General features: G+C 45.8%; 46 protein-coding genes (2 of these 46 only partly in view). 22 read left to right on the top strand and 24 right to left on the bottom strand.

All coding sequences use genetic code 11. From position 1 onward, the window contains the following. The 7 genes from zapD to nadC all read right to left on the bottom strand — a co-directional run. Positions 1-473: the 5' portion of a cell division protein ZapD gene (gene zapD, locus L1D31_RS14600; RefSeq protein WP_239837819.1), read on the bottom strand. 268 nt of this gene lie to the left of the window's left edge; only the first 473 of its 741 coding nucleotides appear in the window; its start codon is at positions 471-473; the stop codon falls past the left edge of the window. A gap of 33 nt (positions 474-506) precedes the next feature. Next, complete coding sequence (gene coaE, locus L1D31_RS14595; RefSeq protein WP_239837818.1) at positions 507-1,115, bottom strand: dephospho-CoA kinase; 609 nt, start codon at positions 1,113-1,115, stop codon at positions 507-509. A 1-nt stretch (position 1,116) separates the two neighbouring features. Beyond that, complete coding sequence (locus L1D31_RS14590) at positions 1,117-1,986, bottom strand: A24 family peptidase (RefSeq protein ID WP_239837817.1); 870 nt, start codon at positions 1,984-1,986, stop codon at positions 1,117-1,119. A gap of 50 nt (positions 1,987-2,036) precedes the next feature. After that, positions 2,037-3,272: a type II secretion system F family protein gene (locus L1D31_RS14585; protein ID WP_239837816.1), complete on the bottom strand. Its 1,236-nt coding sequence runs from the start codon at positions 3,270-3,272 to the stop codon at positions 2,037-2,039. 9 nt (positions 3,273-3,281) lie between these two features. Next, positions 3,282-4,931 carry a type IV-A pilus assembly ATPase PilB gene (pilB, locus tag L1D31_RS14580; protein WP_239837815.1) on the bottom strand — a complete coding sequence of 550 codons (1,650 nt, stop codon included), beginning with the start codon at positions 4,929-4,931 and terminating at the stop codon, positions 3,282-3,284. After that, positions 4,931-5,371 carry a prepilin-type N-terminal cleavage/methylation domain-containing protein gene (locus L1D31_RS14575; RefSeq protein ID WP_239837814.1) on the bottom strand — a complete coding sequence of 147 codons (441 nt, stop codon included), beginning with the start codon at positions 5,369-5,371 and terminating at the stop codon, positions 4,931-4,933. The genes pilB and L1D31_RS14575 overlap by 1 nt, the downstream gene beginning before the upstream one ends. A gap of 223 nt (positions 5,372-5,594) precedes the next feature. After that, entirely contained in the window at positions 5,595-6,482 is an 888-nt protein-coding gene (nadC, locus tag L1D31_RS14570; RefSeq protein WP_239837813.1) for a carboxylating nicotinate-nucleotide diphosphorylase, read from the bottom strand. Positions 6,483-6,614: 132 nt separating this feature from the next. Between nadC and ampD the strand changes: the two genes are divergently transcribed. Next, complete coding sequence (gene ampD, locus L1D31_RS14565) at positions 6,615-7,160, top strand: 1,6-anhydro-N-acetylmuramyl-L-alanine amidase AmpD (protein ID WP_239837812.1); 546 nt, start codon at positions 6,615-6,617, stop codon at positions 7,158-7,160. Positions 7,161-7,302: 142 nt separating this feature from the next. On the opposite strand, the gene fldB is transcribed toward ampD, so the two are convergent. Further along, positions 7,303-7,824: a flavodoxin FldB gene (gene fldB, locus L1D31_RS14560; RefSeq protein WP_239837861.1), complete on the bottom strand. Its 522-nt coding sequence runs from the start codon at positions 7,822-7,824 to the stop codon at positions 7,303-7,305. A 163-nt stretch (positions 7,825-7,987) separates the two neighbouring features. Between fldB and xerD the strand changes: the two genes are divergently transcribed. The 7 genes from xerD to lpdA all read left to right on the top strand — a co-directional run bounded on the left by xerD (position 7,988) and on the right by lpdA (position 18,996). Continuing rightward, positions 7,988-8,884 (top strand): site-specific tyrosine recombinase XerD, encoded by an 897-nt coding sequence (xerD, locus tag L1D31_RS14555; protein WP_239837860.1) that lies wholly within the window; start codon positions 7,988-7,990, stop codon positions 8,882-8,884. A gap of 40 nt (positions 8,885-8,924) precedes the next feature. Next, on the top strand, positions 8,925-9,677 hold the full coding sequence (dsbC, locus tag L1D31_RS14550; protein ID WP_239837811.1) for a bifunctional protein-disulfide isomerase/oxidoreductase DsbC: 753 nt from the start codon (positions 8,925-8,927) through the stop codon (positions 9,675-9,677). 147 nt (positions 9,678-9,824) lie between these two features. After that, positions 9,825-11,561: a single-stranded-DNA-specific exonuclease RecJ gene (gene recJ / locus L1D31_RS14545; protein WP_239837810.1), complete on the top strand. Its 1,737-nt coding sequence runs from the start codon at positions 9,825-9,827 to the stop codon at positions 11,559-11,561. Positions 11,562-11,914: 353 nt separating this feature from the next. Beyond that, on the top strand, positions 11,915-12,682 hold the full coding sequence (gene pdhR / locus L1D31_RS14540) for a pyruvate dehydrogenase complex transcriptional repressor PdhR (RefSeq protein ID WP_006958126.1): 768 nt from the start codon (positions 11,915-11,917) through the stop codon (positions 12,680-12,682). Positions 12,683-12,731: 49 nt separating this feature from the next. Continuing rightward, complete coding sequence (gene aceE / locus L1D31_RS14535; RefSeq protein ID WP_239837809.1) at positions 12,732-15,395, top strand: pyruvate dehydrogenase (acetyl-transferring), homodimeric type; 2,664 nt, start codon at positions 12,732-12,734, stop codon at positions 15,393-15,395. A gap of 19 nt (positions 15,396-15,414) precedes the next feature. After that, positions 15,415-17,310 carry a pyruvate dehydrogenase complex dihydrolipoyllysine-residue acetyltransferase gene (aceF, locus tag L1D31_RS14530; RefSeq protein ID WP_239837808.1) on the top strand — a complete coding sequence of 632 codons (1,896 nt, stop codon included), beginning with the start codon at positions 15,415-15,417 and terminating at the stop codon, positions 17,308-17,310. A 255-nt stretch (positions 17,311-17,565) separates the two neighbouring features. Next, complete coding sequence (gene lpdA, locus L1D31_RS14525; protein ID WP_239837807.1) at positions 17,566-18,996, top strand: dihydrolipoyl dehydrogenase; 1,431 nt, start codon at positions 17,566-17,568, stop codon at positions 18,994-18,996. A gap of 120 nt (positions 18,997-19,116) precedes the next feature. Here the strand turns inward: lpdA and L1D31_RS14520 are convergent, their stop codons facing one another. Next, a complete protein-coding gene (locus L1D31_RS14520; RefSeq protein WP_239837806.1) occupies positions 19,117-19,722 on the bottom strand; it encodes a LuxR/HapR/OpaR family quorum-sensing transcriptional regulator in 606 nt (201 codons plus the stop codon). A gap of 306 nt (positions 19,723-20,028) precedes the next feature. Between L1D31_RS14520 and hpt the strand changes: the two genes are divergently transcribed. Then, positions 20,029-20,559 carry a hypoxanthine phosphoribosyltransferase gene (gene hpt, locus L1D31_RS14515; RefSeq protein WP_239837805.1) on the top strand — a complete coding sequence of 177 codons (531 nt, stop codon included), beginning with the start codon at positions 20,029-20,031 and terminating at the stop codon, positions 20,557-20,559. Positions 20,560-20,611: 52 nt separating this feature from the next. On the opposite strand, the gene can is transcribed toward hpt, so the two are convergent. Continuing rightward, complete coding sequence (gene can, locus L1D31_RS14510; protein WP_239837804.1) at positions 20,612-21,271, bottom strand: carbonate dehydratase; 660 nt, start codon at positions 21,269-21,271, stop codon at positions 20,612-20,614. A gap of 353 nt (positions 21,272-21,624) precedes the next feature. Between can and L1D31_RS14505 the strand changes: the two genes are divergently transcribed. From L1D31_RS14505 to L1D31_RS14495, 3 genes are all read left to right on the top strand, one after another. After that, a complete protein-coding gene (locus tag L1D31_RS14505) occupies positions 21,625-23,295 on the top strand; it encodes a SulP family inorganic anion transporter (protein WP_239837803.1) in 1,671 nt (556 codons plus the stop codon). A 188-nt stretch (positions 23,296-23,483) separates the two neighbouring features. Further along, positions 23,484-24,398, top strand: coding sequence for an ABC transporter ATP-binding protein (locus tag L1D31_RS14500; protein ID WP_239837859.1), 915 nt, complete (start codon positions 23,484-23,486; stop codon positions 24,396-24,398). Position 24,399: 1 nt separating this feature from the next. Continuing rightward, positions 24,400-25,170, top strand: coding sequence for an ABC transporter permease (locus L1D31_RS14495; protein WP_239837802.1), 771 nt, complete (start codon positions 24,400-24,402; stop codon positions 25,168-25,170). A gap of 72 nt (positions 25,171-25,242) precedes the next feature. On the opposite strand, the gene panC is transcribed toward L1D31_RS14495, so the two are convergent. The 7 genes from panC to sfsA all read right to left on the bottom strand — a co-directional run bounded on the left by panC (position 25,243) and on the right by sfsA (position 31,202). Beyond that, on the bottom strand, positions 25,243-26,145 hold the full coding sequence (gene panC, locus L1D31_RS14490; protein WP_239837801.1) for a pantoate--beta-alanine ligase: 903 nt from the start codon (positions 26,143-26,145) through the stop codon (positions 25,243-25,245). An 11-nt stretch (positions 26,146-26,156) separates the two neighbouring features. Beyond that, the gene (gene panB / locus L1D31_RS14485; RefSeq protein ID WP_239837800.1) at positions 26,157-26,951 is read right to left on the bottom strand and encodes a 3-methyl-2-oxobutanoate hydroxymethyltransferase; all 795 of its coding nucleotides are present in this window, start codon (positions 26,949-26,951) and stop codon (positions 26,157-26,159) included. A 23-nt stretch (positions 26,952-26,974) separates the two neighbouring features. Then, positions 26,975-27,460: a 2-amino-4-hydroxy-6-hydroxymethyldihydropteridine diphosphokinase gene (folK, locus tag L1D31_RS14480; RefSeq protein WP_239837799.1), complete on the bottom strand. Its 486-nt coding sequence runs from the start codon at positions 27,458-27,460 to the stop codon at positions 26,975-26,977. Continuing rightward, positions 27,457-28,827, bottom strand: a complete 1,371-nt coding sequence (pcnB, locus tag L1D31_RS14475; RefSeq protein WP_239837798.1) for a polynucleotide adenylyltransferase PcnB — start codon at positions 28,825-28,827, stop codon at positions 27,457-27,459. Before pcnB ends, folK begins: the two co-directional genes overlap by 4 nt. A 114-nt stretch (positions 28,828-28,941) precedes the next feature. Next, a complete protein-coding gene (gene gluQRS / locus L1D31_RS14470) occupies positions 28,942-29,832 on the bottom strand; it encodes a tRNA glutamyl-Q(34) synthetase GluQRS (RefSeq protein WP_239837858.1) in 891 nt (296 codons plus the stop codon). Between the two features lie 70 nt (positions 29,833-29,902). Continuing rightward, on the bottom strand, positions 29,903-30,349 hold the full coding sequence (gene dksA, locus L1D31_RS14465; protein WP_006958112.1) for an RNA polymerase-binding protein DksA: 447 nt from the start codon (positions 30,347-30,349) through the stop codon (positions 29,903-29,905). Positions 30,350-30,488: 139 nt separating this feature from the next. Continuing rightward, positions 30,489-31,202, bottom strand: a complete 714-nt coding sequence (gene sfsA / locus L1D31_RS14460; protein ID WP_239837797.1) for a DNA/RNA nuclease SfsA — start codon at positions 31,200-31,202, stop codon at positions 30,489-30,491. Between the two features lie 54 nt (positions 31,203-31,256). Between sfsA and hrpB the strand changes: the two genes are divergently transcribed. From hrpB to L1D31_RS14410, 10 genes are all read left to right on the top strand, one after another. Continuing rightward, entirely contained in the window at positions 31,257-33,716 is a 2,460-nt protein-coding gene (gene hrpB, locus L1D31_RS14455) for an ATP-dependent helicase HrpB (RefSeq protein ID WP_239837796.1), read from the top strand. Then, positions 33,713-36,073: a penicillin-binding protein 1B gene (gene mrcB / locus L1D31_RS14450; RefSeq protein WP_239837795.1), complete on the top strand. Its 2,361-nt coding sequence runs from the start codon at positions 33,713-33,715 to the stop codon at positions 36,071-36,073. Before hrpB ends, mrcB begins: the two co-directional genes overlap by 4 nt. A 100-nt stretch (positions 36,074-36,173) precedes the next feature. Beyond that, entirely contained in the window at positions 36,174-38,426 is a 2,253-nt protein-coding gene (locus tag L1D31_RS14445; RefSeq protein ID WP_239837857.1) for a patatin-like phospholipase family protein, read from the top strand. A gap of 298 nt (positions 38,427-38,724) precedes the next feature. After that, entirely contained in the window at positions 38,725-41,313 is a 2,589-nt protein-coding gene (gene acnB / locus L1D31_RS14440) for a bifunctional aconitate hydratase 2/2-methylisocitrate dehydratase (protein ID WP_239837794.1), read from the top strand. 104 nt (positions 41,314-41,417) lie between these two features. Further along, positions 41,418-41,789: a YacL family protein gene (locus L1D31_RS14435; RefSeq protein WP_239837793.1), complete on the top strand. Its 372-nt coding sequence runs from the start codon at positions 41,418-41,420 to the stop codon at positions 41,787-41,789. A gap of 189 nt (positions 41,790-41,978) precedes the next feature. Then, positions 41,979-42,317 (top strand): P-II family nitrogen regulator, encoded by a 339-nt coding sequence (glnK, locus tag L1D31_RS14430; RefSeq protein WP_004742633.1) that lies wholly within the window; start codon positions 41,979-41,981, stop codon positions 42,315-42,317. A 26-nt stretch (positions 42,318-42,343) separates the two neighbouring features. After that, positions 42,344-43,573, top strand: a complete 1,230-nt coding sequence (locus L1D31_RS14425) for an ammonium transporter (protein ID WP_239837792.1) — start codon at positions 42,344-42,346, stop codon at positions 43,571-43,573. A gap of 154 nt (positions 43,574-43,727) precedes the next feature. Next, positions 43,728-44,741, top strand: coding sequence for a Fe(3+) ABC transporter substrate-binding protein (locus L1D31_RS14420; protein WP_239837791.1), 1,014 nt, complete (start codon positions 43,728-43,730; stop codon positions 44,739-44,741). A 165-nt stretch (positions 44,742-44,906) separates the two neighbouring features. Then, positions 44,907-46,532 carry an iron ABC transporter permease gene (locus L1D31_RS14415; RefSeq protein WP_239837790.1) on the top strand — a complete coding sequence of 542 codons (1,626 nt, stop codon included), beginning with the start codon at positions 44,907-44,909 and terminating at the stop codon, positions 46,530-46,532. After that, a complete protein-coding gene (locus L1D31_RS14410) occupies positions 46,532-47,563 on the top strand; it encodes an ABC transporter ATP-binding protein (protein ID WP_239837789.1) in 1,032 nt (343 codons plus the stop codon). Before L1D31_RS14415 ends, L1D31_RS14410 begins: the two co-directional genes overlap by 1 nt. 48 nt (positions 47,564-47,611) lie before the next feature. Here L1D31_RS14410 and L1D31_RS14405 read toward each other — a convergent pair whose 3' ends face one another. The 7 genes from L1D31_RS14405 to L1D31_RS14375 form a co-directional block, all read right to left on the bottom strand. Further along, positions 47,612-49,024 carry a phosphoglucomutase/phosphomannomutase family protein gene (locus L1D31_RS14405; protein ID WP_239837788.1) on the bottom strand — a complete coding sequence of 471 codons (1,413 nt, stop codon included), beginning with the start codon at positions 49,022-49,024 and terminating at the stop codon, positions 47,612-47,614. 54 nt (positions 49,025-49,078) lie between these two features. Further along, on the bottom strand, positions 49,079-51,487 hold the full coding sequence (locus tag L1D31_RS14400; protein ID WP_239837787.1) for a N,N'-diacetylchitobiose phosphorylase: 2,409 nt from the start codon (positions 51,485-51,487) through the stop codon (positions 49,079-49,081). A gap of 88 nt (positions 51,488-51,575) precedes the next feature. After that, positions 51,576-53,483, bottom strand: a complete 1,908-nt coding sequence (locus L1D31_RS14395) for a family 20 glycosylhydrolase (protein ID WP_239837786.1) — start codon at positions 53,481-53,483, stop codon at positions 51,576-51,578. A 9-nt stretch (positions 53,484-53,492) separates the two neighbouring features. Then, the gene (locus L1D31_RS14390) at positions 53,493-54,368 is read right to left on the bottom strand and encodes an N-acetylglucosamine kinase (protein ID WP_239837785.1); all 876 of its coding nucleotides are present in this window, start codon (positions 54,366-54,368) and stop codon (positions 53,493-53,495) included. Between the two features lies 1 nt (position 54,369). After that, positions 54,370-56,091: a glycoside hydrolase family 9 protein gene (locus L1D31_RS14385; RefSeq protein ID WP_239837784.1), complete on the bottom strand. Its 1,722-nt coding sequence runs from the start codon at positions 56,089-56,091 to the stop codon at positions 54,370-54,372. 57 nt (positions 56,092-56,148) lie between these two features. Further along, positions 56,149-57,144: an ABC transporter ATP-binding protein gene (locus L1D31_RS14380; RefSeq protein WP_239837783.1), complete on the bottom strand. Its 996-nt coding sequence runs from the start codon at positions 57,142-57,144 to the stop codon at positions 56,149-56,151. Positions 57,145-57,185: 41 nt separating this feature from the next. Continuing rightward, a protein-coding gene (locus L1D31_RS14375) for an ABC transporter ATP-binding protein (protein ID WP_239837782.1) crosses the window boundary here: on the bottom strand, positions 57,186-57,671 show its 3' portion. The gene runs 498 nt beyond the window's last position; the window shows 486 of its 984 coding nt (coding positions 499-984); the start codon falls outside the window, past its right edge; the stop codon is at positions 57,186-57,188.

The following is a 57,671-nucleotide window of genomic DNA, read 5'->3' as shown; positions in this document are numbered from 1 at the left end:
TCTAACCAAAGCTTAGTGTCTTTGTTTTTTTGATCAAGAGGTAAATGCAGCCAGTGGTGCAATGCAGGTAAATCAAAACAGCAAGAGCCGCCAGGTAAGTTAAATCTTTGACGAATAGCACTGAGAAAACGATCTTCCTTGAGGCTTTGACCAAAACGCTCTGCAGCCATCAGTTTACTATGGACATTATCGACTTCGCTAAGCACATTGCTTAACATGTCCTGATCCACCCCTTCAACATCAAGCCAAGAACGGTATGTTAATCGCTGTTTCTCAATGTCTTTCGCCAGCTCACTTTTTAGCTGGATTTGCTCGAAGATCTCCAAAAGATCAAACAAAGAACGGAAAAACAATAAGTGCTGCATGTCATCACTAAATTGAGAAGAAACGCTTAATTGGTTAAGCAAAGCTTCAACACGTAAATATATGCGAGTTTTCTCATTTAGTGGATGTTCAAAAAAGTGCGTTGTCATTACATGCGGCCTTTGATTCTTCTTCCTTTATTCTCACCGATTTTCCCTACATATTTCTAGGTACTTTTGATGTAATTCTGTGATTTGAGGCAAAAGTTCTTCGTTTGTTGCATTATTTTTAATCACATCGTCTGCGATTGACAGTCGTTGTGAACGGCTAGCTTGAGAGGCTAAGATAGCGTCGACTTGTTCAATCGGGACTCCATCTCTTTCCATGGTTCTTTGCCGTTGTACTTGCTCATCAACATCGACAACCAATACTCTGTTTGCCAAGCTTTGGAGGTTATTTTCAACCATGAGTGGAATAACCAGCAAAGCATAAGGAGATGAAACCTTGGCTATACCTGCCTGCATCTTTTCGTGAATCATGGGATGCAGCAGTTGGTTTATCCAAGCTTTTTCCTTGTCACAGGCAAAGATGCTTTCTCTTAGTTTAGCTCGGTTGAGCGTTCCGTCTGCCAGTAAAATGTTAGAACCGTATCGTGCTTCTATCGCTTTCAGTCCTTCACTGCCTGGTTCGACAACTTCTCGGGCAACGATATCCGCATCAACAATTTCAATACCAAACTGATCGTGAAAGAGGTTGGCGATGGTGGTTTTCCCACTGGCAATACCGCCTGTTAGGCCGACGATAAAAGGCATATTAGATCCCCAGAATTTGTGTAAAGTACCAGTTGATGATGCTTTCTCCCCACATTGCACTGATCCATCCTGCAATCGCAAGGTAGGGGCCAAACGGGAAGGCTTTGTCTATCCCTTGTTTTTGTAGTCGTAGTTGAATTAGGCCAAAAAGTAATCCAACGAGTGAGGAAAGCAGAACAATAACAGGCAAATATTGCCAGCCTAACCAAGCGCCTAGTGCGGCAAGAAGCTTGAAATCACCATAGCCCATGCCTTCTTTACCAGTGAGAAGTTTGAACCCCCAGTAAATAGACCATAGGCACAAATAGCCTACTATTGCTCCAGTCACAGAATCTTGCAAAGACACAGGGCTCAAGCCTAATAATGATAATGCTATCCCAGACCAAATCAGTGGTAAGGTTAATTGATCAGGCAACAGCATAGTATCGAGATCGATGAAAGTTGCTGCGATTAAAACAAAGGTAAAGAACAATAAGGCAACAGCGAACACACTCAGTTCAAATTGGTAAGCAATCGAAAAACTCATTAACCCCGAAATAAGTTCAACGAGAGGGTAGCGTGGGGAAATACGGTGTTGACAAGATCGGCATTGACCACGCAAAGCAAGCCAACTGAACAGTGGAATATTATCAATATTACGAATTTGAGTGTTACAGCTTGGGCAAGTTGACCTAGGGACACTCAGATTGTAAGTCCCTTCAGGTGACTGAATGCCATACTCTGGAAAACTCTCTGCGCATTCATGTCGCCACTCTCGTTCCATCATCTTAGGTAAGCGATGAATGACGACGTTAAGAAAGCTGCCTATGATCAGACCAAAAAGGGTCGCTAGGGTTGGAAACAACCATGGGTAATAATTGAAAAGTTCCATAAAAAATTTCAGTTGCTTGAGCACGTCGTCTTTGAGTTGAGGTGGATATACTATCCCATAATGTTCATTAAGTTAAAGATAGGCAGGTACATAGCGATCACCAAACTTCCCACTAAACCTCCTAAAGCAAGAATCAAAATCGGCTCAAGTGTTTTCGCAAGGCTTTCAACAGTTGCGTCGATATCTGCTTCATATTGATTCGCGACTCTAGTCAGCATGTCATCCAGTCGCCCAGACTCTTCACCGATCATAATCATTTGCACCATGAGTTCGGGGAAGTCTCGCGATTGGCGCATGGTTGAATGTAAAGCGATTCCCGCGCTTGTTTGTTGGATGAGATGTCTGATGATGTGCTGATAGTAAGCATTGTCTGTTGTACGTGCTGCTGTTTCCAAGCTAATGAGAATGGGCAGGCCTGACTTTAGACTGGTAGACAGTGTACGACTAAAGCGCGCCATACAGCTTTTGAGGAGTAAGGTTCCGAGAATGGGAAGATGTAATGTTGCACGACTTAACCAATACCTGAATCTAGCTGAGCTTCGATATATAGATACAAAAGCAACAGGAATCAGAACACTCATTGCTCCAATACTCAAACTATGGTGCTGCACGGCTTGTGATAATGAGAGAATTTGCTGGGTAAACCATGGAAGCTCAGCACCATAACCGATGAATAGAGCTTCAAATTCGGGAATGACTTTGGTGAGCATTAATAGCGAGACGGCTAATGCTGTTAGAAAGACCAAGCTGGGATAGATAGCAGCGCGTTGGACTCTCGAGGTCAGTTGCTCTGTTTTTTCTCTATATTGAGCAATGCGTTCTAATGAAGCGGCTAAATTACCCGTTTTTTCACCCATGTCGACAATATCTATATAAAGGGCATCAAAGTATCGAGAGGAGTGCTTGAGAGCGCTTGATACCGACAGACCAGCTTGGAGTTGGTGGCTTATCATCCATAATACCGAGCGCAGTTCGGCACGCTTTTGATTCTGCATGATGAGTTTAAGTGACGTCGTGATAGGCAAACCAGTCGCCAGCATAGTCGCCCACTGACGGGTTACATTAGTAAGATCTTTCGTCCTCACTTTATGTTTTATACGGGAATAGCCTGGTAATGGCTTTTGGCGAATAAGACGTACACTGATATCGCGCTCGTTGAGTTGCTCTGTCACTTGTGCTTCACAAATTGCGAGCATGGTCCCTTTTAGCTTCAAACCTTTGTGGTTGATGCCTTGCCAATAGTATGAGCCCAATTGGGTGGTCGTGGGAATGGGGACTTTGTTCATGCTCAAAGACTAGAGTAGCACCCGCTGTAGTTCTGTTTGACTGGTTACCCCTTGCGTAAGCTTCTCAATTCCAGATTGGCGCAGAGTCTGCATCCCCTGTTCGATCGCCAAGCTTTCAATGTGGTGGGTTGTCGCTCTGGCAGCAATAGCTTCTGATATTTTTGGAGTGACGGTAAGAATTTCAAACAGTCCTATTCGTCCAGAGTAACCTTGATGGCATGAACGACAGCCTAATGGGTCAGCTTTGAATTCCTGAATTTTTTCTGAGTCTGGACGTTTACAGTGAGGGCACAGACGCCTGACTAACCTTTGTGCAATGATAAGACTCAAAGAAGCCGCGACATTGAAAGGTTCGATGCCCAGGTTTTGTAAACGCAGAATGGCTTCTGCAGCCGAGTTAGTGTGCAGAGTTGAAAGCACTAAATGCCCGGTCTGCGCTGCTTTGGCTGCGATTTCCGCTGTTTCACGGTCTCGTATTTCTCCGACCATAACAACATCAGGATCTTGGCGTAAAAAAGCTCGAAGAGCTTGAGCAAAATGAAACCCAATTTGGGGTTGGATTTGAACCTGATTGATTCCCGATACATGCATTTCAACAGGATCCTCTGCTGTCGCAATATTGACTTCACTTTGATTGAGAATATTCAGGCCACTGTATAATGACAACGTCTTGCCACTGCCTGTTGGGCCTGTGATTAGGATCATGCCCTGAGGTTTAGCTAACGCTCTACGATAGTGCTCACTTTGTGATGGGCTATAGCCTAAATGCTCTAAATCGAAGCTGGTTATCCGGTTATCGAGCAGCCGCAATACGACTTTTTCTCCCCATATGGTCGGTAAGGTTGAGACACGTATATCGATGGCCTTTGAGGATGCGATAGCTAAGGTGATTCTGCCATCTTGTGGTAGGCGGCGTTCTGCAATGTCGAGCTTAGCTAATATTTTGAGCCGAGCAATTAAACGATTAGATAGGTGGTGAGGGGGCTGTTGTCTTTCAATCAGTAAGCCATCACATCTGAATCGAACACGGAACCAGTTTTCATAAGGCTCAAAATGGATATCAGAGGCACGTTTGCGCACTGCGTCTAGCAGTACTTGATGTATGTACTGGCTAATAGGTGAAGTATCTTGATAGAGGGCTTCATGATCTGCACTTTCTTCTTCAGTGGTCTCGACTAGCTGCTCAAGCTCTTGAACGCTGATTGCTTTAAAACCAAACCTCTCACCTGAAAATTTATCACCATATAAGTGATGTATCGCCTCCATCAAACTATGGTTCTGACAGAGTACTAACTTGACTTTTAGACCTGTGGCAAAGCGAAAGTCTTGTTCAATTTCTGCAATCGATGGGTCACTGATCGCTAAGGTCAATTGGTGACTATCTATATGGAGGGGCAGCGCTGAATGTCGGCAAACTAAATCGTTAACTCCTAGGCGCTGACAGCACGAGATATAATCAAATGAGTCTAGCTGAATGATGGTGAGGGAGAAGAGTTCACTGATCATTGTGACCAGCTTTTGTGGTGATATATCATCGAGAGTGAGCAGTGCAGTACAGGCGTCCGCTTTCTGGGTATTCATTGCTGCCATGGCATGCAGGGCTTGAGCTTGAGTTATTTTGTTCGCTCGCTGTAGTAAGTGAGGTAATTGGCTCATCATTAGCGACTCGGACACCAATTCTGGCTTTCAGTACCTCTACAGCTGACTGCCCATGTAATCCCACTTGTTGATGAATTGGGTGTTAAGTGAACGCTGGCATTGCTTGGTAGTGAGCCTTTTGAGCCTGATAATGCTGCGGTAATGACACTGATAGAACCACTTGTCTGTGCATTGACGTAAAAACCGTTGAAGTTTTGTTGTGATGGCACACCATTGTTACCTGAAATACAGCTAGTAGCAGAGGCACTGTTTGTTAGGCAAAGGCTTACCGCGGTTTTCATCACTGATGTTGCATTGAGCATATCGCCGGCATGGGCACGCTGGGTGTAGCTTTGATAAGCAGGAATTGCGAAGGCCGATAAAATTCCGATGATCGCCACAACGATCATCAACTCAATCAGTGTAAAGCCACGTAATGCAATATTGTTTGGTAACGTCATGAGAGTCCTACGTACTTTTCATTAGCGTGAGAAGAGTAGGTAAAGGACTTTACGCTGAATATTAGGCTGGAGGAGACTCGCGAGAAGGTAAGCTTAGCTTAATCGATATAAGACATCTGAATTGCATAGCTGTTTGAATTGCGGTCTATTTTGCTTAGTGATTTGCCTACATTAAAAACGACAAGAGAGAGGTTATTCCTCTCTCTTGTCGTTAGTGATGGGCTTACTTAAAGCGCATCGACAAGTCCATCGCTTTGAGGTGTTTGGTCAGAGCGCCAACAGAAATGTAATCAACCCCCGTTTCAGCGTATTCACGCAAGGTTTCTAAAGTGACATTACCAGAGTTTTCTAGTGCTGCTCGGCCTGCGTTAATTTTTACCGCTTCACGCATCATGTCGGTTGTAAAATTATCAAGCATGATGATGTCAGCACCAGCCTCGATGGCCTCAGTCAGTTCTTGTAAACTTTCTGTTTCTACTTCAACAGGTTTGCCCGGATTCAACTGCTTAGCATTTTTAATTGTTTGAGTGATACCGCCATTGGCAATAATGTGATTTTCTTTGATGAGATAGGCATCGAAAACGCCGATACGGTGATTGAAACCACCGCCACATGCAACGGCGTACTTTAGTGCGCTACGTAGGCCGGGAATCGTTTTACGGGTATCCAACAGTCGACAATTGGTGCCTTCGAGCTGTTTGGCGTACTCGGCAGTAATCGTGGCACAACCTGATAGGGTCTGGATAAAGTTCATCGCATTACGTTCGCCAGTTAGTAACGCGCGTGAAGGGCCAGAAAGGTGACAAAGTACCTGATTAGGTTCAACTGCATCGCCATCTTGCACGTGCCATTCAATCTTTACTTCACCACCCAGTTGCTTGAATACCTCATCAGCCCAAGCTTGACCACAAAATACGCCGTGTTCACGGGTAATGATGGTGGCTTCGTTGTGAGCATCAGCGGGGATTAGACTTGCGGTGATATCAGCGGCTGGATCTAAAGTTCCACCGAGATCTTCTTTTATGGTTTCGGTAACGGAGCGAGAGATTTCCAGAGGTAAATGCAGCTTCAAATATTCAAGACGTTCTTGGCTATTGTGGGTTTCTTTCATTGCAAATCTAATAGGCAGTTGAACATAAGGTGCGCATGATACGATGACTGCGAGGGAAATTCAGCCATTATTCTGGTATTTCACCGTTGAAAGTCTAAAATCAAGAACTTAGTAAGCAAAAAGGAGACAAGCATGATTGATGAAAGCGGTTGGTATCAAGGTGCCAGACATGTTCCGTCTCCCTTTTTCGATCAGCGAACCGATGTAACGGATATCTCCTTGCTTGTGGTACATAACATTAGCTTGCCACCAGGCCAATTCGGCGGGCCTTACATCGAGCAGTTTTTTACGGGGCAACTGAACGCTGAAGAGCATCCGTTTTTTAAGGTCATTCATCAGATGGGCGTTTCTGCGCATTGTCTGATAAGGCGTGATGGTGAAGTAGTGCAGTTTGTGCCGTTTACAGCAAGAGCGTGGCATGCGGGTGTATCAAGTTTTGCGGGGCGAGAAAAGTGCAACGACTACTCAATTGGTATTGAGTTAGAAGGCAGTGATTACGTTGCGTACACCGATGAGCAATATCAAGCCCTCAGTGAACTGACCCAATCGATACAACGTCAATACCCTAAAATCACCTTACCCAGAATCACAGGTCATCAATATATTGCCCCATTGCGCAAATCTGATCCGGGTTTGGTGTTTGATTGGGTGAGGTTTAGAAATGCGCTACGTCCATAGGAATAACAACCGACTTCGTCGAACGAGCTGTGCGCTAATTTTCGCTTCGCTGCGGGAACACTGGAGTGAGCCCTTAATCAAAGTGGATAAGTTTAGTTTATCCAGTTATCTGAAGGGCGAAGCCCGTTCCCGCCTCCCGCTTTTATAGCGTTTCCTGATATTCCACTAAGACTTGTTCAATCCAAGTCGCAATGCGCTCGTCGCTTAACTCATACTGAGAATCTTCGTCTAGAGCGAGGCCGACAAATTGGCTGCCATCTTCCGTCAGCGCCTTTGATGCTTCAAACTCGTAGCTTTCATCGTTTGGCCAGTAACCAATCAGGTTAGCGCCTGTCTTCTTCAGTTCGTCGTGCAACATGCCCATTGCATCCAGATACCATTCGCCATAGCCTTCTTGATCGCCTAAGCCGAACAATGCGACGGTCTTGCCATTTAGTGATAAGCCATCGATTTGATCCCATATCTCATTCCAGTCTTCTTGAATTTCGCCGAAATCCCAAGTTGAAATGCCTAAAATCAGAAAGTCATAATCAGCCATCTCTGCTAGAGGAGTTTCTTTGATATTGCGGATATCCACCAGTTCTTCACCTATGATGGCGCGCATTTTCTCCGCGGCCATTTCCGTGTAGCAAGTTGTCGAACCGTAAAACAGACCAATTTTCATCACTTTCTTTTTCATTATTTTGAATCAATAGCGAATTCTAAACACAAAATGGCGAGCTTTGCAGCGAATATCCATATCGAATGGCAATTTTTATGGCTTTATTGTTGCGTGACACTTACATTGAGCGCATATCATAACGTTGAGGATTATTGTGTCAGAAGTGATGTCACCCGATCAGGGGATGGTGGAGCAGTTTTTGGATACGATGTGGATGGAGCGAGGGTTATCCGAGAATACGTTGGCATCTTATCGTAATGATTTATCCAAATTACTTCACTGGATGGCTGAAAATAACTACAGACTCGATTTTATTAGCTTGTCTGGTTTACAGGACTACCAAAGTTGGTTAATGGATCAGGGGTACAAGCAGACTTCACGAGCCCGTATGTTGTCTGCGATCCGTCGTTTATTCCAGTATCTACACAGAGAAAAAGTGCGAGCGGATGATCCTAGTGCTTTACTCGTTAGCCCTAAATTACCTAAGAGGCTACCCAAAGATCTCAGTGAAGAGCAGGTTGAAGCACTGCTGAATGCACCGGATCCAAACGATGCCATGGAATTGCGCGATAAAGCCATGCTGGAATTGCTTTATGCGACAGGCTTGCGTGTCACAGAGCTGGTCAGCTTAACGATGGAAAACATCAGCCTTCGTCAGGGTGTTGTTCGTGTCACTGGTAAAGGTGGTAAAGAGCGCTTGGTTCCGATGGGCGAAAATGCAGTCGACTGGATTGAAACTTTTATCCAACAAGGTAGGTCTGAGTTACTTGGAGACACTACATCTGATGTTGTCTTTCCAAGCAAGCGTGCGCGCCAAATGACGCGTCAGACGTTTTGGTATCGTATCAAGCATTATGCGGTTTTGGCTGGCATTGATACTGAGATACTGTCGCCGCACGTATTGCGCCATGCTTTTGCGACGCATTTGCTCAACTACGGCGCTGACCTACGAGTGGTACAGATGCTACTCGGACACAGTGATTTGTCGACAACACAAATTTATACTCATGTAGCGACAGAACGGCTAAAACAGCTACACAGTGAGCATCATCCAAGAGCATAAGGGATTATCTCTTATCATATTAAAAAATAAGGTGAATTTAATGAGCGTACTACGCCGAGTGACTCTACTTACGTTACCACTGCTTGTGGCAGCACAGGCAGTATCTGCAGCGGAAGTAAAATTTGATACAGCTCAGCTTGAAGAGCGTTTTGCCAAGCTAGGATTAGAAGTGAAAAAAGTGGCGCCTGCAGATATCGATGGTTTAGTCGAAGTGCAGACCAGTGGAGGAATTCTTTTTGCTTCACCAGACGGTGAATACTTTTTAGCAGGTACACTTTATAAGCTTGATGGCAATGGCCAATATGAAGATGTACTGGCGAAACGTCAGGCGCCGATCAATGCGGCTAAAATCGAAGCATTCAAAGACAGCATGATTGATTTTAAGGCTAAAGACGAGAAATACGTTATCACTGTCTTCACGGATATTACTTGTGGCTACTGTGTACGTCTTCATAACCAAATGAAAGATTACAATGATTTGGGTATCACTATTCGTTATATGGCTTACCCACGTCAAGGGGCAACGGGTTCTGTTGCGGATCAAATGGCAGCAATTTGGGGCTCGGACGATCAGCAAGCTGCCATGCATAACGGTAAGGTGAAACGTGAGTTCCCAGATAAGAGCAAAGATTTCGCCAAGTATCAGGAAATCATCAAAGAGCATTATACTCTTGGGCGTGAGTTAGGTATTAGTGGCACGCCAGCGATTTTCTTACCAAATGGTGAAATGGTTGGCGGCTATTTACCACCAGAACAGATGCTGCAACGCCTACAACAAACACAAAAATCGTAATTCAATCTCCAGAGTTGCGTTTGAGCGCCTGACAAGCGACCCTGTGATGAGAATCCTATGTCATGAATTAGGTTGATATAAGATTCTCATCTGTTAACTTGTTCGCTATTCAGGTGTCCTGCCCAAGAACAAGGCTCAATCCAATCTATGATCGAAATTCAACGCCGGCCTGAGGTTGATCTCAGTCTGCTTTCCACCGACATTGCTCCACTTCTTAAGCGCATTTACATCTCACGTGGTATCACCAGTGCGCAGCAGTTAGAAACGACGGCGCGTGCATTGCATTCTTATCAAAAATTGCATGGTATTGACGCCGCAGTCGAGTTGCTATTTGAATCTATCCAGAGTAATAAACGTATTATTGTTGTCGGAGATTTCGATGCTGATGGGGCAACCAGCTCGGCTCTATCGGTGCTCGCATTGCGAATGCTTGGTTCCAATAACGTCGATTATTTGGTGCCGAATCGCTTTGAAGATGGTTATGGTCTTAGCCCAGAAGTCGTTGATCAGGCGATTGAGATTGGCGCTGAAGTGATCATGACAGTCGATAATGGTGTCTCTTCAATTGATGGTGTGCGATACGCCAAAGAGCAGGGGCTAAAGGTATTAGTCACTGACCATCACCTGCCGGGCCATGAGTTACCTAACGTCGATGCAATGGTCAACCCAAACCTAGAAGAGTGTGCCTTTCCTTCGAAAGCCTTGGCTGGAGTTGGAGTGGCGTTTTATCTCATGATGGCGTTGTGTGTTCATATGAGAAAGCAGGGATGGTTTGCCGATCAGGGCATGGCTGAACCAAAACTGATGGAGTTGATTGATTTGGTTGCTCTGGGTACGGTTGCTGATGTGGTGCCACTGGATGAAAACAATCGCATTCTGGTTCACCAAGGTTTGCAGCGTATTCGTGCTGGCAAAGCACGACCTGGTATTCAAGCATTGATTGAAGTCGCAAAGCGAGATGCGCGTCGATTGGTCGCGGCCGATTTCGGTTTTGCACTAGGTCCGCGTATTAACGCAGCAGGTCGTTTGGATGATATGTCATTTGGCGTTGAGCTTTTGATGGCCAACAACATTCATGCTGCACGTCGTATGGCGAGTGAGCTGGATGGCTTGAACCAAACGCGTAAAGAAATTGAAGAAGGTATGAAACAGGAAGCGATGGCTTTCTGTGAGCGTCTTCAGTTTGGTGACAAGGATATGCCTCATGGGCTGGTGCTGTTTCAGCGTGATTGGCACCAAGGTGTGATTGGTATTTTGGCATCTCGAATCAAAGAGAAGTTTCATCGTCCTGTGATTGCCTTCGCGGATGGTGGTGAAGGGAGCATTAAGGGCTCATGTCGTTCGATTCCGGGCCTACATATGCGTGATACTCTCGATCGTATTGATACTCAAAACCCCGGCTTGATCCTCAAGTTTGGTGGGCACGCCATGGCAGCTGGCCTGACGATCATGGAAAAAGACTTCGAACGATTTGCTCAGCTGTTTGATGAGGCTGTGAAACAAGAGTTGGACGACGTCGCTCTCAAAGGTGTGATTTTGTCTGACGGTGAGTTGAAGCCAGAAGAGTTTTCTATGCATATCGCAGAGATGCTTCGTGCTGGTGGACCTTGGGGGCAAGCTTTCCCTGAACCTCTGTTCGACGGTGAATTTAAAGTGCTTCATCAGAAATTGGTTGGCGAGAAGCACCTGAAGCTGATGCTGGAGCCTTTACATAAAGGTCATCCGACCAACATCATGATTGATGGGATTGCTTTTAATGTCGATCTGCGTCGCTGGCCAGATGCGTCAGTGAAAACGGTACGTTTGGCTTACAAGCTGGATATCAACGAGTTTCGAGGTAATCAGTCACTGCAATTGATGATTGACCATATCGAAGCAAAATAGTCTTTCACGAAATGTAGGAACGGGCTGCGCTTGTGAAAGCGCAGCCCGTTTTTGTTTACTAGCAACGACGAGTCTCTTCTTTTCCCGACATTTTCTGTTCATATTCCTTTAAAACTGACCAATTAAAGTGTGATTGCTAGCACGATTTATTCCCATCTGTTTACATTTTGTAATTGGTCAGACCAATTTGATTGCTGTTTTAATCAGCTAATGTTATCAAAGTGTTGATGCATGGCTTGTTCTATGATGTGGGTCAATTTTTGACTGGAACTTGCGTTTTAATTATGTTAATTTCGTCGCCAACTTAAAATTGGTAATACCAATTGACTGCAAAGAGTAGAAGAACAACAACTATGGCTTATCAAAGGATTCGTCAGCCAAAACTCTCTGATGTAATTGAACAAGAGTTAGAACGGCTGATTGTGGAAGGAACATTGTCTCCGGGGCAGCAGTTGCCACCAGAGCGCGAACTGGCAAAGCAGTTTGATGTGTCTCGTCCTTCAATCCGTGAAGCAATTCAACGCCTCGAAGCTAAACGTCTTCTCACTCGTCGCCAGGGTGGTGGCACATTTGTTAGCGAGAATATCTGGACGAGTTTTTCAGATCCTCTGCTAAATTTATTGTCTAGCCATTCGGAAACACAGCTGGATTTACTCGAAACGCGCCATGCGATGGAAGGTATCTCTGCTTATTTTGCAGCAGTTCGTGGCACCGATGAGGACTTTGCCCGTATTCAGGCTTGCCTGAAAAACATCAGCGAAGAGCAAACGAAGAAAAATGTTGAAGCGGAAGCGGCTGCGGTGATGCAGTTTCTGATCGCTTTGACTGAAGCGGCGCACAACGTTGTTTTGCTTCATATCGTTCGCAGTTTGGCCCCTTTGCTGGAGCAAAACGTCCTTCAGAATCTTAAGCTCTTACATCGCCGCGATGAAGTGGTGGAAAAAGTAAGTAAACACCGAGCTAATATCGTTGATGCGATCGTTTCTGGTCAGCCAGAAAAGGCGCGTGAAATGTCGCACTCACACTTAGCTTATATTGAAGAAACATTGTTGGATTTGAGTCGTGAAGAGTCTCGCCGTGAGCGATCTTTGCGTCGAATTCAGCAGGGTAACGACTCGTAAAGAGCGTTACTTAAATAAGTAGATCCAACCAACAGAAGGATAGATCGCCATGTCTGATATGAAGCATGACGTAGACGCACTGGAAACTCAAGAATGGCTACAAGCCCTTGAGTCAGTTGTACGTGAAGAAGGTGTAGAGCGTGCTCAGTTCCTACTAGAGCAAGTTCTGGACAAAGCACGTCTAGACGGTGTTGACATGCCAACAGGAATCACAACCAACTACATCAACACGATTCCTGCAGATCAAGAACCAGCTTACCCAGGTGACACAACACTTGAGCGCCGTATTCGTTCCATCATCCGCTGGAACGCAATCATGATCGTTCTACGTGCATCTAAGAAAGACCTAGAGCTAGGCGGCCACATGGCGTCTTTCCAGTCTTCTGCTGCATTCTACGAAGTATGTTTCAACCACTTCTTCCGTGCTCCAAACGAGACGGACGGTGGCGATCTAGTGTACTACCAAGGTCACATCTCACCAGGTATCTACTCTCGTGCATTCGTTGAAGGTCGTCTAACTGAAGAGCAGCTAGACAACTTCCGTCAAGAAGTAGACGGCAAAGGTATTCCATCATACCCGCACCCTAAACTGATGCCTGAGTTCTGGCAGTTCCCAACAGTATCTATGGGTCTAGGCCCAATTTCTGCGATTTACCAAGCGCGTTTCCTTAAGTACCTTGACGGTCGTGGTCTGAAAGACACGTCTGCTCAACGTGTGTACGCTTTCCTAGGTGACGGTGAGATGGATGAGCCAGAATCACGTGGTTCACTGTCTTTCGCAGCTCGTGAGAAACTAGACAACCTATGTTTCCTAGTGAACTGTAACCTACAGCGTCTAGACGGCCCTGTAATGGGTAACGGTAGCATCATCCAAGAGCTAGAAGGCCTATTCAAAGGTGCTGGCTGGAACGTTGTTAAAGTTATCTGGGGTAGCAACTGGGATGCACTACTTGCTAAAGATACATCTGGCAAGCTTCTACAGCTAATGAACGAAACTGTAGATGGTGACTACCAAACATTTAAATCTAAAGATGGCGCATACGTACGTGAGCACTTCTTTGGTAAATACCCAGAGACAGCTGCACTAGTGGCAGACATGACAGACGACGAAATCTTCGCACTTAAGCGTGGTGGTCACGAGTCTTCTAAACTGTATGCAGCATACAAAAACGCGGCAGAGACTAAAGGTCGTCCAACAGTCATCCTAGCTAAGACTGTTAAAGGTTACGGTATGGGTGAAGCGGCTGAAGGTAAGAACATCGCGCACCAAGTTAAGAAGATGGACATGACTCACGTATTACACCTACGTGATCGTCTAGGTCTTCAAGACATCCTAACTGACGAAGCGGTTAAAGAGCTTCCGTACCTGAAGCTTGAAGAAGGTTCTGCGGAATACGAATACCTACACGCTCGTCGTAAAGAGCTAAAAGGTTACACGCCACAGCGTCTGCCTAAGTTCACTCAAGAATTCAAAGTACCTGAGCTAGAAGAGTTCGCGCCGCTACTAAGCGAGCAGAAGCGTGATATCTCTACAACAATGGCTTACGTTCGTACGCTTAATATCCTGCTTAAGAACAAGAACATTGGTAAGAACATCGTTCCTATCATCTGTGACGAAGCACGTACGTTTGGTATGGAAGGTCTATTCCGTCAGATCGGTATCTACAACCCGCACGGTCAGGAATATACGCCAGAAGATAAAGGCATTGTTTCTTACTACAAAGAAGCGACATCTGGTCAGGTTCTACAAGAAGGTATCAACGAGCTAGGCTCAATGGCTTCTTGGGTTGCTGCTGCGACATCTTACAGCACTAACGATCTGCCAATGATTCCATTCTACATCTACTACTCAATGTTTGGTTTCCAACGTGTAGGCGATATGGCATGGATGGCGGGTGACCAACAAGCTCGTGGTTTCCTACTAGGTGCTACTGCTGGTCGTACAACGCTAAACGGTGAAGGTCTACAGCACGAAGACGGTCACTCACACATCATGGCGAACACAGTTCCTAACTGTATCTCTTACGACCCAACATTCGCGTACGAAGTTGCGGTAATCATGCAAGACGGTATCCGTCGCATGTACGGTCCTGAGCAAGAGAACGTGTTCTACTACCTAACGGTAATGAACGAAAACTACGCCATGCCAGCAATGCCAGAAGGCGCTGAAGAAGGCATTCGTAAGGGTATCTACAAGCTTGAGTCTTACGCAGGTGACAAGTCTAAAGTTCAGCTAATGGGCTCTGGTACTATCATGAACGAAGTACGTAAAGCTGCGACTATCCTAAGCGAAGACTACGGCATCGCGTCTGACGTGTTCTCTGTAACGTCATTCAACGAACTGACTCGCGACGGTCAAGCGGTAGAGCGTGACAACATGCTACACCCAGAAGCTGACGCAAAAGTGCCTTACATCGCAGAAGTGATGGGCAGCGAGCCAGCAATCGCAGCGACTGACTACATGAAGAACTACGCAGAACAAGTTCGTGCGTTCATGCCTTCTGAGTCTTATAAAGTACTGGGTACTGATGGCTTTGGTCGTTCAGACAGCCGCGAAAACCTACGTCGTCATTTCGAAGTGAACGCAGGTTACGTTGTTGTAGCAGCGCTAAGTGAACTGGCTAAGCGTGGTGATGTTGAGAAGTCAGTAGTCGTTGAAGCGATTGCTAAATTCGACATCGACACTGAAAAAACTAACCCGCTATACGCTTAATTGAGAAGGTAAATAAGAAATGGCAATCGAAATTAATGTACCAGACATCGGTGCGGATGAGGTTGAAGTTACTGAAATTCTTGTAAGCGTTGGTGACAAGGTTGAAGAAGAGCAGTCTCTGATCACAGTTGAAGGCGATAAGGCTTCTATGGAAGTTCCTGCATCTCAAGCGGGTATCGTTAAAGAAATCAAAGTTGCTGAAGGCGACTCGGTTTCTACTGGTTCTCTAATCATGCTGTTCGTTGAAGATAATGTCGAAGCCGAGGGTGCAGCTGACGCTGCACCTGCTCCTGCGGCAGCTCCAGCAGCAGCGGCAGAGCTTAAAGAAGTTCACGTACCAGATATCGGTGGCGATGAAGTTGAAGTGACTGAAATCATGGTTGCAGTTGGCGACAGTATTGAAGAAGAGCAATCTCTTCTAACGGTTGAAGGCGACAAAGCTTCTATGGAAGTACCTGCACCATTCGCTGGTACGCTAAAAGAGATCAAAGTAGCAGCAGGCGATAAAGTAACGACTGGCTCTTTAATCATGACTTTCTCTGTAGAATCAGGCGAAGTAGCAGGCTCTGGCGCTCCAGCGGCACCTGTTGCAGCAGAAACTCCAGTAGCAGCTGCTCCAGCGGCGTCTGCAGCGAAAGAAGTGAACGTTCCAGATATCGGTGGCGACGAAGTTGAAGTGACTGAAATCATGGTTGCAGTTGGCGATACAGTGGAAGAAGAGCAATCTCTAATCACTGTTGAAGGCGACAAAGCTTCAATGGAAGTACCAGCACCATTTGCGGGCACGGTTAAAGAAATCAAGATTGCAGCTGGCGACAAAGTGTCTACTGGCTCTCTAATCATGGTCTTCGAAGTGGCGGGTGTAGCACCAGCTCCTGCAGCGGCTCCAGCTCAAGCGGCGGCACCTGCAGCAGCTCCTAAAGCAGAAGCACCAGCGGCAGCAGCTCCAGTAACGACTGGCGATTTCCAAGAGAACAACGAGTACGCACACGCATCTCCAGTTGTTCGCCGTCTAGCGCGTGAGTTTGGCGTTAACCTGTCTAAAGTTAAAGGTTCTGGCCGTAAGAGCCGTATCCTGAAAGAAGACGTTCAAGCCTACGTGAAAGACGCACTTAAGCGTCTTGAGTCTGGCGCAGGTGCAGCAGCATCTGGTAAAGGCGACGGCGCAGCGCTTGGTCTTCTGCCTTGGCCGAAAGTTGACTTCAGCAAGTTTGGTGAAACTGAAGTTCAGAAGCTTTCTAAGATCAAGAAGATCTCGGGTGCAAACCTACACCGTAACTGGGTAATGATCCCTCACGTTACACAGTGGGACAACGCTGATATCACTGAGCTAGAAGCGTTCCGTAAAGAGCAGAACGCTATCGAAGCGAAGAAAGACACGGGCATGAAGATCACACCACTTGTGTTCATCATGAAAGCTGCTGCTAAAGCGCTTGAAGCGTTCCCAGCGTTCAACTCTTCTCTGTCTGAAGATGGCGAAAGCATCATTCTGAAGAAATACGTCAACATCGGTATCGCAGTAGATACGCCAAACGGTCTGGTTGTTCCTGTCTTTAAAGACGTGAACAAGAAAGGCATCTACGAGCTATCTGAAGAGCTAATGGCGGTTTCTAAGAAAGCACGTGCAGGTAAGCTAACTGCGGCTGACATGCAAGGTGGCTGTTTCACTATCTCAAGCCTAGGTGGCATCGGCGGTACAGCGTTCACTCCAATCGTAAACGCTCCAGAAGTCGGTATCCTTGGCGTGTCTAAGTCTGAAATGAAACCTGTATGGAACGGTAAAGAATTCGAACCTCGCCTACAGCTTCCACTGTCTCTATCATACGATCACCGTGTGATCGATGGTGCTGAAGGTGCGCGCTTCATTACCTTCCTAAACAGTGCGCTATCAGACATTCGTCGTCTGGTTCTTTAATTGAACTGAGATGATTGAGAGGCGGCCTTTTTAGCCGCCTCTGTTAATAGAAACATCTGACAATTGGGTGAAGGAGAATGTTTTCCTAACTTAATTGTTGGCTAGCTCACAGGCTAAATGGAATTGCTTTTCACACCATTAACATCTCTGTAAACTGTTGGCGGTCTGAAAATAACTGTTTAAAACCAACCACTCTTAAACAAAAGAATCAATACCCACTCAGCCTGTTAGGGATAATGACTACAAGAGGTCAAAATGAGCAAAGAAATTAAAGCCCAAGTTGTTGTACTTGGTTCTGGTCCTGCTGGTTACTCCGCTGCCTTCCGTTGTGCAGACTTAGGTCTTGAAACTGTACTAATCGAGCGCTACAGCACTCTTGGCGGTGTATGTCTAAACGTGGGTTGTATCCCATCTAAAGCACTTCTTCACGTATCTAAAGTAATTGAAGAAGCAAAAGCTATGGCAGATCACGGCGTTGTGTTCGGTGAGCCGCAAACTGATATCAGCAAAATTCGTATCTGGAAAGAGAAAGTTGTTAATCAACTGACTGGCGGTCTTAGCGGTATGGCTAAGATGCGTAATGTGACGGTTGTTAACGGTTACGGCAAATTTACTGGCCCTAACTCTATCCTTGTTGAAGGCGAAGGAGAGGCAACAACCGTAAACTTCGATAACGCTATCGTTGCTGCGGGTTCTCGCCCTATCAAACTGCCATTCATTCCGCATGAAGACCCACGTATTTGGGACTCAACGGATGCACTCGAACTGAAAGAAGTTCCTGAAAAACTACTTATCATGGGTGGTGGTATCATCGGTCTAGAAATGGGTACGGTTTACCAGTCACTTGGTTCTAAAGTTGACGTCGTTGAGATGTTTGACCAAGTTATCCCAGCGGCAGATAAAGATATCGTTAAAGTTTACACTAAGCGTGTGAAGGACAAATTCAACCTAATGCTAGAAACGAAAGTGACAGCAGTTGAAGCAAAAGAAGACGGTATTTACGTGTCAATGGAAGGCAAGAAAGCCCCTGCTGAAGCAGAGCGCTATGATGCAGTTCTAGTGGCTATCGGTCGTGTACCAAATGGTAAGCTTATCGATGGTGAGAAAGCGGGTCTAGAAATTGATGAGCGTGGCTTTATCAATGTAGATAAGCAACTTCGTACAAATGTACCTCATATCTTTGCTATCGGTGATATCGTTGGTCAACCAATGCTTGCGCATAAAGGTGTGCATGAAGGCCACGTTGCTGCTGAAGTTATTGCTGGTAAGAAGCACTACTTCGATCCTAAAGTTATTCCTTCAATTGCTTACACTGAGCCAGAAGTGGCATGGGTTGGTAAGACTGAGAAAGAAGCGAAGGAAGAAGGCATCAAGTACGAAGTGGCAACTTTCCCTTGGGCTGCATCAGGTCGTGCAATCGCATCTGACTGCGCAGACGGTATGACTAAGCTTATCTTCGACAAAGAGACTCACCGTGTTATTGGTGGTGCGATCGTTGGTACTAACGGTGGTGAACTACTAGGTGAAATCGGTCTAGCTATTGAGATGGGTTGTGATGCAGAAGATATCGCACTAACTATCCACGCTCACCCAACGCTACACGAGTCTGTCGGTCTAGCTGCTGAAGTATTCGAAGGTTCTATCACTGACCTTCCAAACAAAAAAGCAGTTAAAAAGAAAAAATAATTTCTCTGAAAACTGACTAACAAAAGCCGCTGATTACTCAGCGGCTTTTTTCATTTTAGGGTCTTTGCAAACACAAAAAAGCCGGGTGAAAACCCGGCTAGTATTAAGGCGTAAGCCTACTTACTTGTAGATGCAAAGCATATCTAGGTAGCTTTGTGTCAGGCGGTTCACAGACTCATCGTCCTGAGTACGGTTAGCCTGTACGAACAATGAGTAGCAAATACCATGGAACAGTGTTGCTAGATCTGCAGGATCGTGTTCGTCACATACCTCACCTCGCTCGATGGCTTTGACAAACATGTTCTGAACCAGCAGTTGATTGGTGCGGTTGGTGGTCACGAACAAAGGCCATACTTCATCACGTGTTGAAGCACTCCACTCAAACCAAACTTTCAACCAGTGACAGTCGTTGACAATCAGATCAACCATCGCTGAAGTTAGATTGCGTAGGTTTTCTTTCGCGTGAATATCGAGGTCGATATTATCAGATAGGAAGTTAGAGAACTGACGAACCACGTAGTTTAGTACATCATCAACCAAATCTTCACGGGTTGGGAAGTAGTTAAACACGGTGGCTACAGAAACCTGGGCGATTTCTGCAATGTCAGCGTGACCACCGCGACCAATACCACGTCGAGCAAACACTTCTAATGCGATTTCCATCAGTTGTTGCTTACGTTTTTGTGGTGAAAGACGCGTACGCGGTCTCTTAGCTATAGAATCCATAGTTATATTTCCTTGCCAATTGAGTTGTATATGTGGGCTTTTGCCCTAATTAGTATTTTATTATTGCTTTCGCATTAATGAGTGTAATGGTGCATATTAATTAGGTCAACGATTTCAGTTTATTTAATAATTATTTTTATTAATACCGTGCTATCGATCATGTAGTTGCATATGGTTATTGCAGTCTTTAATCAAGCAAACGTTTCTCTCGCTACACAGTGGTGATAAACTACGGGCTTAAAATCATCTGGCGATATCTGAACTCGCGTCGAATAAGCTATCGTTAATGCAGAAAATGAGATTGGTATGAAACATACAGTAGAAGTAATGATTTCTGAGCAAGAGGTTCAGGAACGCGTCAATGAACTTGGCAAAGAAATTACAGCTCACTATCAGGGCAGTGAAGATTTGGTGCTGGTTGGTTTGTTACGTGGTTCATTTGTCTTTATGGCTGACTTAGCTCGAAAGATTGAACTGACACATCAAGTAGACTTCATGACAGCTTCTAGCTACGGCAACACGATGGAAAGTTCTCGTGATGTTCGTATTCTTAAAGATTTGGATGATGATATTAAAGGTAAAGATGTTCTAATCATCGAAGACATCATTGATACAGGCAATACGCTGAATAAAATTAAAGAGATTCTTTCTTTACGTGAGCCAAAGTCTATTGCTATCTGTACTTTACTGGATAAGCCCTCACGACGTGAAGTAGAAGTGCCGGTCGATTGGGTTGGTTTTGCCATTCCAGATGAGTTTGTTGTGGGTGTGGGTATTGACTATGCCCAGAAATACCGCCACCTACCTTACATTGGTAAAGTGGTTCCTCAAGAATAAAGCACTCTGATTCCAATAACAAAAGACCCGCGAGATGCGGGTCTTTTGTTATCTATTCAAGTACTGGTGAAGTTAGAATCTTGTTTAGCGCTTCTTGATGGCTGTTTTCTAAGGTTTCTCTACTTGAACAGCGAACCCCTAAGTCTTGGAGCTTGCCATTGCCAATCCCATAGACGAAACCATGAATCTCAACCTCTTGGCCTCTTTCCCATGCCGTCTGTAGTATGGTTGAGTTGCCTAGATTGTAAACTTGCTCAGCAACATTGATCTCACACAATTTATTGCCCCACTGATCTCGTGGCAGGGACTCTATTTGTGCTTTGTATTTGAGGTAATTATCGCGAATGTGCAACAACCAGTTATTGATCAAGCCTAATTGAGGGTTATCGATAGCGGCATTAACACCACCACAGCCGTAGTGACCACAAACAATGATGTGCTTCACCTTAAGAACATCAACCGCATATTGCACAACCGATAAACAGTTCAGGTCAGTATGAACCACCTGATTCGCCACGTTGCGGTGAACAAATAGTTCGCCTGAGTAAAGGCCGGTGAGACGTTCTGCTGGAACTCTGCTGTCTGAGCAGCCGATCCAGAGGAAGCCTGGGTTTTGTCCTTCTTCAAGTTTTGCAAAGTACTCTGGTCGTTCTGCCTTAATAGATTCAGACCACTTTGAGTTATTGTCAAAAAGCTGTTTAATTTCCGGCATCTTACAATCAATCCTTAAAAATTCTTTCGCTACTATACACAATGTTACAATTCCGTTCCTGTCAAAACTGTGTAAACAAGCACTCATCTGACGTGTTTCATCGCTAAAAAACATAAACTTAGCAGTGAACCTAACAAAAAGTTATATAGTGTGCATGATGAATCTGTATTCGGACTAATCTTGAACAAGCCTATTTGTTAAAGTTATTAGTTTGTCACCATATCAACGAAGATGGCGACAAGATTGCTTTAATTTAATTACTTTTTATGCGGATATTCAGGGAAGAAACAGGAAGCTTGAATTACCGCACCTTTAATCATCAAACTTGCATTAGTTAGCAGTGGAGCTGAGTTGTGTTTGGAAGTCGTTTTGAAGATATCAACCTAAAAGGGGATGTGTTTGGTGGTGTGACCACCGCTATCATCTCTTTGCCATTAGCATTGGCATTTGGGGTGGCCTCTGGAGCTGGGGCAGAAGCCGGTTTGTGGGGGGCTATTTTAGTTGGATTGTTTGCCTCTCTATTTGGTGGTTCTAACTCGCTAATTTCTGAGCCTACAGGGCCAATGACGGTGATCATGACCGCGGTACTGACCAGTATGATGGCCAAATACCCAGAAACGGGCATGGCAATGACCTTTACGGTTGTGATGATGGCTGGTGCATTCCAGATTTTACTGGGCACATTAAAACTCGGTAAGTATGTAACTTTGATGCCTTACAGTGTGATCTCTGGGTTTATGTCTGGCATCGGCGTCATTCTGATTATCCTTCAGCTATCGCCACTGCTTGGCCACGCAGCCCCTTCCGGTGGTGTGCTAGGCACGTTATCCGCCTTCCCTGATACGGTGGCTAACATGAAGTTTAGTGAACTGTTCCTTGGGCTTCTGACATTGGGAATTTTATTCTTCTTCCCGAAGAAATACCGGAAATACGTTCCAGCTCAGCTCGTTGCGTTAATTGCTGTAACGCTTTTATCGGTGATAGTGTTTGATAGTGAGGATATTCGTCGTATCGGTGAAATTCCTGCGGGTTTGCCATCTTTGGTTATTCCACATTTTGATGCTTCGATGTTCATTGAGATGGTGATTGATGCATTGGTTCTGGGTACGCTGGGTTGTATTGATACGCTTTTAACTGCCGTGATTGGCGATTCGTTAACACGTAAAGAGCACGATTCAGATAAAGAACTTCGTGGCCAAGGGCTAGCGAACATGATTTCAGGCTTATTTGGCGCGCTGCCTGGGGCGGGAGCAACCATGGGAACGGTGACCAATATTCAAGTTGGCGCGCGTTCTCCGTTGTCCGGTGTGATTCGTGCGCTTGTGCTAGCCTTGGTGGTTCTGGTGGCAGGTGGCCTCACAGAGCCCATTCCGATGGCTGTCTTAGCGGGTATTGCCGTTTACGTTGGCTTCAATATCCTCGATTGGAGTTTCATCCAGCGAGCTCATAAAGTGAGTTTTGCAGGTATGGCGGTCATGTATGGTGTGATGCTGCTGACCGTTTTCGTCGATCTTATCGTTGCCGTCGGGTTAGGCGTTTTTATTTCCAATATTATTATTATTGAACGTTTGAGTCGCGAGCAGGCGCGTCAGGTTAAAGCGATCAGTGATGCGGATGAAAATGATGTGCCACTGACGGATAGCGAAAGAGCGTTGTTAGACAGTGCCAATGACAAAGTTCTGTTCTTCTATCTTTCTGGGCCGATGATATTCAGTGTGTCAAAAGCGATTTCTCGCCAGCACAGCAGTATCGCTGATTACGAGGTGATGATCCTCGATTTAACTGATGTTCCCATGATCGATGTTACCGTCGGTTTAGCCCTAGAGAATGCGATAAAAGATGCACTTGAAGCACATTGCCAAGTCTACCTATTGTGCCCTAACGAGGGTACAAGGCAACAGCTTGAAAAGTTCCATGTCATTGATTTGATACCAGAAGGCAATATGTATAAGTTCCGTTACGAAGCTCTCAAAGCGGCTTTGAAGCATGTTGACAGTGATGAACACCAGTTTCAATCCATCTAGTTTCGCCATACGCCGCTGATTGTCAGCGGCGTTTTTATTGAGTGGCAATATTTTATATTTCCAAATAAATCGAATTATGTAATTGTGTTCATCGTTATTCAACGATAAACTCGTTGGCAACTCGTGGCAGTCTAAGTGCACACGCACTCTACCCATACCTGCACCAACCAACGATTACACTGAAAACTATGTACGCATTAGAAATTGAACAACTCCGCAAAACGTATGCGGGGGGATTTGAAGCGTTGAAAGGCATCAGCCTCAACGTCGCCAAGGGAGATTTTTATGCCTTGCTCGGGCCTAATGGTGCGGGTAAGTCGACAACCATTGGCGTGATCTCTTCACTGGTTAATAAGACCTCAGGTAAGGTCAAAGTGTTTGGCTACGACATCGACCAAGATTTAGAGCTGGCAAAGCAAAATTTAGGTTTGGTTCCCCAAGAGTTTAACTTTAATCAGTTTGAAACGGTTGAACAAATCGTGCTTCAGCAAGCCGGTTACTATGGCGTGCCCCGCACATTAGCTAAGCAAAGAGCAGAGAAATACTTAACTAAACTCGATTTATGGGAAAAACGTAACGAACGTGCGCGAAACTTATCAGGTGGTATGAAGCGACGCCTGATGATTGCTCGTGCTCTGGTCCATGAGCCAAAGTTACTTATCTTGGATGAGCCGACGGCTGGTGTCGATATTGAGCTGCGCCGTTCTATGTGGGAATTTCTTAAGGAGATTAACCAAGAAGGCATCACGATTATTTTGACCACGCATTATCTCGAAGAAGCTGAGATGCTGTGTCGCAATATAGGTATTATCAGCAAAGGTGAGCTAATAGAAAACACCACAATGAAAGCACTGTTGAATAAACTTCATGTGGAAACCTTCATTCTTGATTTAGAAGATGGCGCAGAAGTGCCTCCATTGAAAGGGGTGAACAGCCAGAGTGTTGTCAATGGCTCATTAGAAATTGAAATCGAGAAGAGTGAGGGGCTCAATGCCATCTTTAGTCAGTTGACAGAGCAGGGTATCAAAGTACTGTCGATGCGTAATAAGGCCAATCGACTAGAAGAGTTGTTTGTGAATATTGTCCGCGAAGGAGGCCAATAAAATGTATCGTATTTATTGGACTGCTTTTTGTAGCCTACTGACCAAAGAAGTCAATCGCTTTACTCGAATTTGGGTCCAGACCTTGGTTCCACCAGCGATTACTATGACCCTGTACTTCATTATTTTTGGCAGCCTGATTGGCTCTCGAATTGGTGAAATGAACGGCTTCAGTTATATGGAATATATAGTGCCGGGATTGATCATGATGTCGGTGATCACTAACTCCTACTCCAATGTTGCCTCGTCATTTTTCAGTGCTAAGTTCCAGAAAAATATTGAAGAATTGTTGGTTGCCCCTGTCCCTAACTATGTGATTATTTGGGGTTTCGTCATGGGGGGAGTCGTACGTGGTTTATTGGTGGGGACGATAGTGACCTTTGTCTCGTTGTTCTTTGTCGACTTACAAGTGGATCATTGGGGGATCATCATCGCAACCGTATTTATGACGTCTGTGGTGTTCTCTTTGGGTGGGTTGATTAATGCGGTTTATGCGAAGACGTTCGATGATATCTCGATCATTCCGACATTTGTCTTGACGCCACTGACATATCTAGGTGGTGTGTTTTACTCAATTAGCCTGTTGCCAGATTTCTGGCAAGGTGTGTCGAAAATCAATCCAATTGTCTACATGGTCAATGCATTCCGTTACGGCTTTCTTGGGGTATCGGATGTTGGTATTGCAACGTCATTTGGCGTGTTAGGCATATTTGTTGTTGTACTTTACATTGTGGCTCATTACCTAGTGACAAAAGGTATTGGCCTGCGCTCGTAGCAAGCTGCTTTATTCAAAAAATAAAGGCTTGGCATAATGCCAAGCCTTTTCGTTTCCTAATTAAAATACCGTTTACTCTGTCGTCTCAGAAGGGGCTTCGGAATTGTCTTCTTCTTTCGCTTCAACAACCATTTCAACGACTTGATTATCAATCAGGCGGGCTTGGCCAAGAAATGCTGACATTAAAATCACAGCTTGAGTCGTTTCTGTGGTGATGGCTTGTAACGTTTGAGCATCTCGAATAAAGATTTCATCGGGGTGTAGGCCAGCAGCACGTAGCTGATCGCTAGCATCTTCAATGATCGAAGCGTAATCATCACGGCCACCGCGCATAGCGCTGCTGATCCAGCGCATTGTGCGAGCTAAAACAGGAGCCCTTTGACGCTCATCAATCGTCAGGAGGCCATTACGTGAGCTCATGGCAAGACCATCCATTTCACGCACTGTGGCCACACCGATAATATCAATATCCATTGCTAGATCTGCGGCCATTTTACGAATGACGGCTAACTGCTGGAAATCTTTTTCGCCAAAGCAAGCCACATCTGGCTGAACGATGTTAAACAGTTTTGTTACTACGGTTGCGACACCACGGAAGTGGCCAGGACGAGAAGCGCCCTCAAGGATATTTGATAACCCAGGGACCTCAATAAAGGTTTGTTTTTCCAGCCCTTCAGGGTAAATGACCTCTGGTGTTGGAGTGAAAACGATCTCGACGCCTTCACCGCTCAACTTACTTAGGTCTTCATCTAAAGTTCTAGGATAATTATTAAGATCATCGCTGCGATCAAACTGCATAGGGTTAACGAAGATACTGACGATGACAATGTCAGCATGTGCGCGCGCTTTGCGTACTAAAGTTAGGTGTCCTTCGTGGAGGTTACCCATGGTCGGAACAAAAGCGATTGTACGACCATCACGCTTATACTGTTTGATCTGCTCACGTAGAGCGGCAATTTCAGCAAAAGTTTGCATTAGTCAAATCCTTACGCAATTGTGTGAGCTTCGCTTGGGAATGCACCACTTTCAACTTCGTCTTTGTACATAGCTACAGCTTTACGCATGTCACCTGTTTCAGCAAGGAAGTTCTTTGAGAACTTCGGCATGTAGTTGGCTGAAATACCAAACATATCATGCATGACGAGGATCTGGCCGTCGGTCACATTGCCAGCGCCAATGCCAATAACAGGTACATCGCAGACTTCAGTGATGCGTGCTGCTAGCTCTTGAGGAACACATTCAAGGAGAATGATTTGCGCACCAGCTTCTTGTAGAGCGAGGGCGTCACGTACCATACGATCGGCTTTTTCTTGCTCACGACCTTGAATTTTAAAGCCGCCGAAGATGTTGACTGATTGAGGTGTTAAGCCAAGGTGAGCACAGACTGGAACGGCACGCTCTGTTAGCATTTTTACGGTTTCGACTAACCAGTCACCCCCTTCAATTTTTACCATGTTTGCACCTGCACGCATGATTTGTGCAGCGCTGTCACACGCTTGTTCTGGAGTGGCATAACTCATGAATGGCATATCCGCCATTAGCAAGCAGTTAGGGCTTCCAGCACGTACGCAACGTGTGTGATAAGCGATTTCTTCTACGGTGACAGGTAACGTATCGCGGGTACCCTGCAGTACCATTCCTAGTGAATCACCCACTAGCAGTACTGGCATTTCTTCACTTTCAAATAGCTGGGCAAAGCTAGCATCGTAAGCAGTTGAAGTCGCAAATTTACGACCTTCCTGCTTCCATTTCATCAGGTCGTTAATGGTAATTTTTTTCATGATTTTTCCTTTTAAGGAGTTGGCTATGATTGCCAAATACGCAGACCGTTTTGATCGACAACTTTGAGTAAGTCTTCCAGTCTGGTCCCACATGGGAGGGTTAAATTTGGTGCGATTTCTGCGAGCGGATAAAGCACGAATTCGCGCTCTTTCATTCCATAGTGTGGAACTGTCAGACGCTCGGAATCAATCACCTCATTGCCATAAAGAACAATATCTAAGTCGAGAGTTCTTGGCCCCCAACGTTCATCTTTACGGACACGCCCTTGTTCTTGCTCGATCGCTTGAGTACGGTCAAGCAGCTCAAAAGGCGTTAATTCTGTGTGGATTTCGACCACCGCATTAATGTAATCCGGCTGGTTTTGTGGCCCCATCGGAGTGCTACTGTACAGCATCGATGCCTGACTAAACTCAGATCTTGGTAGCTTTTTCAATGCATCAATCGCACTTTCTGCTTGGGCCACAGGATCGGCAAGGTTACTGCCGACAGCAATGTACGCCGTGATCATGATGTTGAAGCCTTGTTCTTTTTCTTACGAAATGGCTTACGACGACGTTTTTTACCTTGTTCTGGTGCGTCCGAATCCAGTTCGGAGACCATAGCTTGGCGCATGTTGCGTCCAGCATTTTGGAAGGTTTCCCACCATTTGGCTAATTGTCCCGTTTCACCGCCTTCTATTTCTCCTCTCATTTCCAGGAAATCGTAGCCGGCTCTAAACTTATTTAGCTCCATCAGTCGGAAAGCGCGCTTGCCATTTCGACGTGGCATGCGCAGTTGTAATTGCCAAATCTCACGAATAGTCGCGGTGTGACGGCGAGGAATCGCAATCGTGCGAACTTGCTCATCAAGAATGTAGTTGCTCGCTTCCATGATAGCGTCGTAGTAAGACAGCTTGCGCTTTTCCATCAGTAAGGCTGCGCGTTCTTGTAACGGGTACCACAACATAGCCGCGAACATAAATGCAGGGTTGATGCGTTTACCTTCTTCGATTCGTTGATCCGTTGAATCAAGAACCAAGTCAAGCATCTGCTCTGTTTTTGAAGAATACTCTTCCGTGAAGTCAGCTGAGATGATTGGGAATAACTGCTGGAAAAGATTGTATTCACGCATTAGGTGATAGGTTTCCAGTCCATATCCTGACTGGAGCATTTTCAGTGATTCTTCGTATAGTCGTGCAGATGGAATATCACCCAGCAGTGAAGACATTTCTTCGATCGGTGCTGCGGTGTCTTCTTCGATATCAAAGTCTAACTTTACGGCAAATCGGATGGCGCGAAGCATTCGTACTGGGTCTTCGCGGTAGCGTGTCTCTGGGTCGCCTATCAAACGTACCAGTCGATCTTCGAGGTCTTCATTACCGCCAGCGTAGTCGTGAATCGCATAGTCAGCAATGTTGTAGTACATGGCATTGATGGTGAAATCACGGCGCTCTGCATCTTCATCGATAGTGCCATAAACATTGTCACGTAGTAGCATTCCTTCTTTGGATTGCTGAGAGATATTCTTGCTGGTTTCTTGATGGTGGCCACGGAATGTCGCTACTTCAATGATGTCGCGGCCAAACATGATGTGTGCGAGACGGAAACGACGGCCGATGAGGCGGCAGTTTTTAAACAGCTGACGAATTTGTTCTGGTGTGGCATTGGTTGCGATATCAAAATCTTTAGGGTTTTGTCCCAGTAGCAGATCGCGCACACCACCACCGACTAGGAAGGCATCAAAGCCTGCACCATGAAGTCGGTATAGCACCTTCAATGCATTGTCACTGATTTGTTTGCGAGAGATATTATGCTCTTGGCGAGTAATAATGTTCAGAGATAACTCTGGATAACTGTCTTTTTCGCTTGGTGTATAGTCGTTTTTATTCATGTGCATTAATGACTCGTTACGCTGATTCCGCTTGGCGTGAACAGCGGTTGAGTGTGCCTAGTTAGGACTAGCTTATGATTCCGTTTATGCCCTTGGGGCGAATTTGCGGCTAATAATAGCTTACAGTGAGCGGTTTGAGAATCTTGGTGTGAGCTCTGTTGATTCTGGTAGCTGGTCAATTCGCCAGTTTGAGACGCCCCACTCAATGATTTCTGCCACACTAGCCTGTGTGATTTCTTTATGTATATCAAAACCTAAAAAGTGCATTGCTTCGATAAGAGCTGGCCGAGGCTGGCTGTTGTCGATAGCTGGAGCATGGTTTTGCTTGGATAACTTATGACCATTCTCATCCAATGCCAGTGGCAGATGAAGGTAACGGACAGGTGTCTTACCTAACATCTTATACATGCTGATTTGGCGGCCTGTCGGCTCAATCAGGTCTGCGCCGCGAACCACCTCTGTGATGCCTTGGTCAATATCATCCAATACTACTGCAAGGTTGTAAGCAAATAATCCATCCCGACGTTTTATAATAAAATCTTCATCTGCTAAGGGTTTAGGAATACTTAATTTACCGTGCTTTTGGTCATCAAAATCATAAACAGGATGTGTCATGGTTAAACGCACAGCACAATCTTTAGGATTGTTGAGGGCAAGGTGACGACACGCGCCATTATAAAAACCGCCCAGAGCTTTGATTTGCTTACGGGTGCATCGGCAATAATAGGCTTGCTGTGAATCTAGCCATTGCTCAATTTGGCCTTGATATAAGTCGTGGCGTTGACTTTGGAAGACGACTTCTTGGTCCCAGTGGAGTTGATAGGCTTCTAATGTCCGCAAGATCAAATCTGACGCACCGGGCATTTCTCTTGGTGGGTCAAGATCTTCTATTCGGACTAACCACTGTCCCTGTTGAGATTTTGCCTGAAAATAACTGCCCAAAGCGGCAACCAAAGAACCAAAATGCAATGGGCCAGAGGGAGAAGGGGCAAAACGGCCTATATAACTCATCATTTCCTGTCGTATCAAAATCAAAAAGGGAGCTTATGCTCCCTCTTACCTTAATGATTAAAAGCGCATGCTAGCCTTGCATCTGCTTTTCTTTGATTTCTGCCAGTGTCTTACAATCAATACACAGGTCAGCTGTCGGACGTGCCTCAAGGCGACGAATACCGATTTCAATGCCACAAGAATCACAGAAGCCAAATTCATCTTCTTCGATCTTGTTAAGCGTTTTCTCAATCTTCTTGATTAGGCGACGCTCGCGATCACGGTTACGAAGTTCAAGGCTGAATTCTTCTTCTTGAGAAGCACGGTCAACTGGATCTGGGAAATTTGCCGCTTCATCCTGCATGTGGTGCACGGTGCGGTCAACTTCTTCCCTGAGCTGGTTGCGCCATGCGGTCAAAATTTTTGTGAAATGAGCCAGTTGCTCTGGTGACATGTACTCTTCACCAGCTTTTTCTGTGTATGGCTCAACCCCTGCAATGGCTAGGATGCCTAGCGCTTTTTTCTTCGATTCTGGCATGCAGCATCTCCTACTAACACCTAGTCAACTGCGCTCGCAGTTAGATTTTAAGGCGGGTATCTATAGCAAAAAGAACAATTTGAGGCAAACTCTAGAGAGTAAAGTTGTTGTCAATGTGAAGGTGACATCATTTTTTCTCTCAATAGGTGAAATTGATGCGCTCCACCAGTTTTATCTCAGTGTTTGAAAGTTCTGCTTTATAGCACAGAACTTCAACTCCTTGGTCTTGTGCGTTTTTCAACAATTGTGAATAATTTGCGTCTATATGGTGTGCCGGAGAGACTTTTTCAATCCCTGAATGTAAAACAGTGAATAAAAGTACCGCTCTGCTTCCATTTTGTGCCATTTCTGTGAGCTCTCTCAGATGCTTTTGACCACGTGTGGTCACCGCATCGGGAAAGTAGCCCTGCCCGTGCCGTTCTTCATCAAGCAACGTCACGCTTTTTACCTCTATATAGCACGTTGGTTGATGTTGTGACTTGAGCAAGATATCAATCCGACTATTTTCATTGCCGTATTTGACCTCTGTCTTTAACTGTTCATAGCCTTGCAGCTCACTAATGACACCTGATTCTATCGCTTCCACTGCCAATTGATTGGCTCTTGCAGTATTAATGCATATACGGTGCCCAAGCGTTGTCTGTGTCAGTTCCCAGCTATTGGGGTATTTACGTTTTGGGTTGTCTGACGTTGAGTACCAAACGGTGTTGCCTACAGTAGCGCAGCCGGTCATCGCTCCGGTATTGGCACAATGAATAGTACGCTCGCTGCCGTCGGGTAGGGTAATGTCTGCCAAAAAGCGTTTGTAGCGTTTAATTAAGATGGCTGATTCAAGTTGGGGATCAAACTTCATTTGGGACTGGATTTATGTACAATATTCACATTATTACACCATAAGGTTTTTCCATTGTCACAGCTGCCTATCGAGAGCGTGATGCCTGAGTTGCTCTCGGCTGTACGCGAAAGCACTCAAGTCATCCTTAAAGCGGCGCCCGGTGCCGGTAAATCGACATACTTTCCCTTACAACTACTACGCAATAATGTGGTCGAAGGCAAAATTATTATGCTTGAGCCTAGGCGACTAGCGGCGCGCAATATTGCCCGTTACTTAGCCCAGCAATTAGGAGAGAGTGTAGGTCAGCAGGTTGGCTATCGAGTTCGTGGAGAAACTAAAGTCAGCCCTGAGACAAAACTTGAGATCGTGACCGAGGGCATCATGACCCGAATGATTCAATCTGATCCAGAACTCAATGGTGTCTCTCTACTGATTTTTGATGAGTTTCATGAGCGCAGCATTCATGCTGATACCGCGCTCGCGTTTAGCTTGGAAATTCAAGAAGCCTTAAGAGAGGATCTTAAGTTAGTCGTTATGTCTGCGACATTGGATGAGCGAGCATTGGGCCGATTGATGCCGGAAGCGAGCTACATTGAGTCGCAAGGACGCAGTTTTCCGGTTGAGTACAGATACCACCCGTTACGTCCCAATGAGCGATTTGAAGATGCAATGGTCAAACATATCAGTATGTTGCTCCATTCAGAGTCAGGGTCGTTGTTGTCGTTTCTCCCCGGTGTGGCGGCAATCAAGCGCATTGAAGAGCGGCTGACTGCATTGCCAGATGAGGTAGAGGTGTGCCCTTTGTACGGGCAGTTGGGTTTCACTCAGCAGCAAGCCGCGATTCAGCCTGCAGCTTCAGGTAAGCGCAAAGTGGTATTAGCGACGAATATTGCTGAAACTTCGCTGACCATTGAAGGTATTCGATTGGTGGTTGATGCAGGGTTGGAGCGAACCGCAAAGTTTGACATTAAAAGCGGTATTACTAGGCTTGAGCAAGTTCGGATCGCACAGTCGTCTGCGGAACAGCGGGCTGGACGTGCAGGGCGAGTTGAGCCCGGTATTTGTTTACGCTTATACAGTGAAGGTCAGTTAAATCAGCAGCCTGAAGTGCCTCAAGCCGAAATCTTGTACTCTGACCTTGCCGCTTTAAGTCTTGAACTTGCTCTGTGGGGAACGGTAGATGCGGCTGAACTAAACTGGCTCGATGAACCGCCTGTGAGCGGTTTGAGCCAATCTCGTTCTCTTTTACACAAGCTGGGATTATTGGATACCAATCATAAGTTAACGGAACGAGGTCGGTTAGCGAGCGAGCTTAGTGTTGAGCCACGCATCGCAGCTATGCTGACGCATTCAGCACAGCAAGATTGGGTTAATACTGCGGCGGCTGTTGCCGCTTTATTAGAAGAGCCTGAGCGTCATATTTTGGACTTTCTGCAGAGCATTGACCGCCTGAAGCGCGGCCAGCACAGCAAGCAAAAAATGGTTTTCCAACGGGCGCAAACATTGGCGCGTAAGTTGTCTGTCAACTTTTCTCTGGCGTCTGTTGATGAGGCTTTGGTTACGGCAGCTCTGGCTATCGCATTCCCTGACCGTATTGGGCAATTAAGAACTGGGCAGGCAGGTAAATTTCTTTTGGCTAATGGTCACGGGGCTGAAATGGTGGATGATGAACGATTGTCCACCTCGGAATACATAGTCGCGATTGAGCTCATGCGCAGTCACTCTGAGGCTTCCAAAGTATTCTCTGCAGTAGAGTTGGATTTATTGGCTGTCGAATCGTGGCTTTCTTCCCTGATTGATGACAAAGAGAATGTAGATTGGGATGAAAATAAAGGTCGACTGATTGCTGAGCAACATAGAACAATTGGTCGCTTGGTCATTAGTCGTCGTTCACTTCCAGAACCAGATAAGCAAAAAATGACTCAAGCTTTACTCAACTATGTCCGCCGTAAAGGACTCGATGCATTAAACTGGTCGGAAAAAAGTAAAGAAACCCTCGAACGTATTCGATGTGCGGCAGAGTGGTTGCCGGAGCAGCAATGGCCGGGAGTGTCGGATGTTGAATTACTGGATAATTTAGAGCAGTGGCTGGAGCCTTATCTTGTCGGAGTGACCTCACTGAAAGCATTAGCAAAAGTGGACTTGGAGCCGGCATTACAGGCTTATATCGCTTGGCCACTCAATCAAGAAATTGAACAATGGTTACCGACACACTATGTTGTGCCCACTGGGTCAAAAAAGAAGATACGCTATCAACAAGGCCAAGAGCCGGTACTTTCTGTTCGCATGCAGGAAATGTTTGGTGAGCAAACGTCGCCTCATATTGCTGATGGCCGAAAAACACTGGTTATGGAGCTGCTTTCTCCAGCTCAAAGGCCACTGCAAGTGACACGCGATTTAGCCAGTTTCTGGGCTGGGGCTTACAAAGAGGTGCAAAAAGAAATGAAAGGGCGTTATCCCAAGCATGTGTGGCCTGATGACCCAGCTAATCATGTGGCAACGACCAAAACTAAGCGACAAATGAACTCATGACCAAGAAAAAAACTACTACGAGCAGTAAAGCGAAAACAACCAAGAGACCAACTCGAAAGCGGGCTCAAACTCAATGTAAATCGTCCTCCAAAGGCCCACACCGCTGGTTGAAGACGCTATGGAGTGTGAGTTGGAAGTTAAGCTTGGCTGGTTTTGCTGTGCTTTTGTTTGTTGGGATTTACCTCGATAGTGTGGTCAAGCAACGCTTTGAAGGTCAGTTATTTGATCTCCCAACAGTCGTGTATGCGCGCATTCTTAACCTTTCTCCTGGCGATTCAATATCCATTCAAGAAGTGCGTAATGAGTTAGACGTACTCAATTACCGCAAAGTGCAGCAGCCGCGTTACCCTGGTGAGTACTCTTCCTCATCGACTAAGATTGAGCTGATTCGTCGCCCATTTGAGTTTACTGATGGGCCAGAGCCTGACCGTCATGTAATGCTGCATTTTGATCGTTCAGGACTGACGCGAATTCAGTCGCTTGAATCATCAGGCGATCTTGGTTATCTGCGCATTGAACCTAAAATGTTGGGCATGTTGGAAAAAAATCATGATGAGCAGCGCTTATTTTTGCGGCGAGATCAGTTCCCAGAGGTGATGGTTGATGCACTACTAGTGACCGAAGACAGAGATTTTTACCAGCATGATGGCGTATCACCTTTCGCTATTGCTCGGGCGTTAGTCGCCAATATCAAAGCTGGTCGCACCGTACAAGGCGGTAGTACGCTGACCCAGCAGTTAGCCAAGAACATTTTTCTTTCCAGTGACCGCACTTTGTGGCGTAAGATCCGTGAAGCTTACATCGCGTTGATCATTGATTATCGTTATAGCAAAGATCGCATCCTCGAAGGTTATCTTAATGAAGTGTACCTAGGTCAAAGTCGAGGTGAGGCTATTCACGGTTTTGGCTTAGCGTCGCGTTTGTATTTTGGGCAGCCGATTCAAGAGCTGAGAATCGATCAATTGGCCTTATTGGTTGGGATGGTTAAAGGTCCGTCCTATTACAATCCTATTCGCTTTCCTGAGCGTGCAAAAGAGCGCCGTGATTTAGTGTTGCGTTTAATGATGCAGCAGGGAATGTTGAGTGCTAACCAATTTGATATGGCAGCCAGCCGGCCGCTCGATATTCAAGACAATCCACGTATCGCCAGCCGTCAGCCTGCTTATTTCCAGCAACTGAAAATTGAGCTGAAAGAAAAAGTCGGTGATGCATTTCAGGCTGATATGGGGTTGAGGGTGTTTACTTCTCTCGATCCGGTTTCTCAACAAGAGCTGGAACAAGCGATTGCGAAGAAAATTCCTCAACTGAGTAAGGTCGCAGGGAAGTCTTTGGAAGGAGCGGCTATAGCCGTGGATCGACATACTGGAGAAATCCGCGCCATGGTAGGGGGAAAAAAGACCGGCTATGACGGTTTTAACCGCGCACTCAATGCCAGTCGGCAAATCGGTTCATTGGCGAAACCGGCGGTTTACCTAACGGCACTCGAACAACCTGATAAATACAACTTGGCGACTACTTTGCATGATAAACCTCTCAGCCTTAAAGGATCGAAGGGCAGCGTTTGGTCACCTCGTAATTACGATCGTAAGTTCCGGGGTGATGTACCTTTGTACATTGCACTGGCAAAGTCTCTCAATGTGCCGACGGTAGAGCTTGGGATGAAATTGGGAATCCCTAATGTAGTCAACACCTTGGAAAAGCTGGGGGTAGACCGTAATGAGATCCGTCCGGTGCCATCCATGTTCCTTGGTTCATTTACTTTAACGCCGTTTCAAGTCGCGCAGATGTATCAAACGTTAACGAACTCGGGTAAAAAAGCTCCACTCTCTGCACTGCGTTCAGTCGTTGATTTGGAAGGTAATGTTTTGTATCAGTCTTTGCCTCGTATGTCGCAAACTATTGACCAACAAGCGGCATGGCTAACGACGTATGCCATGAAGCGTGGTGTGCTTGAGGGAACAGGCCGTTATCTCAACAGCCAGTTTGGCTGGGCGGCTCTGGCTGGGAAAACCGGTACCAGTAACGATACTCGAGACAGTTGGTTTGTTGGCGTAGATGGCCGGGAAGTGACAACCATTTGGTTAGGTCGTGACGATAATAAACCGACAAAGCTGACAGGCTCTAGTGGTGCGCTACGAGTTTATGCAGAATATCTCAATCACCGCATACCAGAGAAACTGACGCTACCTTGGCCAAAAGGGATCAGTACACTCGGCTTTGCTTCCACAGAGCAGGGGAGCTTACAACTGGATTGCGATAACTCGTTTAAGTTGCCCGTTTGGGATGCTAACGGTGTGCTTAAACAGCAGTGTGACAATCAACCCACACAATGGATAAAAAAAATATTCAGTTGGTAAATCGTTGGGCGTATCTATTGCTCGATTCGGTGTATGAGAATGAGAAGGGAACTCTAGAGTGAGAAAACTAGTTTGGCTTCTAATCACGAATATAGTTGTGATGCCACAAGTCGCCTTTTCTGAGACGAAAAGAAAGCCAGAACCTGTAGAACGCCCCAAAATTGCGGTGGTTCTGGCTGGTGGTGGGGCGAAAGGCGCTGCCCATATCGGTGTTTTGAAGGCGCTTGAAGAGTTGAGAATTCCCGTCGACTTTATTACCGGTACCAGTATGGGAGCCTATGTTGGCGGTTTGTACTCGACAGGTATGAGTGCCGATGAAATTGAAGCTCTGATTGAAACGGTGGATTGGAATAGTGGTTACCGCGACCGTGTGGACCGAAGTGAACGTCGCGTGCGTGATAAAGAGTATGAAGACAGATACCAGTTGACCACAGATTTGGGGCTGCGCTGGGGAGAAGTGCATGCTGCTCGTGGTATTGTTCAGGGGCAGGGCATGTTAAAAATCTTGCGTGAAACCTCTGGTAACCTCCCCCCATTTACCTCTTTCGATGATCTTGCCATTCCTTACCGTTCGGTGGCCACCGACATTATTGAACTGACACCTGTCGTGATCGATAGCGGATACTTGGTCGATGCCATGATGGCGAGTATGTCGGTGCCAGGGGCACTTCCTCCTTACGCGTTAAATGGTCAGCTATTGGTCGACGGTGGAGTGACGAATAACATGCCAGTCAACATTGCCCGTAAGCTGGGAGCAGATGTGGTGATTGCTGTTGATATTAGTACGGACTATAAAGGCGAAGATGATTTCACGACTCTATTCACTATAGCGGATCAGTTATCCAATTATTTGGTTCGAAGTACTACCAATCGTCAAGCTAAAACTCTCATAGATCAAGATGTCCTCCTTCAACCGGAAGTTGGGGGGATGGAAACAACAGAATTCAATAAAATGCCTGAGGCTTTCGAGAAGGGCTATCAGGTTGCCATTGAGAATGAAGCATTACTGAAACGCTACAGTGTTTCGTCATCTCAGTATCAGGATTACATAGATAAGAAAGAAGATGCGAGACGTCGGTTACGTTATGGCGATGAAATCCAAGTCGAGCGAATCATCATCCACAATCACACTCACTACAGTGATGACGTGCTTAAAAAGCATCTTAACTTAAAAGTTGGACAACGATATCGCACCTCTGATGTAGAACAAAGTATCCAAGACCTTTATGCCTTAGACCGTTTTGAATTGATCACCTATCGCTATGAAAAGGTGGATGATCAAGAGGCGTTAGTAGTCAACGTTCGAGAAAAGTCTTGGGGTCCTAATTATGTCAATTTCCGCTTTTTCCTCGAAGATGATTTTGATACTGACAGTCAATATTCTATCGGGGTGTCGACTAATTTTACTGACCTCAATGAATACGGTGCAGAATTTACCCTCAATTTGGAAATGGGCACGGACAAACTGATTGAAGGTCAGCTCTATAGTCCGTTGTTCTCTAGCTCAGATCTCTTTACGACGTTGGGAGTTACATTCAGTAATGAGAAGGTTAATGTACCTTTTGACGGAGTGGAAGAACCCTCATTGAAAGCGACTCAGGACTTTCTCCCGGTATCGTTTACTGAATGGGAGTCGGAGTGGGCGATTGGCTATCAAGATACTTTATGGCGCCGATTTAAAGTGGGAGTCAGGTATACGGATGGGTCAGGTGAGCTAGCTTCGGTCCCCTCATTGGGAGATGTCTCATTTAGGAGATTGGGAGCCTTTGCTAATTATCGTCTCGATACATTGGATAACTTCAGCTTGCCAAGTCGAGGGCTGTATCTCAACTTAGATTATTTAGTGTCCCATGATGAGAGTGTTGGTAGCTCCGGTAGTGTGTTTGATGGTCATGACGAAGACACGGCTTATGAGTACGGCGCTAAGATCATTTATGCTAACAGTTTTTCTCGACATACTTTGGTCGCAAATCTTGATGTGGGGGTTGTTGAGAGCAAAAACTCGTCATTGATTATTGACCCTAAGGAACTTGGCGGCTTCCTTAATTTGTCGGGTATCCCACGTAACAGTTTGATTGGTCAAAATAAAGCGTTTGGCAGTTTGGTATACCGTTATCGTTGGTTTGATAATGATTTCGGCTTGTTCTCATCACCATTCTATCTCGGTGCGTCTTTTGAGTATGGAGGAGTGTGGTCGGATCCAAGTATCAAGCTGGATGACGCCCCTTTATACGCGGCAGGTTCCGTATTTGCTGGGATTGATTCTCCCGTTGGGCCTATCATGCTTGGTTATGGTCGAACCGAGCAAAACTATGACTCAGTTTATCTGATCATAGGAACAAGTTTTAAATAGTTATGCAATGAGTGATTTGGTCGATTATGCGTTCTCGTCACATGAAATTGACGAAATTAAGCGAAGAAAATCATAGAACTTTAGTCTTAAGTTGCTATGTTGGTCAAAATGATGAGATTTTAATTTATCGTTAAATTTGCTATTCTACCGCCCACAGTTTGGCCTCTTTGGCACTGTTTCTCACTCAAAATGAATGAAAAATATGGCAAAAAGGAGAGCCAAGTTTCCAAGGATGTTCACTTCGTTACGTTGAATAATAGTAATAATAACGAAGGAACCGCAATGAGAGGAAAAAGTCGTGCTTGAAGCCTACCGTAAACACGTCGAAGAGCGTGCTGCTGAAGGAGTTGTTCCTAAACCACTAGACGCTGAGCAAGTTGCTGGTCTTGTCGAACTTCTGAAAAATCCCCCTCAAGGTGAAGAAGATTTTATTCTTGACCTGTTAGAAAATCGTATCCCTCCTGGTGTTGATGAAGCTGCCTATGTTAAAGCAGGTTTTCTGACGGCAATTACCAAAGGTGAAGTGGAATCACCACTTGTTAGCCGTGAAAAAGCAGCTGAGCTGTTGGGAACGATGCAAGGTGGCTACAATATCGCGCCACTTGTTGACCTTCTTGATGATGACGCTTTGGCACCCATTGCAGTAAAAGCGCTATCTCACACGCTACTGATGTTCGATGCTTTCTATGACGTAGAAGAGAAAGCCAAAGCAGGTAACTCATACGCACAGCAAGTACTTCAGTCATGGGCTGATGCTGAGTGGTTTACCTCAAAAGAAAAAGTGGCTGAAAAAATCACGGTTAAAGTCTTTAAAGTGACTGGTGAAACCAACACCGATGACTTATCTCCAGCGCCTGATGCTTGGTCACGTCCAGATATTCCAGTGCATGCGAAAGCGATGCTTAAAATGGAGCGTGAAGGGATTAACCCAGATCAGCCGGGTAGTGTCGGTCCAATCAAACAAATTGAAGAACTGCAAAAAGATGGTATCCCTTTAGCGTATGTGGGTGATGTCGTCGGTACAGGCTCTTCACGTAAGTCAGCGACCAACTCAGTGCTATGGTTCATGGGAGAGGATATCCCTTACGTACCGAATAAACGCACTGGAGGCATTTGTCTAGGTGGTAAAATCGCGCCAATCTTCTACAACACAATGGAAGATTCCGGAGCTCTACCGATCGAGTTGAACGTTCAAGACATGCACATGGGAGATGTGATTGACATCTACCCATATGAAGGTGTTGTGCGTAAAGATGGTGCAGAAATTTCAAACTTTGAACTGAGCAAAGTGCTTCTTGATGAAGTACGTGCTGGTGGTCGTATTCCATTGATCATTGGTCGTGGTTTGACAAGCCGTGCTCGTACTTCTCTTGGTCTAGAAGAAACCGATTTGTTTGCTAAGCCTGTTGATCCAACGGCTTCAGACAAGGGCTACACACTCGCTCAGAAGATGGTTGGTAAAGCTTGTGGTGTTGAAGGCGTTCGTGCTGGTCAATATTGTGAGCCTAAAATGACAACAGTAGGTTCTCAGGATACAACGGGCCCTATGACGCGTGATGAGCTAAAAGACCTAGCATGTCTTGGCTTCTCTGCTGATCTTGTGATGCAGTCTTTCTGTCATACTTCTGCTTATCCAAAACCAGTCGACGTAAACACACACCATACGCTACCTGATTTCATCATGAACCGTGGTGGTGTCTCACTTCGCCCAGGTGACGGTATTATCCACTCTTGGCTAAACCGTATGCTATTGCCTGATACGGTCGGGACAGGCGGTGACTCACATACTCGTTTCCCGTTGGGTATTTCGTTCCCGGCAGGTTCAGGTCTAGTCGCGTTCGCAGCGGCAACGGGTGTTATGCCATTGGATATGCCTGAATCTATTTTGGTGCGTTTTAAAGGTAAGATGCAACCAGGTATCACACTACGTGATTTGGTTCATGCAATCCCTTACTACGCGATTCAGCAAGGTCTATTGACGGTAGAAAAAGCTGGTAAAATCAATGAATTCTCAGGCCGTATTCTAGAGATTGAAGGCCTAGAAACTCTGACAGTGGAGCAAGCATTTGAATTGTCTGATGCTTCTGCTGAGCGTTCTGCGGCCGGTTGTACGGTTAAACTGTCTCAGGAGTCAATCGAAGAGTACCTAAACTCGAATATCACCATGCTGAAGTGGATGATTTCGGAAGGTTATGGCGACCGCCGTACGATCGAGCGTCGTATTTCAGCGATGGAAGAGTGGCTAGCGAATCCTGAATTGATGGAAGCGGATAAAGATGCTGAATACGCACATGTCATTGAAATCGACATGGCTGAAATCAGCGAACCAATCTTATGTGCACCAAACGACCCTGATGATGCTCGCCTTCTATCAGAAGTGCAGGGCACTAACATTGACGAAGTGTTCATTGGTTCTTGTATGACCAACATAGGCCACTTCCGTGCGGCAGGTAAGTTGCTAGAGCAATATGGTGGCCAATTAGATACTCGTTTATGGGTTGCTCCACCGACTAAGATGGATCGCGATCAGCTCACTGAAGAAGGTTACTACGGTATTTATGGTCGCGCCGGGGTGCGTATCGAAACCCCAGGCTGTTCATTGTGTATGGGTAACCAAGCACGTGTGGCAGATAAGGCGACAGTAATGTCGACATCGACACGCAACTTCCCGAACCGTTTAGGTACGGGAGCTAATGTTTTTCTAGCTTCCGCTGAACTTTCAGCAGTCGGTGCAATTCTAGGTAAGATTCCAACCAAAGAAGAGTACTTAGAATATGCCAAGCAGATTGATGCGACAGCGGCTGATACCTATCGCTACTTGAACTTCCATAAGATGGATCAGTATACCAAGAAAGCGGATTCGGTGATTTTCCAAGAACCAGCTTAAGCTTTCTAAAAGCGAACGATAAAGCGTCTGCCTCGGCAGGCGCTTTTTTGTGCTTTTCATACACACTCTATATACTCTTCGCTCGGTTTTTATGAGGCAGCACGATGGAATTTGAATTTATCCGAAATACATTGATGGGCGAGTACTATGTAAAGTTGAGTATGGGCCATGAAATTGTGGGTCGATGGCTGCAAGAAGAAATAGGTAAGGATTGGCAAAAAATAGCGCAGGTAGAGTCTTTGCTCACGTCTGTCCATCAATCTCCGCTCAAAGAACACGCTATGGAGGGCACTGAAATCTCTATCTTGATTCAAGGGGATGAAGTTACTGTGCAAGAAAATGTATTGGCACACGGCGATGTAATGGAAGAGGGCAGTGAACTTAATTTTTATAACAGTGAGAGCATAGCTTGCTGTGGGTTGGATGACTTCGAGCTCGTACTTGAACAATGGAAGGAATTCCTGACTACCAAATAGTTCTGCACTGAAATAGTGAAGAGTTGAATATCTGCTTCATAATTGTGATAAGGGCGCACCATAACGGTGCGCCCTTTTGCGTTTTTCATCAAGAGAAAGTAATAAATTATTATTTATCAATAATTTAATAAATTGGCACGCACCTTGGATTAATAAAGTAAAAAGGATGACTGCTTCAGAGAGGATGCGATGAAACTAATTAATGCGATTATCAAACCATTCAAATTAGATGATGTTCGAGAGGCTTTGGCCGATGTGGGTATCGAAGGGATGACGGTATCAGAGGTAAAGGGTTTTGGACGTCAGAAAGGTCATACAGAGCTTTATCGTGGTGCAGAATATCAGGTGGACTTTTTGCCTAAAGTGAAGCTCGAAATCGCGACACAGGCAGAAAATGTCGACCGCGTGATTGAAGCGGTATCGAAGGCTGCACATACCGGAAAAATCGGTGACGGAAAAATCTTTGTCTATGACCTGAGTCAGGCAGTGCGAATCCGTACTGGTGAAATGGACGCTGAAGCACTTTAAGAATTCAAAGGACTGGAGACACAACAATGGAATTAACAACGACAGTAACGGAGTTACGTTACGCACTCGACACTTTTTTCTTCCTCATTTCAGGTGCGTTAGTCATGTGGATGGCAGCAGGGTTTGCTATGCTTGAAGCGGGTTTAGTTCGCTCCAAAAATACAACTGAGATTTTAACTAAGAACGTTTGTCTTTATGCGATAGCCTGTACCATGTACTTGGTAGTCGGCTACAACATTATGTATGTTGATAACGGTGAAGGGGGATGGTTCCCTTCATTTGGTGCACTCATTGGTACGCAAAGCGAAGGTGCGGACCATTCTTTAGAGTCTGACTTCTTCTTCCAAGTGGTGTTTGTTGCAACGGCTATGTCTGTTGTGTCTGGCGCAGTCGCAGAGCGAATGAAGCTATGGTCATTCTTAATCTTCTCTGCAATTTTAACGGCATTTATCTACCCAATGGAAGGTTACTGGACTTGGGGCGGTGGTTTCTTATCAGAAGCAGGTTTCAGCGATTTCGCAGGTTCAGGTATCGTGCATATGGCAGGTGCTGCTGCTGCGCTAGCCGGTGTTCTACTTCTAGGTGCCCGTAAAGGTAAATACGGTAAGAATGGTGAAATCTATCCAATTCCAGGCTCGAACATGCCTCTAGCGACATTGGGTACCTTTATCCTTTGGTTTGGCTGGTTTGGTTTTAACGGTGGTTCTCAGTTGATGGTCTCTGACTTTGAGAATGCAACGGCAGTAGGTCAAGTCTTCCTCAACACAAATGCAGCAGCAGCGGCTGGTGCGATTGCTGCCCTTCTTGTGTGTAAAACAACGTGGGGTAAAGCTGATCTCACAATGATTCTTAACGGTGCTTTAGCAGGTTTGGTTGCCATTACTGCCGATCCTCTGTCGCCATCACCAATCTATGCAGTAGCCATTGGTGCTGTATCAGGTGCTCTAGTCGTGTTTAGCATCATTGCTCTTGATAAGCTTAAGATTGATGATCCAGTGGGTGCGATCTCTGTTCACGGAGTGTGTGGCTTCTTCGGCTTGATGGTGGTGCCTCTAAGCAATGGTGATGCAACGTTTGGGGCTCAACTATTAGGTGCGGCGGTTATCTTTGCTTGGGTGTTCTTTGCTAGCCTTGTGGTTTGGGCGGTATTGAAGGCAACGATCGGAATCCGAGTATCTGAAGATGAAGAGTTAGAAGGGATGGATATGCACGACTGTGGGGTAGGTGCCTACCCAGAATTTGTGACTGTGAAGTAAGTCAGAATAAGACATAAACTGTTACAAATAAAATACTCAAAAACCTGCTCTAAGAGGCAGGTTTTTTTGTTTTGCATCATTGTTTTCTAAATCATCATGAATATAATAACGCAACTGATAAACGTTATCATTACGAAGTTAAAGGACTGAACCAATGAAAAAACTGCTAACTCTTTCGGCTCTAGCGTGTGCGACATTAGCACCGACAGCGATGGCTGCAGAAGAAGTGAACGTGTACTCTTACCGTCAACCTTTCCTAGTTGAGCCTATGTTCAACGAGTTCACTAAAGAAACAGGCATCAAAGTTAACGTTAAGTTCGCAAAGAAAGGTCTAGCAGAGAAGCTAGCTCAAGAGGGTGAATATAGCCCTGCTGATGTGATCCTGACTGTGGACATCAGCCGTCTTGCTGAGTTAACTAAGCAAGGCTTGGTTCAGTCTGTAGAAAGCGACGTTCTTGAGAAGAATATCCCAGCTCAGTACCAAGATACTGACAATGAGTGGTTTGCCCTAACTACTCGTACTCGTAGCGTTTACTCTTCGCGTGACCGTGTTGGTAAGCTAGGTGATGATTTCACGTATGCTGATCTTGCTAAGCCTGAGTTCAAAGGCAAAATTTGTACTCGTAGTGGTAAGCACCCTTACAACGTTTCTCTAGTCTCTTCTATGATTGCTCATAAAGGCGAAGCGGAAACTAAAGAGTGGCTAGAAGGCGTTAAAGCTAACCTAGCGCGTAAGCCTCAAGGCAACGATCGTGCACAGGTGAAAGCGATCAAAGAAGGTCTATGTGACGTTTCTCTGGGCAACAGTTACTACCTAGGTAAGATGGTTAACGATAAAGAGCAAAAAGCATGGGCTGATGCGGTTTACATTAACTTCCCTAACCAGAACACAACTGGTACTCACGTAAACATCTCTGGTATGGCAATGGCTAAGTACTCTCCAAACAAAGAGAATGCGCTTAAGTTGATGGAATTCCTAGCGGGAGATACAGCACAAGGTATGTACGCTGAAGTGAACTACGAATACCCAGTAAAAGCCGATGTGAAACCTTCAGATCTGGTTGCTTCTTGGGGTGAGTTTAAAGCGGATACGATTTCTCTGGATGAAATTGCTGAGCACCACGCCGCTGCAATCAAGCTGCTTGATGAAGTCAAGTTTGACCTGTAATCATTAACGCTTCATATCATTCAAGACGGCCTCAAGTCGCTCTTTTACAAGGGTTGCTTGAGGTTGTTTGTTTATAAGGGTATAACTGACCCTTAAGCGTATTAAAGGTATATGAGATGTATTAGCAAATGCATTCGAGTTATATATACCGATGATTATTAAGCAATGAAAGAAAATAATTATTTATGGAAAACCAGTAGTGGGACGCTAGCTCTGCTACTGGTTTTGCCGATCTTAGCGATATTCTTTACCGCGGTTGGCGAAACAGATGAGCTGTTCTCTCATCTGATGTCAACTGTGATGCCAACCTATACATTCAATACCGTGGTATTAGCGTTGGGGACGATGGCTCTGTCCCTCGTATTTGGTATTCCTTCCGCGTGGATTATGGCGATGTGTCGCTTGCCCAGTGAACGTATTTTACAATGGGCGCTGGTGTTACCTTTAGCCATGCCAGCTTATATTGTGGGTTATATCTTTACCGATTGGCTCGACTTTGCTGGGCCCGTGCAAATCTTACTTCGTGACCTCACTGGTTGGGGGCCGGGAGATTATTGGTTTCCTGATATAAGAACACTGACGGGGGCGATTATTGTTCTCGCTCTGGTTCTGTATCCATATGTTTATTTACTTTGCCGCGCGGCTTTTATGGAGCAAAACGTTTCCTTGCTGCAATCAGCACGCCTGCTGAAATGCTCGCCATGGGAAAGCTTTCGTCGTATTTCACTGCCGCTGGCTCGTCCTTCAATGGCGGTTGGCTTATCACTAGTGGCCATGGAAACCATTGGTGACTTTGGAACGGTGAGTTACTTTGCCGTTAACACTCTAACAACGGCGGTTTACGATACTTGGCTTGGGTATTCTAGCTTGACAGCGGCAGCGAAAATTTCTGCCATCATGTTGGTGTTTGTCATCTTATTGCTCAGCACAGAGCGTTACAGTCGCCGTAAACAAAAACTGTTTCAGAATCAGTTTAGTAGCAGAGAAGATTTTCGTTACGAGCTAAGCGGCTGGAAAAAATGGCTAGCACTCACTTGGTGTTGGGGTATCGTCGCCATTGCCTTTCTTCTGCCTCTGTTACAACTGTCTATCTATGCCTATAAGTATTTTGCTCAGAGCTGGACACCTGAATTTCGCGAGTACGCATTAAACAGCCTTTATGTTTCTTTAAGTGCTGCTTTTATTGGTGTGGTGGTCGCGCTTATTGTTAATTTTTATAGTCGCTTGTCTAACAACCGCCAGAGCATGGCGTTTATGCGTTTATCATCAATGGGGTATGCCGTGCCAGGTACTGTACTGGCCATTGGTGTTATGGTCTCTGTGTTATTGATGGATCACTTCGTCAATGATATTGCCAAATATATGCAGTGGGGCCGGCCAGGGCTGATATTTTCTGGCTCTATGTTTGCTCTTATTTTTGCTTTAGTGGTTCGATTCTCTGCGGTAGCGATCGGCAGTATTGAAAGTAGCTTGAATAAAGTGTCTCCATCGTTGGATATGGCTTCTCGTACTATGGGGTGTAACTCCAATCAAATGCTATGGCGTGTGCATTTTCCATTAATTCGTCGCGGTGCTTTGATTGCTGGGCTCCTTGTGTTTATTGAGTCGATGAAAGAGCTGAATGCTGCGCTACTCTTAAGGCCTTTTAACTTCGAAACATTAGCTACTTACGTTTACAATTTTGCCTCTGATGAGCAGCTGGAATTAGCGGCGTTACCTGCTGTCCTGCTGGTTTTAGTTGGCTTGATTCCCCTTGTTATGGTTAACCGTTCACTGGAGCATACACACTGATGAGCTGTGCATTATCGATCAATAACTTAACTTGTAAGTACGATGAGCAGACGACTGTACTTGAATCCTTATCGTTGAATGTAGAACATGGGGAAATTGTGTGCCTTTTAGGGGCAAGTGGCTGTGGTAAAACGACTTTGCTTAAAGCCATTGCTGGCTTATTACCACTCAGCTCGGGTTCCATGAGTTTGAATTGTCTGACCATTGATGATGGTGAGAATTGGTTGCCTCCAGAACAACGCAATATAGGTATGATCTTTCAGGATTACGCCTTGTTTCCTCACCTGACGGTTGAGGACAACGTGGCGTTTGGTCTTAAGGCGCTGACTAGCGAAGAGAGAAAAGCTAAAGTGGCGGAGATGCTGGAGCTGGTGCACCTGACTGGCTATGGCGAACGTTACCCGCATCAGTTATCTGGGGGGCAACAACAGCGTGTCGCGATAGCTCGTTCGTTGGCTTATAAGCCTGATTTACTTTTGCTGGATGAGCCCTTTTCCAATATTGATACTCAGGTTCGTCATGAGTTAATTAGAGAAATACGTAAAATCTTTAAGAAGCAAGGTGTTACTGCAATTTTCGTCACACACAGCAGAGAAGAGGCGTTTGCTTTCGCCGATAAGATGGCGGTTATGAACCATGGTGTAATTGAACAATATGGCACTGCGAGTGAATTGTATTACCAACCGTCAAGTAAATTTGTAGCCGACTTCTTAGGTGGTGGCAGCTATCTGATCGCGAAGCGTGTATCTGAGTCTGAGTTTGAAACCGAGTTAGGTTTGGTTGAGGCGCAAGCGCAGCAGGAAATTCAGTTACAAGCGGAATGTGAGTTATTGTTGCGTCCACAGCATGTTCAAATCAGTGCCACAGAAGAAAGCAGTGTGACCGTTTTAGAGCAACAGTTCATGGGCGACCATTGTCGTTATGTGATTGATGCTAGCGGGAGTCGATTACTGGCTAGTTCGGCGGAACCTTTGTCGATAGGGCAGCCTGTCTCGGTCAAAGTAGAGACGCAAGGCGTACTGGCTTTTTAAATAACAAAACACCCAGCAAATCGCTGGGTGTTTTGATCTCTAGGCTAGTTACAGTTGTAAGAATGTTTTGAACTGTTCAACGATGCCTTCTGCGGTCTCCTTGTCCGCCATCTCTGCAAAGATACGCAGAAGAGGCTCGGTACCAGAGAAGCGAGCAATCACCCAACCACCATTTTTGAAGTAAACCTTAGCCCCATCATCATAGCTGACTCTCTCTATTTCAAACTTAAACTTCGGCAATTGCTTCTCGACGTAAATCTTGTTGTGTAGATGCAGCTTTTGACCACTTTTGAAGCTGCAATCACCTTCGGCTGTATAGGCATAACCGTATTTAGCGTAGATTTCGTCTAAGAGCTCTGACAGTTTTTTGCCTGTGACAGAAATCATTTCTACTAGCAAGCTTGAGGCGAAGACACCGTCTTTACCTTTAATGTGACCACGAATGGTTAGGCCACCAGAGCTTTCTCCACCGATCAGTGAGTCATCGGCTTCCATTTGTGAGCTAATGTGTTTGAAGCCAACGGGGACTTCAAAGCTCTTCTCACCATGGTCTGCTGCTATTTTGTCGAGGATATGAGTGGTCGCAATGTTACGTACAACAGAACCTTTCCAAACTTTGTACTCCAGCAGGTAGTAGTAGAGCAAAATAAGCACTTCATTGGGATGAATGAAGTTGCCTTTTTCATCAATGATACCTAAGCGATCAGCGTCTCCGTCCGTACCTATACCTATGTCGTAACCTTCGGCGGCGACAAGGTGCTTGAGACGATACAAAGTCGCAGCACTCGGTGAAGGCATTAATCCACCGAAATCAGGGTTCTTGCCGTCATTGATAACATCAACGTCACAGCGGCCATTGATCAGTACAGTTTGCAATGCGTTTTTCGCCACACCAAACATAGGATCGATCAACACGCGTAAATTGGCTTTTTTGATCGCTTCTATGTCGATAAAGTCGATGATTGAATCAACAAACTCGTTCATGGGATTGATCAATTGAATCAGTTTATCTTCAACTGCTTGATCAAACTCGACGGAGGCTACATGCGCTAAGCTTAAATTTGCGATCTGCGATTCGATCTTTTCTGTGATGATTTCATCAGCGTCACGCCCCCCTTCAATAAACACTTTGACGCCATTGTAGTCGGCTGGGTTGTGAGAAGCGGTGATACATGCGGAATAAGCGCAGTTCATCTCTTTCGCTTTGAACATCACGATTGGGGTTGGAACAAACTTGTCGATAAAGCTGACGGTGATGCCATTGGCTGCGAGTACTTCCGCGAACCATCGCCCGGCTTTGTCTGAAAGGAATCGGCGATCGTAGCCAATCACAAAACCACGCTCGGCAACTTGTTCATGGTTAATGATGTTCGCCACGGCTTGAGCAACTAAGCGTACGTTGTCTTTAGTGAATTCTTCACCGATAAAAGCACGCCAGCCGCCAGTACCAAACTTGATCATATCTATAATCCTTTATTTATCGCGAAGAGCCTCTGTGAGAGGCTCATTGGGTAGTTAACCAAGCACAACGACGACGTTGTTTACGCTACCTTTTGGCTGTACGGGTATTGTGGCGCCAGACACTTTTTCTCCATTGACTAGGATCGATTTGACCCCTTTGCTCACTGAGTCTGGGTTCTCCACTTTGATGTTGTAAGTCGCCTCTAGCCATTGGCGAGTTACTTCAAAACCGGGCCAATCAGTTGGGATACATGGGTCGATCGTTAAGCTATCGAATCCTGTACGCACACCAAGAATAAAGTTGGTGACTGCGAAGTAAGCCCAGCCGGATGTCCCTGTTAGCCAAGGGTGGTTAGCTCGGCCATGCTCTTGGTGATCGCGCCCCATAATGAACTGTACGTAGGAGTATGGTTCAGCGATGCGTTTTTCGATGATGTCGTTTTGGTTGTATGGGTTGAGTGCATCGTAGAATTTCATTGCACGGTCACCACGGCCTAATTTTGCTTCTGCAACCCAAGCCCATGGGTTTGGATGTGAGAAGATAGCGCCGTTTTCTTTCACGCCTTGATAAACGCGAGTCACGAAGCCGATGTCATCGTTAGGAGTGGCGAAAGACGGCGAGTTTAGGTGTAAGCCATACTCTGAGAATAGGTTCTCATCAACCGCATCCATCGCTTTCTCACCACGCTCTTGAGAAACGGCACCAGACAATACTGCTAGCGTATTTGACTCTAAGTGAACTCGACCTTCTGTTTGCTGAGCAGTACCGATCTTGTCACCATCTTTAGTCAGACCACGGATGTACCAACCGCCTTCATCATCCCAAAGGTGTGTCTCACATGCTTCACGAACGTTCGCTGCCATTTCCGTGTATTTCTCAACGTCGGTTTGTTTACCTAGGTATTTCGCTAGGTCGATAAACTCTTGTAGTGCCCAGAAGTGGAGGAACGACACCATTGAAGATTCACCACCTCCTAGGTTCAGGCAGTCGTTCCAGTCTGCGCGTAGACCTTTACAGATACCGGTTTGACCTACGTACTCAGCCGAGAAGTCTAGAGCAGCTTTCATGTGGTCATAAACGCTCGCGTCGCCACCATCTGCGTAAGGGAGCATTTCGTCGAAGAAGCTGTGCTCACCGGTTTCCATCACGTATTTACAGATGGTTGGCACTAACCATAGGTGGTCATCAGAACAGGTGTCTTCAATGCCGTGGATTTTGTCCTCGTCAGATGGAGTCGGAACAACCGTTGGTGACTTAGACGGTTTCACGTCTGCTTTCTCTGGATCGAACCAATCTGGATCGAATAGGTGTAGGCCGTACCCCGCTTTTACTTGGCCGCGTAATAGGTCAACGATACGTTTACGCGTCATTGCCGGGTTGGCGTGAGGTACGGAAATCGCATCTTGCGCGGTATCGCGGTAACCAAGACCAGTGCGACCACCGACTTCGATGAACGACGCAAAGCGAGACCACACGACACAAGTTTCTGCTTGGTATAGCGTCCAAGCGTTGATCATTGTATCTAGGCCTTCGTTTGGCGATGTCACTTGGAACTTGCTACAACGCTCATCCCAGTGTGCTTTGATACCAGCGAAGGCGTTGTCGACTTCAGCAAGGTCTTGGTATTTAGCACGCAGACGCTCTCCGTTGCCTTTACCTATACCTAGAATGTAGGCAAAGCGTACTTCTTCACCAGGCTGGATAGTAAACTGCTTATGCAGAGAGCCGCAGTGGTTGTAACACGTTTGCGCGGTGTTGAAACATTGACCTTGTTCTACGGCTAGCGGGTTTGCTTCGTCGCGGTATAGACCTAGGAAACTGTCACGTTGGCCGTCGTATGAATCTGGGTCAAACGTCGAAGCTAGGTAGTAGAAACCTTCGGCATCGTTGGTATTGTAATACAGGTCGTACTCAATCACGCCCTCGTTGTAAGCCGTGCCTGCTGAGTACAGAGACATCTGATGGTTTTGGTTATCAGATTGAATGTGGCTGAATGAGAACTCAACAAAAGAGAACGCGCTGATGGTACGTGGTTTGTTAGAGGTGTTTTTAATCACTACATCCCAAATTTCAGCATCTTCACCTTTTGGTACGAATAGAGTTTTGGTTGCGATAATGTCGCTGTATTCACATTTGAACTTAGAGTAAGACAAGCCATGACGAACTTCGTAGCTGGCTTCATCTAAGCTTTTTGCAACGGGTTGCCAAGAGATTGACCAGTAGTCCCCCGACTCATCATCACGCAGGTAAACGTAGTGCCCCGGGCGATCGAATGTTGCGTTAGGGCGGAACTTAGTAACACGGTTGTATTCTGGAGAGTTGTAGAATGAGTAGCCGCCCGCGTTGTGCGAGATAACCGTACAGAACTTCTCTGTGCCCAAATAATTTGTCCATGGTGCAGGGACATCAGGGCGAGTGATGACGTATTCGCGATTGCCGTTATCGAAATAGCCGTATTTCATGTTTTATTCCTTTTCCTACTGCCACTGAAGCCGTGGCCTAATATATTTGCTAGAGAAAACTGCTAAGGGCTATGGCCGTCAGCAAAAGTTACTTCCAAGGGTTGCGATAATTGATGCGTTGCTTATCCAATAAATATAAGTGGCCTTTCAGTCTTGCTTGATAGTTGTGCCAGTCGCGATGTTCTTTCATTGTCCAGCAAGCTTCCGCTAGTGCTGTGAGACGAGGGAACACCATATAATCAAGCCGTGGTTGATTGTGGATTAGTTCACACCATAGAGCGCACTGAATACCAAGAATGCGTTTACGTATTGGGTCCTCATCTGGAATATCCGCGAGGGGTTCATAGCGGTAAGCGCTTTCAAGTGGAATGACGTTTGCCCAGTCAACCCCCGGCTCTTCTGGTGCGTAATCTTGGGCCATATCTAAATAGGTGGACTGAGCTGGCTGAAGGATGACATCAAATCCTTGTTTCGCGCATTTGAGTGCAGCGTCTTCACTCAGCCATGAATAGATGACAGTATCTTTACTGACTTTGTCGCCATGTTGGGCTTCCTCCCAACCAACCATGCGTTTGCCGAGTGAGCGTAGCTTCTGCTCGGCATAGCGAAGCAGGTGTCCCTGCAGTTCTTTGCTATTCTGGTAACCTTCAGATTCCATCAGAGCTTGGCAGTTTGCGCTTTGTAGCCAGACACCATCGGGCACTTCATCGGCGCCTATATGCACCCAAGGTGCAGGGAACAGCTGGGCAACTTCTTCGAGTACTTTATCGAGAAACTCATACGTACCAGGAATTGCAGGGGAAAGTACATTGTCGGTGTAATGCTGAATACTGCGAAATTCTGACTTATCGCTAGGGTCACAAAGCAATTCAGGCAATGCTTTAATCGCTGCGCGGCAGTGCCCGGGAATATCAATCTCTGGAATGACGGTGATTCCGCGCTCTTGAGCATAAACAATCACTTCACGCACTTGTTGCTGGGTATAGTAACCGCCATACATGCTAGATAGGTGGCTGAATTGAGGCTCAAGTGTCGTTGTTTGACCACGATGAGCTCCTACTTGTGTTAGCTGTGGAAATGCGTTGATTTCCAGCCTCCAGCCTTCATCATCGGTTAAGTGCCAGTGAAAAGTGTTGAATTTGTAATGAGCGAGTTGATTGATCAGCCTTTTGATATCTTCGAGCGGATGAAAGTGACGGGCGCAGTCAAGCATCATGCCGCGATATCTAAAGCGCGGTGTATCCACGACTTTGACATACGGAACCGAGAGTTGATGGTTTTCCTGTTTGATTAACTGCATTAAGGTTGCGCTCGCATGAACAAAACCAGCTGCTGAGGCGGATTCTAGCCGGATGCCTGTGGCAGAAATGAATAACTGATACTGGCCTTCATCGAGGGTAGGGTTATTGCGAAACAAAATTTCGCTTTGACCAATCGTTTTAGCTTGATAGCCATACAAAGTCTGGAGTTCGTCTTCGAGCCATGTTGCTGCTTTTTCAGCTTGAGCGGTTTGGAGAGTGATTTGACTGGCGGCAGATAAATAAAAAACGCCCTCCTGATAGCTAATATGATTAGGCATAGGTATCAGCGCATGTTCGGCCGCTGTGGTCGGAGATAACTGAGTACGTTCTTGGTAAGGGGAGGCGAGCACTATGGGTGTTATTGAAACCGGCAATTTAATGGCACCATGCTGGTTGAGCACTAACGCATCTTTCAACCCATCAGTATAGAAACGTAATGGGGCAGTATTGATGCTAAATTCGCAATAATAATGCTGATTGGCCGCCAGAGTGTAATTATCTGGTTCAACAACACAAAAGCTCCCTGTTTGCTTTATTTGCCCGTTAGTGAAGCTATCAGGAAGGATGTATCGGTCAATGATAAACTGTAATTGCCAGTTCACTAGCGCTTGTTCAGATAGGTTGTGCAGGGTTAGACCAAACCGGCAGTAGTGTTTGTGTTCTGATAAAACAGTAAGGTCAATGCGATAGCTCATGATAACCTCTTAATACAAATTGTGTTCAGGCTTGCTTGCAAACATCAAGGCACCTTCAATCGCGTCGAGCTGTGGCTCAACAATCCATTGTTGGACAGGAGGAGAAAGCCAATCGTAAATGCGTTCTGCGATACTCCCCATTAAACAAATTCGTGTAGCTCCTTTGCGATGAAGAGCACAAATGAACATTTCGATATCTTCAGCAGTCTGCTTAAGCAGTGAAAGTGCTAATGGGTCAGCGCTTTTAGCGTAGTGAAATATTGTTGGTGAGAATTGGCCATAATCCCGAGGCAAGGCATGTTTAGACCAGCTAACAATCTGATCAACATCGTTGGAGAAATGAGCCATTACCTTATGACATAGCGGAGTTTTCTCTTGAATACCATCCTCTGCTAGTAAGACTTTCTGGATGAGCCTTAGCCCCATAATTGCGCCACTGCCTTGATCGGAAATGGGAAATTCGCGACCACCAACGACATGTTGTTCGCTACCAGCCAAGTAAATGCCACACGATCCTGTGCCCGCGATCATGATGGCGCCACTATCTCCGTTGTGGGCGCCTAAGCAGGCACCATAAGCATCAGTATTGAGCACCAGTGAAGCAAAAGGGTGAGTAAGAGCCATGAAGTCATGCCAAGCGGATTTTTGTTCGGCTCCTGCAAGGGCTAAACCTAAGTGCATGTATTGGAAGTGGGTATGATCTAAGCCTACACCTTGGGCGGCTTTGGAAGTCGCTTCGATAATGGAGTTAAGTGCAATGTCTACACCAAGCAAAATGTTGGCACTACCACTTTTGGCTTCGCCTAGTAACTTTCCGTGTGGATCTCTGATGCGTACGCGACAGGAAGTGCCACCACCATCCACACCAACATAATAATGCGTCATCTTAGTGCTTCTCCGTGGATTGAAAATGCGTGTGTTGGGCGAGTATGGCTAGCAGGAACCATGCGCCATGAGGGAGCCATTGCTCACCCCAGCGCCAGTTCTGTAGCATGTCATCTTTGTGCTCATTAGGGTTAAAAGCGATCCCTTCGGCGTCATTAAACCCTGCAGTGATACCATTGCAAATGCCGCCTTTGGCATTAAAGAAACCGAGATGGGGTAAGTAGTCAGGGTTGTTATGTCCATGACCATCTAACATACACATGTCATACGGATTTAGCCCAAGAATCCAGTTAAGGGCGTGCTGTGAGAAATCAGTTAATGCTTGTTTGAGGTTGGTATCGGTTAAGTGAGTTTGAGCAAGGTATCCCATGCTGGCTAATGAGGCTAATCGAGCATTTTCTCCTTGCCACCAGTAACCACTCTCATTGTCTTGCGCGATGAAAAAAGAGTCTCGCTTGCTTTGGCTGATCCCTTTGACGTACTGACGAGGATAGCCGAATGGGTTAGCGACTTTATGGGTAATAGATAACTCGAAATGGCAAGCTTGTGTGAGCGTTGCTAAGACGGATTCATACAAATCTGAACGGTTTTCTATCTCTAAATATTGGCACAATGCAATCGCGGGCAACCCAGCTTCGGCTGCATGATAATAAGGTCTAGAGCCATCGCTGTTGGCCGACCAGAAGTGCTGAATGTAAGCATCAGAGTGTTGGCGCTGTGTGAGACGTTGAGCCCAGTCGCGACTTTCCTCTAAATAGTGAGTATTGAGTGTGGTCTTATAAAGCTCGGTTGAGGCGAGCAAAGCGCAATACTCATCAATGATATTTTCTTCACCATCATCAAGGTAGTAGCGATTGCACTCTTTGAGGTGCTGGTAGCCTAATTCAGCAGTATGGAGGTATCGTTGAGTGCTGAATTCTCCTTCTTTACCTAATCGGGCGGTGGCTGCCAACGCTGCAATGCTCGCTCCTGCGCCTTGGCGAAAGCCCGCTTGAAAATCCTCTGATTTATGGCCTTCTTGTGTGGTGTAGGCACAAATTTCGCGTTGCTCTGGATCTTTTGACCACTTATCAAATACCGTTGTGTAGAAATAACCGGACTTATGCTGCATTCTGACCAAAAAATCAGCACCAAATAGAGCTTCTTCTTCCATCCTTGAGCGAGTGTAGGAAGCCAAGCTAGTACTGGATTGGCTCAACTCGAGGCCTTTAAGAATATTCCAAACCACAATTGGAATCTGTTGAGGATTAAGGTAGTTAGCATAAGAAAGGTGGCTTAGGTATTTGCTGACATCACCTGATGCGTCATACCAACCGCCACTGACATCCACGCGTTCTTCAGTATTGAACAGTGGAACACTTTGATCCTGACGATCGTAGATGCCGCTACTGCGTTGGGATTTAAAATAGTGCAGTACGTCTGAAAGCGTGGAGGTGAAGAGCATATCTTGATCGATCGAAAAAATAGAGGACTGACAACTATTGTATTTGAGGTAGTAGCGCCCTAGTGTTTTCACGTTGGAAAAATCAATGCGAAAAAAATATCCCTGGTGCCAATTTGCGACTCGAGTGCCAGTCTCGACATCCAGTGACGCAACAGTCTGATGACTATCTGCACACACCAAAAGGGCAGTGGAAGATGGTAGGTTGGGTACATCTGCCATCAGAATAGCCTGTTTTGGTCCCAGGGATTCATAACCAATGTGGTTAGTAAGTAGCAGCATTGAAATCTCCGAGTGAGTTAGGTGAAGCCAGCCACTCTTGCTGACTTCGATATTGTTTTAGTGTTGGTACAAGTAACAGCGCACAAAGTGGTTGTCTGACAGTTGAGTGACTTCCGGAAGCTGCTCACGGCATTGACTAGTGGCATGTTGGCAACGTCCAGCGAATGGGCACCCTAGAGAGCTTGGAGTCCAAAGAGGGATTTCGCCCTTATTGCCTTTTAACTTTTCGTGAATCGATTTGCTTGGATCTGGTACTGCTGAGACCAATAGCTGGGTGTATGGATGCTGAGGGTTGTGAATTATCTCTTCGGTGTCCCCCCATTCAACCATATGGCCCACATACATCACGGCAAGATCTTCGGCAATGTAACGAGCTGTAGCGATATCGTGAGTGATATAAAGCAGCGACATCTGCTTCTCAAATTTCATTTCTTCCATTAAGTTGAGCACACCAGCTCGAATCGACACATCCAGCATTGATGTTGGTTCGTCGGCGAGTACCACCTCTGCACCCACCGCAATGTTGCGCGCAAGATTAACCCTTTGGCGTTGTCCACCAGATAGTTGGTGGGGAAATTTCTGAGAGGTTTCTTTAGGCGGGATCAGCCCGACTTGTTCGAGTAGATCGTAAACGCGCTCTTCAAGCTCTTTCTTATTACCTGGCTTCACTTTTTTGTGAATCAGTAATGGACGGGCAATGTGGTGAAAAATGTTGTGGGTTGGATTTAAAGATCCAAATGGGTCTTGCCACACCATCTGAACCCCTTCTCGGTAAGCCATCAGATCAGATCGAGAATCAATCGTTTTGATATCTCTTCCTTTGTATTCAATGGTTCCAGATGTCGGGGCATACATTTTTGCGATCATTTTGGCTGTGGTTGATTTACCTGAACCAGATTCGCCGACCACTGAAAGGCCACGACTTTTATACATTCTGAATGATACGTCGTTGATTGCACGCATCATGGGTTGTTGTAGTGCATTGCTGTTAATCGGAAAATCCTTAACTAGATTTTTTCCTTCGATTAGTAGTTCGCCAAATTCTTTGCTCATCATTCTCTCCAGTATTTTTACTTTGTTGTCTCGTGCCAGCGCTAGAGTTTGGCTTGGGCGATAGGTTCGCCATAAAGGTGGCAGTTTGAGAAACGATTTGGCTCTATTTGTTTCAGTTGAGTTGGTATCTTGGTACAGGTTTCATGTACGCGATCACAGCGGGCTTGGAATCGACAACCTTGGGGGATTTCAAGCAAGTTAAGCGGATTACCTGGAATACCAGTTAACTTAGTTTTAGGGCCAGTTAATGGAGGGAAAGAGCTACCTAGTCCTTTGGTATATGGATGGTACGGGCTCTCGAGAATTTGCTTTGATGGAGCAACTTCGATTAATTCACCCGAGTACATGATACCAATGCGATCAGAAAACTCGACCATCAAAGAAAGGTCATGAGTAATGAATAAGATTGAGAATCCAAACTCTTCTTTCAGAGCGTAGATTTTCTGTAAAATCTCGCGCTGAACGACCACATCTAACGCCGTAGTGGGTTCGTCCATGATGATCATTTTAGGGTTGAGTGCCAAAGC

This window comes from Vibrio sp. Isolate23 (assembly GCF_022398095.1).
GTDB lineage: Bacteria > Pseudomonadota > Gammaproteobacteria > Enterobacterales > Vibrionaceae > Vibrio > Vibrio coralliilyticus_A.
The sequence above is the reverse complement of the archived record's forward strand: the minus strand, read 5'-3'. Positions and strand labels throughout refer to the sequence as shown.

What these genes read in the sequence shown, in the direction of transcription:
- pdhR (WP_006958126.1), top strand. Translation starts at nt 11,915, where the DNA reads ATGGCTTATCAAAGGATTCGTCAGCCAAAACTCTCTGATGTAATTGAA.
- pcnB (WP_239837798.1), bottom strand. Translation starts at nt 28,827, where the DNA reads ATGCACATGAATAAAAACGACTATACACCAAGCGAAAAAGACAGTTAT.
- L1D31_RS14520 (WP_239837806.1), bottom strand. Translation starts at nt 19,722, where the DNA reads ATGGATTCTATAGCTAAGAGACCGCGTACGCGTCTTTCACCACAAAAA.
- L1D31_RS14400 (WP_239837787.1), bottom strand. Translation starts at nt 51,487, where the DNA reads ATGAAATACGGCTATTTCGATAACGGCAATCGCGAATACGTCATCACT.
- ampD (WP_239837812.1), top strand. Translation starts at nt 6,615, where the DNA reads ATGATTGATGAAAGCGGTTGGTATCAAGGTGCCAGACATGTTCCGTCT.
- recJ (WP_239837810.1), top strand. Translation starts at nt 9,825, where the DNA reads ATGATCGAAATTCAACGCCGGCCTGAGGTTGATCTCAGTCTGCTTTCC.
- L1D31_RS14405 (WP_239837788.1), bottom strand. Translation starts at nt 49,024, where the DNA reads ATGATCAAGTTTGGTACTGGCGGCTGGCGTGCTTTTATCGGTGAAGAA.
- mrcB (WP_239837795.1), top strand. Translation starts at nt 33,713, where the DNA reads ATGACCAAGAAAAAAACTACTACGAGCAGTAAAGCGAAAACAACCAAG.
- glnK (WP_004742633.1), top strand. Translation starts at nt 41,979, where the DNA reads ATGAAACTAATTAATGCGATTATCAAACCATTCAAATTAGATGATGTT.
- lpdA (WP_239837807.1), top strand. Translation starts at nt 17,566, where the DNA reads ATGAGCAAAGAAATTAAAGCCCAAGTTGTTGTACTTGGTTCTGGTCCT.
- L1D31_RS14395 (WP_239837786.1), bottom strand. Translation starts at nt 53,483, where the DNA reads ATGAGCTATCGCATTGACCTTACTGTTTTATCAGAACACAAACACTAC.
- L1D31_RS14385 (WP_239837784.1), bottom strand. Translation starts at nt 56,091, where the DNA reads ATGCTGCTACTTACTAACCACATTGGTTATGAATCCCTGGGACCAAAA.
- L1D31_RS14495 (WP_239837802.1), top strand. Translation starts at nt 24,400, where the DNA reads ATGTATCGTATTTATTGGACTGCTTTTTGTAGCCTACTGACCAAAGAA.
- coaE (WP_239837818.1), bottom strand. Translation starts at nt 1,115, where the DNA reads ATGCCTTTTATCGTCGGCCTAACAGGCGGTATTGCCAGTGGGAAAACC.
- hpt (WP_239837805.1), top strand. Translation starts at nt 20,029, where the DNA reads ATGAAACATACAGTAGAAGTAATGATTTCTGAGCAAGAGGTTCAGGAA.
- fldB (WP_239837861.1), bottom strand. Translation starts at nt 7,824, where the DNA reads ATGAAAATTGGTCTGTTTTACGGTTCGACAACTTGCTACACGGAAATG.
- nadC (WP_239837813.1), bottom strand. Translation starts at nt 6,482, where the DNA reads ATGAAAGAAACCCACAATAGCCAAGAACGTCTTGAATATTTGAAGCTG.
- panC (WP_239837801.1), bottom strand. Translation starts at nt 26,145, where the DNA reads ATGCAAACTTTTGCTGAAATTGCCGCTCTACGTGAGCAGATCAAACAG.
- panB (WP_239837800.1), bottom strand. Translation starts at nt 26,951, where the DNA reads ATGAAAAAAATTACCATTAACGACCTGATGAAATGGAAGCAGGAAGGT.
- dksA (WP_006958112.1), bottom strand. Translation starts at nt 30,349, where the DNA reads ATGCCAGAATCGAAGAAAAAAGCGCTAGGCATCCTAGCCATTGCAGGG.
- aceE (WP_239837809.1), top strand. Translation starts at nt 12,732, where the DNA reads ATGTCTGATATGAAGCATGACGTAGACGCACTGGAAACTCAAGAATGG.
- dsbC (WP_239837811.1), top strand. Translation starts at nt 8,925, where the DNA reads ATGAGCGTACTACGCCGAGTGACTCTACTTACGTTACCACTGCTTGTG.
- aceF (WP_239837808.1), top strand. Translation starts at nt 15,415, where the DNA reads ATGGCAATCGAAATTAATGTACCAGACATCGGTGCGGATGAGGTTGAA.
- pilB (WP_239837815.1), bottom strand. Translation starts at nt 4,931, where the DNA reads ATGATGAGCCAATTACCTCACTTACTACAGCGAGCGAACAAAATAACT.
- gluQRS (WP_239837858.1), bottom strand. Translation starts at nt 29,832, where the DNA reads ATGAGTTATATAGGCCGTTTTGCCCCTTCTCCCTCTGGCCCATTGCAT.
- sfsA (WP_239837797.1), bottom strand. Translation starts at nt 31,202, where the DNA reads ATGAAGTTTGATCCCCAACTTGAATCAGCCATCTTAATTAAACGCTAC.
- can (WP_239837804.1), bottom strand. Translation starts at nt 21,271, where the DNA reads ATGCCGGAAATTAAACAGCTTTTTGACAATAACTCAAAGTGGTCTGAA.
- L1D31_RS14445 (WP_239837857.1), top strand. Translation starts at nt 36,174, where the DNA reads ATGCCACAAGTCGCCTTTTCTGAGACGAAAAGAAAGCCAGAACCTGTA.
- L1D31_RS14390 (WP_239837785.1), bottom strand. Translation starts at nt 54,368, where the DNA reads ATGACGCATTATTATGTTGGTGTGGATGGTGGTGGCACTTCCTGTCGC.
- L1D31_RS14575 (WP_239837814.1), bottom strand. Translation starts at nt 5,371, where the DNA reads ATGACGTTACCAAACAATATTGCATTACGTGGCTTTACACTGATTGAG.
- xerD (WP_239837860.1), top strand. Translation starts at nt 7,988, where the DNA reads ATGTCACCCGATCAGGGGATGGTGGAGCAGTTTTTGGATACGATGTGG.
- L1D31_RS14590 (WP_239837817.1), bottom strand. Translation starts at nt 1,986, where the DNA reads ATGGAACTTTTCAATTATTACCCATGGTTGTTTCCAACCCTAGCGACC.
- L1D31_RS14415 (WP_239837790.1), top strand. Translation starts at nt 44,907, where the DNA reads ATGAAAGAAAATAATTATTTATGGAAAACCAGTAGTGGGACGCTAGCT.
- L1D31_RS14500 (WP_239837859.1), top strand. Translation starts at nt 23,484, where the DNA reads ATGTACGCATTAGAAATTGAACAACTCCGCAAAACGTATGCGGGGGGA.
- L1D31_RS14420 (WP_239837791.1), top strand. Translation starts at nt 43,728, where the DNA reads ATGAAAAAACTGCTAACTCTTTCGGCTCTAGCGTGTGCGACATTAGCA.
- L1D31_RS14410 (WP_239837789.1), top strand. Translation starts at nt 46,532, where the DNA reads ATGAGCTGTGCATTATCGATCAATAACTTAACTTGTAAGTACGATGAG.
- folK (WP_239837799.1), bottom strand. Translation starts at nt 27,460, where the DNA reads ATGATCACGGCGTACATTGCTGTCGGCAGTAACCTTGCCGATCCTGTG.
- L1D31_RS14425 (WP_239837792.1), top strand. Translation starts at nt 42,344, where the DNA reads ATGGAATTAACAACGACAGTAACGGAGTTACGTTACGCACTCGACACT.
- L1D31_RS14380 (WP_239837783.1), bottom strand. Translation starts at nt 57,144, where the DNA reads ATGAGCAAAGAATTTGGCGAACTACTAATCGAAGGAAAAAATCTAGTT.
- L1D31_RS14435 (WP_239837793.1), top strand. Translation starts at nt 41,418, where the DNA reads ATGGAATTTGAATTTATCCGAAATACATTGATGGGCGAGTACTATGTA.
- L1D31_RS14585 (WP_239837816.1), bottom strand. Translation starts at nt 3,272, where the DNA reads ATGAACAAAGTCCCCATTCCCACGACCACCCAATTGGGCTCATACTAT.